This window comes from Mesorhizobium prunaredense (assembly GCF_900156895.1).
GTDB classification, from domain to species: Bacteria; Pseudomonadota; Alphaproteobacteria; order Rhizobiales; family Rhizobiaceae; genus Mesorhizobium; species Mesorhizobium prunaredense.
In genome coordinates, this window is sequence record NZ_FTPD01000056.1 from 78379 (window position 1) to 136049 (window position 57671).

At 57.1% G+C, this 57671-nt stretch carries 47 protein-coding genes, 1 tRNA gene and 7 pseudogenes (1 of these 55 running past the window's edge); 37 read left to right on the forward strand and 18 right to left on the reverse strand.

Annotated elements, in window-relative coordinates:
• The first annotated feature begins 274 nt into the window (after positions 1 to 274).
• From BQ8794_RS27935 to BQ8794_RS37110, 7 genes are all read left to right on the forward strand, one after another.
• Positions 275 to 1636 (forward strand): tyrosine-type recombinase/integrase, encoded by a 1362-nt coding sequence (locus tag BQ8794_RS27935; RefSeq protein WP_210189870.1) that lies wholly within the window; start codon positions 275 to 277, stop codon positions 1634 to 1636.
• The gene (locus BQ8794_RS27940) at positions 1633 to 2133 is read left to right on the forward strand and encodes a hypothetical protein (protein ID WP_077381835.1); all 501 of its coding nucleotides are present in this window, start codon (positions 1633 to 1635) and stop codon (positions 2131 to 2133) included. The genes BQ8794_RS27935 and BQ8794_RS27940 overlap by 4 nt, the downstream gene beginning before the upstream one ends.
• A gap of 86 nt (positions 2134 to 2219) precedes the next feature.
• Positions 2220 to 2450 carry a helix-turn-helix transcriptional regulator gene (locus BQ8794_RS27945; protein ID WP_077381837.1) on the forward strand — a complete coding sequence of 77 codons (231 nt, stop codon included), beginning with the start codon at positions 2220 to 2222 and terminating at the stop codon, positions 2448 to 2450.
• A gap of 123 nt (positions 2451 to 2573) precedes the next feature.
• Entirely contained in the window at positions 2574 to 2942 is a 369-nt protein-coding gene (locus tag BQ8794_RS27950; protein ID WP_077381839.1) for a hypothetical protein, read from the forward strand.
• A gap of 104 nt (positions 2943 to 3046) precedes the next feature.
• On the forward strand, positions 3047 to 4624 hold the full coding sequence (locus BQ8794_RS27955) for an ATP-binding protein (RefSeq protein WP_143744724.1): 1578 nt from the start codon (positions 3047 to 3049) through the stop codon (positions 4622 to 4624).
• Positions 4625 to 4731: 107 nt separating this feature from the next.
• Positions 4732 to 5226, forward strand: coding sequence for a hypothetical protein (locus BQ8794_RS27960; protein ID WP_143744725.1), 495 nt, complete (start codon positions 4732 to 4734; stop codon positions 5224 to 5226).
• 29 nt (positions 5227 to 5255) lie between these two features.
• Entirely contained in the window at positions 5256 to 5483 is a 228-nt protein-coding gene (locus BQ8794_RS37110) for an HGGxSTG domain-containing protein (protein WP_143744741.1), read from the forward strand.
• Between the two features lie 610 nt (positions 5484 to 6093).
• Here BQ8794_RS37110 and BQ8794_RS27975 read toward each other — a convergent pair.
• The 4 genes from BQ8794_RS27975 to BQ8794_RS27990 all read right to left on the reverse strand — a co-directional run bounded on the left by BQ8794_RS27975 (position 6094) and on the right by BQ8794_RS27990 (position 12094).
• Positions 6094 to 6699, reverse strand: coding sequence for a hypothetical protein (locus BQ8794_RS27975; RefSeq protein WP_077381850.1), 606 nt, complete (start codon positions 6697 to 6699; stop codon positions 6094 to 6096).
• 1056 nt (positions 6700 to 7755) lie between these two features.
• Positions 7756 to 8523, reverse strand: a complete 768-nt coding sequence (locus BQ8794_RS27980) for a hypothetical protein (RefSeq protein WP_143744726.1) — start codon at positions 8521 to 8523, stop codon at positions 7756 to 7758.
• A gap of 461 nt (positions 8524 to 8984) precedes the next feature.
• Complete coding sequence (locus BQ8794_RS36835) at positions 8985 to 9824, reverse strand: hypothetical protein (RefSeq protein ID WP_077381854.1); 840 nt, start codon at positions 9822 to 9824, stop codon at positions 8985 to 8987.
• 602 nt (positions 9825 to 10426) lie between these two features.
• Positions 10427 to 12094: a CHAT domain-containing protein gene (locus tag BQ8794_RS27990; RefSeq protein WP_077381856.1), complete on the reverse strand. Its 1668-nt coding sequence runs from the start codon at positions 12092 to 12094 to the stop codon at positions 10427 to 10429.
• Positions 12095 to 13773: 1679 nt separating this feature from the next.
• Between BQ8794_RS27990 and BQ8794_RS27995 the strand changes: the two genes are divergently transcribed.
• The 4 genes and pseudogenes from BQ8794_RS27995 to BQ8794_RS36840 form a co-directional block, all read left to right on the forward strand.
• Positions 13774 to 14460, forward strand: coding sequence for a recombinase family protein (locus BQ8794_RS27995; RefSeq protein ID WP_077381858.1), 687 nt, complete (start codon positions 13774 to 13776; stop codon positions 14458 to 14460).
• Between the two features lie 248 nt (positions 14461 to 14708).
• The gene (locus BQ8794_RS28000; protein WP_077381860.1) at positions 14709 to 15785 is read left to right on the forward strand and encodes a GH25 family lysozyme; all 1077 of its coding nucleotides are present in this window, start codon (positions 14709 to 14711) and stop codon (positions 15783 to 15785) included.
• A 143-nt stretch (positions 15786 to 15928) separates the two neighbouring features.
• Positions 15929 to 16816 carry a glycoside hydrolase family 25 domain-containing protein gene (locus BQ8794_RS28005; protein ID WP_174654545.1) on the forward strand — a complete coding sequence of 296 codons (888 nt, stop codon included), beginning with the start codon at positions 15929 to 15931 and terminating at the stop codon, positions 16814 to 16816.
• Between the two features lie 140 nt (positions 16817 to 16956).
• Positions 16957 to 17683, forward strand: a pseudogene (locus BQ8794_RS36840) (IS630 family transposase); the annotation flags it as partial.
• Positions 17684 to 17947: 264 nt separating this feature from the next.
• Here BQ8794_RS36840 and BQ8794_RS36850 read toward each other — a convergent pair.
• Positions 17948 to 18256 (reverse strand): transposase, encoded by a 309-nt coding sequence (locus tag BQ8794_RS36850; RefSeq protein ID WP_077381862.1) that lies wholly within the window; start codon positions 18254 to 18256, stop codon positions 17948 to 17950.
• Between the two features lie 11 nt (positions 18257 to 18267).
• Here BQ8794_RS36850 and BQ8794_RS28020 point away from each other — a divergent pair.
• The 7 genes and pseudogenes from BQ8794_RS28020 to istB form a co-directional block, all read left to right on the forward strand.
• Positions 18268 to 18429: pseudogene (locus BQ8794_RS28020) on the forward strand (IS481 family transposase); the annotation flags it as partial.
• 64 nt (positions 18430 to 18493) lie between these two features.
• Entirely contained in the window at positions 18494 to 19801 is a 1308-nt protein-coding gene (locus BQ8794_RS28025) for a hypothetical protein (protein WP_143744729.1), read from the forward strand.
• 46 nt (positions 19802 to 19847) lie between these two features.
• Positions 19848 to 20639, forward strand: coding sequence for a trypsin-like serine protease (locus tag BQ8794_RS28030; protein WP_077381866.1), 792 nt, complete (start codon positions 19848 to 19850; stop codon positions 20637 to 20639).
• Between the two features lie 22 nt (positions 20640 to 20661).
• Positions 20662 to 21285: pseudogene (locus BQ8794_RS37490) on the forward strand (trypsin-like serine protease); the annotation flags it as partial.
• A 186-nt stretch (positions 21286 to 21471) separates the two neighbouring features.
• A complete protein-coding gene (locus BQ8794_RS28035) occupies positions 21472 to 23421 on the forward strand; it encodes a S8 family serine peptidase (RefSeq protein ID WP_244555126.1) in 1950 nt (649 codons plus the stop codon).
• A gap of 624 nt (positions 23422 to 24045) precedes the next feature.
• Positions 24046 to 25418 (forward strand): annotated as a pseudogene (gene istA / locus BQ8794_RS28040) (IS21 family transposase).
• 16 nt (positions 25419 to 25434) lie between these two features.
• Positions 25435 to 26149: pseudogene (gene istB / locus BQ8794_RS28045) on the forward strand (IS21-like element helper ATPase IstB); the annotation flags it as partial.
• A gap of 371 nt (positions 26150 to 26520) precedes the next feature.
• Here istB and BQ8794_RS28050 read toward each other — a convergent pair.
• Positions 26521 to 26823: pseudogene (locus BQ8794_RS28050) on the reverse strand (helix-turn-helix domain-containing protein); the annotation flags it as partial.
• A gap of 437 nt (positions 26824 to 27260) precedes the next feature.
• On the opposite strand from BQ8794_RS28050, the gene BQ8794_RS28055 reads away from it, so the two are divergent.
• The gene (locus tag BQ8794_RS28055) at positions 27261 to 30515 is read left to right on the forward strand and encodes a CHAT domain-containing tetratricopeptide repeat protein (protein WP_077381870.1); all 3255 of its coding nucleotides are present in this window, start codon (positions 27261 to 27263) and stop codon (positions 30513 to 30515) included.
• Here the strand turns inward: BQ8794_RS28055 and BQ8794_RS28060 are convergent.
• From BQ8794_RS28060 to BQ8794_RS37495, 3 genes and pseudogenes are all read right to left on the reverse strand, one after another.
• Entirely contained in the window at positions 30507 to 31385 is an 879-nt protein-coding gene (locus BQ8794_RS28060) for a lysozyme family protein (RefSeq protein WP_143744730.1), read from the reverse strand. The two genes, BQ8794_RS28055 and BQ8794_RS28060, sit on opposite strands and share 9 nt — an antisense overlap.
• A gap of 1635 nt (positions 31386 to 33020) precedes the next feature.
• Complete coding sequence (locus BQ8794_RS28070) at positions 33021 to 35789, reverse strand: UvrD-helicase domain-containing protein (protein ID WP_077381876.1); 2769 nt, start codon at positions 35787 to 35789, stop codon at positions 33021 to 33023.
• A 60-nt stretch (positions 35790 to 35849) separates the two neighbouring features.
• Positions 35850 to 35954 (reverse strand): annotated as a pseudogene (locus tag BQ8794_RS37495) (low affinity iron permease family protein); the annotation flags it as partial.
• Positions 35955 to 36144: 190 nt separating this feature from the next.
• On the opposite strand from BQ8794_RS37495, the gene BQ8794_RS28080 reads away from it, so the two are divergent.
• Positions 36145 to 36627, forward strand: coding sequence for a pyridoxamine 5'-phosphate oxidase family protein (locus BQ8794_RS28080; protein WP_077381878.1), 483 nt, complete (start codon positions 36145 to 36147; stop codon positions 36625 to 36627).
• Between the two features lie 467 nt (positions 36628 to 37094).
• Here the strand turns inward: BQ8794_RS28080 and BQ8794_RS28085 are convergent, their stop codons facing one another.
• Positions 37095 to 37262, reverse strand: a complete 168-nt coding sequence (locus tag BQ8794_RS28085; protein ID WP_077381880.1) for a DUF3606 domain-containing protein — start codon at positions 37260 to 37262, stop codon at positions 37095 to 37097.
• Positions 37263 to 37951: 689 nt separating this feature from the next.
• On the opposite strand from BQ8794_RS28085, the gene BQ8794_RS28090 reads away from it, so the two are divergent.
• From BQ8794_RS28090 to BQ8794_RS28105, 3 genes are all read left to right on the forward strand, one after another.
• Positions 37952 to 38257 carry a hypothetical protein gene (locus BQ8794_RS28090; RefSeq protein WP_077381882.1) on the forward strand — a complete coding sequence of 102 codons (306 nt, stop codon included), beginning with the start codon at positions 37952 to 37954 and terminating at the stop codon, positions 38255 to 38257.
• A gap of 267 nt (positions 38258 to 38524) precedes the next feature.
• The gene (locus tag BQ8794_RS28100) at positions 38525 to 38863 is read left to right on the forward strand and encodes a hypothetical protein (RefSeq protein WP_077381885.1); all 339 of its coding nucleotides are present in this window, start codon (positions 38525 to 38527) and stop codon (positions 38861 to 38863) included.
• 13 nt (positions 38864 to 38876) lie between these two features.
• Complete coding sequence (locus tag BQ8794_RS28105; protein ID WP_244555127.1) at positions 38877 to 39482, forward strand: recombinase family protein; 606 nt, start codon at positions 38877 to 38879, stop codon at positions 39480 to 39482.
• A gap of 86 nt (positions 39483 to 39568) precedes the next feature.
• On the opposite strand, the gene BQ8794_RS28110 is transcribed toward BQ8794_RS28105, so the two are convergent.
• From BQ8794_RS28110 to BQ8794_RS28125, 4 genes are all read right to left on the reverse strand, one after another.
• Positions 39569 to 40792 (reverse strand): PAN domain-containing protein, encoded by a 1224-nt coding sequence (locus tag BQ8794_RS28110; protein WP_077381889.1) that lies wholly within the window; start codon positions 40790 to 40792, stop codon positions 39569 to 39571.
• A 71-nt stretch (positions 40793 to 40863) separates the two neighbouring features.
• On the reverse strand, positions 40864 to 42429 hold the full coding sequence (locus tag BQ8794_RS28115) for an ABC transporter permease (protein WP_143744732.1): 1566 nt from the start codon (positions 42427 to 42429) through the stop codon (positions 40864 to 40866).
• Positions 42430 to 42580: 151 nt separating this feature from the next.
• Complete coding sequence (locus BQ8794_RS28120; protein ID WP_077381893.1) at positions 42581 to 43414, reverse strand: thermonuclease family protein; 834 nt, start codon at positions 43412 to 43414, stop codon at positions 42581 to 42583.
• 227 nt (positions 43415 to 43641) lie between these two features.
• Positions 43642 to 45399 (reverse strand): adenylate/guanylate cyclase domain-containing protein, encoded by a 1758-nt coding sequence (locus BQ8794_RS28125; RefSeq protein ID WP_167378864.1) that lies wholly within the window; start codon positions 45397 to 45399, stop codon positions 43642 to 43644.
• 111 nt (positions 45400 to 45510) lie between these two features.
• On the opposite strand from BQ8794_RS28125, the gene BQ8794_RS28130 reads away from it, so the two are divergent.
• From BQ8794_RS28130 to BQ8794_RS28150, 5 genes are all read left to right on the forward strand, one after another.
• Positions 45511 to 46014, forward strand: a complete 504-nt coding sequence (locus BQ8794_RS28130) for a hypothetical protein (RefSeq protein ID WP_244555128.1) — start codon at positions 45511 to 45513, stop codon at positions 46012 to 46014.
• A 75-nt stretch (positions 46015 to 46089) separates the two neighbouring features.
• Complete coding sequence (locus tag BQ8794_RS28135) at positions 46090 to 46383, forward strand: hypothetical protein (protein WP_077381897.1); 294 nt, start codon at positions 46090 to 46092, stop codon at positions 46381 to 46383.
• A 115-nt stretch (positions 46384 to 46498) separates the two neighbouring features.
• Positions 46499 to 46903, forward strand: coding sequence for a hypothetical protein (locus BQ8794_RS35970; protein ID WP_174654547.1), 405 nt, complete (start codon positions 46499 to 46501; stop codon positions 46901 to 46903).
• Between the two features lie 69 nt (positions 46904 to 46972).
• Positions 46973 to 47269, forward strand: a complete 297-nt coding sequence (locus tag BQ8794_RS28145; protein WP_077381899.1) for a hypothetical protein — start codon at positions 46973 to 46975, stop codon at positions 47267 to 47269.
• Between the two features lie 71 nt (positions 47270 to 47340).
• The gene (locus BQ8794_RS28150; protein ID WP_077381901.1) at positions 47341 to 47526 is read left to right on the forward strand and encodes a hypothetical protein; all 186 of its coding nucleotides are present in this window, start codon (positions 47341 to 47343) and stop codon (positions 47524 to 47526) included.
• Between the two features lie 11 nt (positions 47527 to 47537).
• Here the strand turns inward: BQ8794_RS28150 and BQ8794_RS28155 are convergent, their stop codons facing one another.
• On the reverse strand, positions 47538 to 47780 hold the full coding sequence (locus tag BQ8794_RS28155) for a helix-turn-helix domain-containing protein (RefSeq protein ID WP_210189871.1): 243 nt from the start codon (positions 47778 to 47780) through the stop codon (positions 47538 to 47540).
• Between the two features lie 89 nt (positions 47781 to 47869).
• Between BQ8794_RS28155 and BQ8794_RS28160 the strand changes: the two genes are divergently transcribed.
• The gene (locus tag BQ8794_RS28160) at positions 47870 to 48136 is read left to right on the forward strand and encodes a hypothetical protein (protein WP_077381903.1); all 267 of its coding nucleotides are present in this window, start codon (positions 47870 to 47872) and stop codon (positions 48134 to 48136) included.
• Between the two features lie 74 nt (positions 48137 to 48210).
• Positions 48211 to 48435, forward strand: a complete 225-nt coding sequence (locus BQ8794_RS28165) for a hypothetical protein (RefSeq protein WP_143744733.1) — start codon at positions 48211 to 48213, stop codon at positions 48433 to 48435.
• Positions 48436 to 48769: 334 nt separating this feature from the next.
• On the opposite strand, the gene BQ8794_RS28170 is transcribed toward BQ8794_RS28165, so the two are convergent.
• Positions 48770 to 48860: transfer RNA gene (locus BQ8794_RS28170), tRNA-Ser, on the reverse strand.
• 466 nt (positions 48861 to 49326) lie between these two features.
• Here BQ8794_RS28170 and BQ8794_RS28175 point away from each other — a divergent pair.
• Entirely contained in the window at positions 49327 to 50526 is a 1200-nt protein-coding gene (locus BQ8794_RS28175) for a porin (protein WP_077381907.1), read from the forward strand.
• 371 nt (positions 50527 to 50897) lie between these two features.
• Here the strand turns inward: BQ8794_RS28175 and BQ8794_RS28185 are convergent, their stop codons facing one another.
• Positions 50898 to 52577, reverse strand: coding sequence for a tetratricopeptide repeat-containing sulfotransferase family protein (locus BQ8794_RS28185; RefSeq protein WP_077381909.1), 1680 nt, complete (start codon positions 52575 to 52577; stop codon positions 50898 to 50900).
• 141 nt (positions 52578 to 52718) lie between these two features.
• Between BQ8794_RS28185 and BQ8794_RS28190 the strand changes: the two genes are divergently transcribed.
• From BQ8794_RS28190 to BQ8794_RS28210, 5 genes are all read left to right on the forward strand, one after another.
• Complete coding sequence (locus tag BQ8794_RS28190) at positions 52719 to 53828, forward strand: pyridoxal phosphate-dependent aminotransferase (RefSeq protein WP_077381912.1); 1110 nt, start codon at positions 52719 to 52721, stop codon at positions 53826 to 53828.
• Between the two features lie 305 nt (positions 53829 to 54133).
• Positions 54134 to 54754: a TetR/AcrR family transcriptional regulator gene (locus BQ8794_RS28195; protein WP_077381914.1), complete on the forward strand. Its 621-nt coding sequence runs from the start codon at positions 54134 to 54136 to the stop codon at positions 54752 to 54754.
• Positions 54755 to 54822: 68 nt separating this feature from the next.
• Complete coding sequence (locus tag BQ8794_RS28200; RefSeq protein ID WP_077381916.1) at positions 54823 to 55986, forward strand: isovaleryl-CoA dehydrogenase; 1164 nt, start codon at positions 54823 to 54825, stop codon at positions 55984 to 55986.
• A 242-nt stretch (positions 55987 to 56228) separates the two neighbouring features.
• Positions 56229 to 56462 carry an AbrB/MazE/SpoVT family DNA-binding domain-containing protein gene (locus BQ8794_RS36855; RefSeq protein WP_244555139.1) on the forward strand — a complete coding sequence of 78 codons (234 nt, stop codon included), beginning with the start codon at positions 56229 to 56231 and terminating at the stop codon, positions 56460 to 56462.
• Complete coding sequence (locus BQ8794_RS28210; RefSeq protein ID WP_077381920.1) at positions 56459 to 56842, forward strand: type II toxin-antitoxin system VapC family toxin; 384 nt, start codon at positions 56459 to 56461, stop codon at positions 56840 to 56842. Before BQ8794_RS36855 ends, BQ8794_RS28210 begins: the two co-directional genes overlap by 4 nt.
• 47 nt (positions 56843 to 56889) lie before the next feature.
• Here the strand turns inward: BQ8794_RS28210 and BQ8794_RS28215 are convergent, their stop codons facing one another.
• Positions 56890 to 57420, reverse strand: a complete 531-nt coding sequence (locus tag BQ8794_RS28215; RefSeq protein WP_244555140.1) for a type II toxin-antitoxin system HicB family antitoxin — start codon at positions 57418 to 57420, stop codon at positions 56890 to 56892.
• 192 nt (positions 57421 to 57612) lie between these two features.
• On the opposite strand from BQ8794_RS28215, the gene BQ8794_RS28225 reads away from it, so the two are divergent.
• Positions 57613 to 57671, forward strand: the beginning of a protein-coding gene (locus tag BQ8794_RS28225; RefSeq protein ID WP_077381924.1) for a carboxyl transferase domain-containing protein. 1549 nt of this gene lie beyond the right edge of the window; the window shows 59 of its 1608 coding nt (coding positions 1-59); the start codon lies at positions 57613 to 57615; its stop codon lies off the right edge, out of view.

The window sequence follows — 57671 nt, forward strand, 5'->3', positions numbered from 1 at the left end:
CCCCCCAAGTGGGGGAGATGTCCGGCAGGACAGAGGGGGGCGCGAAGGATCGCTACAGAGCGCTTTTGAGAGCCCTCCTTCGCCAAGGCTTCGGAGGGCATCCTGCTTCGCGCAGAGAGGGATCTGCTGGACTTGTCCTGCGAAGCGCGAAGCGCGAAGCAGGATGGCGGAGAGGATGGCCGCCATTCTGGAGTTCCATGCTGTTGTATAGCGTCTCGATTTGTCTCATTGAATCAATGTGCTATTAGAATATGGGCTAGGCATCTGTCTTGACTTGTCGCAGTTAGTGGCGATAAATCGCATCTGTTTTGGCGGGTATGATGATGGGTGCGGCATGCCGAAGAGAGCGAGAGACCTGACCGCACTGGAAGTCGCCAGGCTACGGCATCCCGGCAAAGGCGGGAACGCATCGTATGCAGTCGGTAACGTTTCCGGGCTGATGTTGCAGTGTACGTCTGGCGGAGCGCGGACGTGGCTGCTGCGAACACTTGTCGGAGCAAGGCGGCGGGAGATCGGGTTAGGCGGATATCCAGATGTACCGCTTGCCGACGCCGTTCGGCGCGCGCGCGAGGCAAAGGACAAGATCAGGGTTGGCGTCGACCCGGTCGAGGAACGAAAGGCTTCCCGCGCCGCCCTTGCTGCCGCGCAGGCGCGCGGGCTGACGTTCACTAATGCAGTTGACCGCTATCTTGTCGCCAAACTGGACGCCTTCAAGAATGCCAAGCATCGCTCCCAATGGGAGATGACTCTTAAGACCTATGCCGGCCCCGAACTTGGCCCGCTGCTCGTTTCAGATATTGGTGTGCAGGACGTTCTTCGGGTCCTTCAACCGATCTGGAAGACGAAGACCGAAACGGCCAGCCGATTGCGAGGGCGAATTGAGGCCGTGCTGGCTTGGGCGACCGTTGCCGGTCATCGAACCGGCGACAATCCCGCGCGCTGGGCCGGCAATCTGAAAGAGTTGCTGCCCGCGCCTGCCAAGGTTGCCGGCAGCGACAACCAGCCCGCCGTCCAGCTTGACGATGCTGTCAGATGGTTCAAATCGTTGCGGAACCGGGATGGCATAGGAAGCCGCGCGCTGGAATTTGTTGCGCTTACGGCCTGCCGATCGCAGGAAGTGCGTGGAGCCACTTGGGATGAGATCGATCTTGATAAGGCGCTCTGGATCGTGCCGGCCGCCCGGATGAAGATGAATCGTGAGCATCGAGTGCCCCTGACAGCAGATTCTACTGCATTGCTCAGAGCCCTGCCGCGCCTTGCCGATAGCAAGCTTGTATTCCCTTCCATCAAGGGCGGGCAACTGTCCGACATGACCTTGAGCGCTACCATGCGGCGGATTCATGATGCGGACATTGGAGACGGTAACGGGGGCTTTATCGACCGTGCTTCGAAGCGGCCCGCAGTGCCGCACGGTCTTCGCTCGACGTTCAGAGATTGGGTGGCTGAACGCACTACATTCCCGGGCGACATGGCCGAAGTATCGCTGGCGCACAAAGTCTCGAATGCCGTCGAGGCGGCTTACCGCCGGGGCGACCAGGTTGAGAAGCGCCGCGCTATGATGGCGGCGTGGGCGGATTTTCTGGCCGGCCGCGCGGCGAAGGATAACGTCCTGCAGCTTCGCGAGGCCATGGCGTGACTGAAGATATTATCACCGCTTGGGATGCATTGGCGCAGTGCCTTTGCGACGAAAAAGGCGAGCTTCTCGCGGACGCTCGTGATGCCGTAATTGTCATGTGGCTGGAGAAGGGTGATACCCGGCCATTCTACGACTGGGTCTTACGTGGCCACGAGCCTTCGTCCGGCGTGGTCAGGATGATCGCGGCAATGATGGCGAAAGCCGATAGCCCAGATGTGCTGCCCGCGACTATCAGATCCGGGCTGTCTTGTGGGCTCTCCATAACCGGCAAGAAGCGTGGCGACAGGTCGAATCCAGAAAACGACGCCCGTGACTATTTTATTTACCGCGATGTGGCGCGGAAGATTGCGTCGGGTGGGGGATATGAAGCGGCAATAGCCGCAGTGCATGAGGGGTTGCCACGCATTGGCATCAATATCGGTCGTCAGAGTGTCCGCGACGCTTATGACAAACGTCACCGGCGGAAGAATTTGAAGCAGCAAAATCAGGGTAGTTAGGTATCGATCTAATTACCGTGCAATTTCAATGACATAAGCATCGATTGCGTCTACATGAATCCATCTGAAATTCATGGAGCCGCGCTATGACTTGCCGCATACCAGAAACCGAAAGCACGAAGAAGACCAAGCCCGATCCGGCTGCCCTTTTCCTCACCGATTATCAGGTGGGTGCGCGCTATGGGACCAACAGGTCAACTATCTGGCGCTGGCTCAAAAATGACCCTTCTTTCCCGCGTCCCCTCTCATTGTCCTCGGGCTGTTCGCGCTGGCGCATCGCTGAACTCGAAGCGTGGGAGCACCAGAAGGCCGCCTAAACCTCGGCCAGGCAGAAAAGAAAATCGCCCGGCCGAAGGATCAACCGGGCGGCTCCGTAGAAAGTTCATGTGACGATGAGATTTTTACAACGGGATGCCGCCGATTTCAAGTCAGAGGTATCCATGTCTATTATAGAGTATGAGCGTCAAGTTCTCCGACTCTTCCAAGAAGAGCCAAAATGGCGGATCGCCCCATTTGGTGTAACTTACCGCGTAGATACCAAAGAGCGCGTGTATTTTGACTATGACAACCGGCCAATCCTTCGCGTTGGGCCTGACGGGAAGGGAGAGATCATTTCGCCTGACGCCTTCGTTTATTTCTCGATGCTGGCGGACCTGCTTATTGACTTTGATGGTCACTATGACCCGGACGGGCTCAAAATCGTTACCGACGTCATTGATAAGCACGGCCTCGCCCCCGAACTTCGACGCCGCTGGGAGCTGTTTCAGCGCGACGAACTTCCAGATCCAGCATGGGGCGGTCGACCGTGAGGAATGGCAGGCGAACTGCAACCGTTTTGGTTGAACCCTCGGGTTCTGAGAAACGGGCGGCCGAGGGCGATAACCGGCGGCGCATAGAAATCCATAAGGGTCGAATGGCGCAAGTGGTGGACCAAGCGGAGCGGGCATTAGTTGATTCAGAAGCCAACGTCTACGTGCGCGGGGGCGAACTGGTGCGCGTCGTGGAGAGCATGGCTCTTCCAATCGGGAGGAAAAACGCCATCAAGCGGGCGCATGGTGCTCCCATGATCGCGGCGCACACCGTCGTCTCGCTTGCTGATTGCCTGAACCGCGTGGCGCTTTTTCTTCGATTTGACCAGAGGGATCATCACTGGAAATCCGCCGATTGTCCGAAGGAAGTGTCGGAGACTCTGCTCTCCCGCGTCGGGATGTGGCAGTTCCGGCCGCTCACTGCGGTTATAAGTGCCCCAACCCTGCGGCCTGATGGCACGATCCTTTCCGAGGCGGGCTACGACCAGGCGACTGGTTTCCTTCTTATCGAGGGCATGGATTTGCCCGCGATACCAGAGGAACCGACGCTGAGGGACGCCGAAGAGGCGCTGGCGACCTTGGAGGGCCTGCTCGAGGAGTTTCCGTTCGAGGGTGGCACTGACCGTTCTGCGACGTTGGCGATGCTCCTGACCGCAATTGTCCGACCTAGCCTGCCGACTGCTCCTCTCTTCGCGATTACAGCTCCCACGCCAGGAACAGGCAAGAGCTACCTTGCCGATCTCGCGGCGGTTCTCGCCACCGGCCGCCGTGCCGCTGTGGTCGGTGGCAGTTGCGATGAGGACGAACTGGACAAACGCCTTGGCGCATCTCTGATGGCGGGTGATACGATCCTGAATCTCGACAACCTTGACCGGCCGCTCAAGTCCGAACGCCTCTGCCAAGTCCTGACGCAAGAGGTGGTGAAGTTCCGCATCCTCGGACGAAGCACCAATATCGACACGCCGACAAAGGCTCTGATGATTGCGACGGGGAATGCGCTTCGTGTGCATGGCGACCTCACCAGACGTGCGCTGCTGATCCGACTCGACGCAGGCCAAGAACGTCCCGAAACACGAAAGTTCAAACGTGACCCCGTGCAGGTCGCCATCATTGATCGACCTAAATACGTTGCTGCTGCCTTGTCTATCTTGCGTGCCTTCATCGTCAGTGGGGAGTCAGTTGGCTCGCCGTCGCTTGGTTCCTTCACGGAGTGGTCGCATTGGGTACGCTCGGCGCTCGTGTGGCTTTGCCGTCCCGACCCCGTGGGCGCGATGGAGAAGGCGCGAGGCACCGACCCGGAGCGTGAGCGGACTTCGGAGATACTTGCCGCTTTGCTACCGGAGGGGATATGGACGGTGAAAGAATTGAGTCGACGCCTGACCCCCGACGCGTCGATTAACCTAAACCTCCGTGACGCTCTCGCCAGCTTCTTGAAACACAACCAGTTCGACAGGCACGGCTTCGGCAACTGGTGCGCCAAGCATCAGAACCGTCCGGTTAGTGGAATGCGATTGGTTGAAGCTGGCGTCGACGCGAAGGCTAAGGTTAGGCGCTGGCGGGTTGAGAGTGTCCATCAGGACCATGACGGACATGACGGACTTTCATCAAAGTCCGTGGCGGGGACGGCGGGGACGCGCGGGGACAGTTTTCCTCTACGCACGGTTTCGATGACAAAATCATAAGAAGGCTCCGGAAACCTCCCAGCCTGTCCCCGCCGTCCCCGCCTTGCTAGGCGATTCCCATCGTCTTGGTTGAGCGGAATTATCGAAAAGAAGTTTGGAGATCGAGAATGAGCAAGAACCCTACCGCTTCAAAAGAAATATCGGCAAACCGGCGTTCAAGAATGAGTGCTGTCGCAGCCACACCATCTGATGCCTGGACCGACATGCTCGGGGAACAGACCATACTGACGCTGTGGAACGACGCCAGCAGCAGCGAGGATCGCGCCAAACAGCTCAATGCCATCCTCGACGCTTTGGAGGGAATCGCGCCGCGCGATGAACTTGAAGGTATGATGGCATCACAGATGATCGCGGCGCACAGTGCGGCGATGGAATGTTTCCGTCGGGCCATGTTGCCGAACCAAACGATCATTGGCCGCGACGAAAACCTTGGTCATGCCAACAAGCTCTTGCGGGCGTTTTCCAGCCTAGTTGAAACATTCAATCGGCATCGCGGCAAGAACCAACAAAAAGTATTGGTCGAGCATGTGCATATTCATGCGGGCGGGCAAGCGTTGGTCGGGATGGTGACGCCGAACGGGGGTAGCCAAGACCGAACTTGAGGTACAACCCCATGCAAAGCAAACTTCCGATGCATCTGAGTGCCCGCTGCCGCGCGAAGACCAGGAAAGGGAATGAGTGCCAATCCGGAGCGATGCGAAACGGCCGTTGCCGGATGCATGGCGGTACGTCAACAGGCGCGCCGAAAGGAAATGACAATGCTCTGAAGCATGGGCGCTACACTGCGTTAGCTGCAGAATGGCGTCGCAGGCTTGCTGAACTTCGGCTCAGCATCAGCGACCTAGTGACGCGTAACTAGTATGAAGATTGCAAGCTGCCTGCTGAGCACGTGCGCTGCCATAGTGTCTAGACACTAGCCTATTCTGGTGGCCGTCACCGGCCTGCGTTTCATGCGATTCCAGATATGTACTGCACCGATGACAACAAGCCCCTGTATGGCAAGAACCGCCCCAAAGGATAGGATGTCACCGAGTAGAAATGCCAAGGTGTGGCTTCCAAGGGGCCCCCCTTCAAAGATCGTGGCGATGACCGTGGTTGCAGCCCGAACAATTGTGATGCCAGCGATCAACTTGAGAGATTCCCTTATAGACAGCATTGCAATTACCGATCTGTACTTGGGGTCGTGGCCCCCGCTTGGGACTGAGAGCGATAGCCCAGCCAGACTATCTGTCGCAGGTGCAAAGGTTTGTCGAGAATACTCCGTGGTGACTCGGTCGTTCGAGGTCTCTTGGGGTTGTCCCGTAAGCTGCCGGCAGTGATGATTGGGCCGCCGCGCACTCACTTGGCGCGCCACCTGCTCACGGGATCAGGACTGGTGCCCACGGATCACAGGTCTGACAGATCCAACTTCAATTTTCGTGGCGCTGCGATGCCCGATTCCCTCGCCATCAGCTTTGTGTCATAGGAACTCACTTCGACTGTGTCACCGTGACTTTATCAGGTACGCCCTCAGGAGCGAAACTTTTGAACTTTGGCGCCGCGAAGCTTAAGCCGAACTCATCGACCGCACCAGCAAGTAAGGCGTTGTAAGCGTCAAACGTTACCTGTAGGTCGTAGCTATCGGCAAACGCTTTTACATCGTCTTTGCGGCTTGTCGGAGATGTTCGGATCTTTGCATCTTCCCCCATGCCATTAAAGGTCTGAAACGCGGAATCCATAAAACGATTGTAGTCCTTTTGAAATTTATCTGAAAAAAAAGGCTTGTAGACGTAAAATATCTCGTCTGACGCCCGCTTGGCGTCAACTACTTGGGCCGCTGAGATTTGATTCCAGCGACCCACATAAGTGATGTAGCTGAGTATTCTATTTAACTGCGGTCCGATTCGATCCCAGAGCTCTATTTTCTTATCCTGAACCTTTTCTAATCTAGACCTATCTGCTGATAGCTGAGCAAATTGCTGGCCATAGTAAAACAATCCGGCGGTCATCAACGTAGAAATGACAAGACTCGCAACACTTAATCGAAAGCTCCAGAGCTCCGGTTTCTTCCAGCCGGTAGGTGAAGTGCCGTTCATAGCCGTGCCCTCACGATATCGCCACAAAATATCCCGACTTCTTGCTAAGAGGCAACGCGGTCTTTCGATGAGGAAGAGCCGCCTCGCGATCTCCGAGGGTCGAAAGCAAGCTGGCTTGACCGTTGACGATTCTGGGATCGCGAGCCTTGAAGCCGTCTGTCCATTTTCGGCCCAAGGCTGTCGGCGGCAATGCGCAGCAATGTCAGCCGCAGAGGCGGTAGAGAAGATCTTGGATCTGAACTCTGGGCCTCGAAGGCGCACACCTTCGAAGGCCGTCTACGAGCAGTAGCTCGACTTTCTCCCTTCCCCAATTAGATTGAGACCGACCCCTCATCGTCAAGCCGAGCCCGGCACTTTCCGCTGCGGTCGCCGCGCAGCGCGCGTCGTATTCAGAGCTTCGAAGTCCGCTGGCTTAAGGCTGTTGAACCATATCCAGCCGTGATAGGTCTTTGAGACCCCACGTCTCGCTGGGTACCCCTGAGCTGAGGCTCTGGTCAGTTCTTGCGGCAAAGGAGAAGCGCCACATAAGGAGGAACAATCGGAACTCCCGCATTCGAGCCGACCGGACTAGTGTAAGACTGGTATGCGCTGCCCATCGAGGTTCCGAAAACGCTTGGCCCCAATGACCCATCGCCCCAGTTACCCCTCCCGGCTGTCACCCCCGTCATGGTCGCGTGCTTATGTGAAGGCAAATTTGCCTCACTTAGGAGGACGGTGGAGCGCCTCCCCTGCTACCAGCGTCCTCCGCCGATACCACCTTATCCCCCCTTCCGCCGAGCCCGAGAACAAAACGTCCCCGCGCTCGGTCGTAGACTGCCCATCCCGGCGGACAAGTAGCTGCTTCGAACGCAAGGATTGAACCAGTTGGAGGCAGTTGCGCCTCCAGATCTGACACGGCCCGTGCAAGCGCTGCGTTCTCCTCATGCAAAGCCGTGACCTGTGCCAAAATCGCCTCGGTACAGTCGCGCACCGTTTGGCATTTCTCTTGCGAGGCCGCCGGACTAGCTGCCGCGATACAGGCAATCGTCACCATCGTCCACGTAATGAAAGGCCATGTCATCGTCCCATCCCCAAGTCGTCGCCGAGAAGAGTTGTCCAAGCTGAAGCCACATCCCGAAAGTCCATATGCTCGGCGATGTACCTCTGTTCCGAACCGGGAACGAAGCAGGCGGCGCGCCGAGCGAATGCACCCAAGAATTCGTAGGTCGAGACAACCGTGTTGATCGGTCCGTCGTCCGGCATCTGATCGAGCCTCTGCAGGAGATAGTCCCGTACCGCAAAATATGTTTCAGAGTATGGTTGTGAAATCCGAAATTCTGTCTGAATTCGGCAATCTCCAATGCAGAACCACCGCTTCTCGCCCTTATAAAGGACTGGCGGAGTAATCACGATCTCATTTCCCCCGAACACCCGAGCAATTCCGCCGAAGGTCTCAGGGACGGTCTCCTGGATTGTTCGCTTGATCGAGCACTCGGCCTCGAAGATGAGCGTGCTCAGGTCTTCTTTGATAGTCTTTTCGAGACTGCGGGCGTCTGCCGCGGTGCGGGCGAGGATCTGATCCGCGCGCTTCATCAGCTCATTCGCATCTTTGATTCCCTCTTGGCGGAGGACATCGATCTTCTCGAGGGCGTTAACAACGATCGCGTCGACCTGATCGAGGCGATCTCTGACATCCCTGTTAAACTCACGCCTAATCCGCTGGAGGGCGTCCTCAGCCGCTAAGATCGCGGCCTTTAGTTCGGCGCCAGCTGCGCCGATTGACTGCTCTACTCCGATCAATCTGGCAAGGGAGGGGCTGAATACGCCGGGTACGTCGTCCAGCAAACGACGCAGGCAGCTAACCATAGTGGCGGTCGGAGTGCATGCACGTTCCACTCCTACCTAAGAGTGTGTGAGATTGTGGCCTACTTGGCATTGCGAGTCCAGAGAGGTAAAGGCGGAAGACGCCGTGCGCAGCACGTTGTGGGAAGGGAAGGCGGGCTGCAATCCTGAACACTTAAAGACCTTGTGCATCGTCCCGAGGGCGGCATTTCGGCGCTCTTAAGCACGCACGGCGAAATGCCAATCCTAAATGGAGAGTCCGTTTCAACGCGGGAGGTGACAGGCGCGAACGAGGTTGCTTTCCGTCGGGTCTGCCGCAGGAGGAAGCGGTCGGGGAATCGAGCAGGGTCGCCGCCCTTGCCGTAAAGGCTCGGCGGAAGCACATCCCGGAATTATGGAGCGTCACCGTGAATGGCCATATGGCTCGCGTGAAGCTTTTGTTGCGAAAAGGAACTTTGTACGAGCTACCTGTTTAGGATAGTCTCCATCGTGGCAATCAGCTTCTTCGCCAGTTCTTTCCGGCCCTCCGAATGGTTGTCATAAACGATGTTTCGTATGTGGCGAAGATCGAAAGGGATATCGTCAAGCTTTTGCGTGATGAGGATGACCTCTTTGCCAAGCGTGTGGGCAATACCCGCCTCGTAGAAGACGTTAGGATTTCGTCCCGAAAGGTCACATACGACGAGTCTTGAGCTGTCAATCAAATTGACGATGTCCTGCATAACGGAATGATTTTCCCATATCTCATCGGCCCGCTGGCAATTCATGCGAAAGCTTTTTGCAGCTTCCCCTATGGTGTCGTAGACATCGGAAAAGTCTTTGGCGAATGGCATCATCGCCGATACCAAGCGGTCGTTGACGTTCGCGAAGTCAGCTAATTCGAAAACGTTGGGGCGCGTCCGCCGGGATGCAAACATCCGAAGGACCACGTGGTATAAATCTTCGTCTTTGACGGCCCAGTGAGTGTGATGAAATTCGAATTCATCATCAATACCCAGCGCTGACCTTAGTTCGTAGAGGGCAAAGTTTGGCAACGGGCCGATATGGCGGTCCACCGTGAAGTCAAAAATGATTCCTTTTGGAGTAATCTGGTGACGGGTTATGTGGCCGACGTACGCCAGCTCATCGTGGATGCCTTCCTGCATGAAAAGGCAAGGCAGCTTCACAAGGTCGTCGAGAGCTAGATTACCATCTGGTTGGAACTGGCTTTTGAGACGGTCGGCGGTGAAGACAAGTGCGCGGCCGTCAATCATATTGGCGCGACCAGCCTTCCAATCCACGTTCCGGACGATCAGGTTGAACATATTCCCTCCACACAGCGCTACATTCAATATTTCCGGGCAGGACTTTTGTCACGCGCCTTGGGGACGCTTACGTTTTAGCCGACACCGCGATCAATGTTCTACAGGGGTTGCGGTGGGCAGCTTTACGCTAGATCAAAATTTGGGGCGAACGGCGCGGTTGAATAACGGCTCACGACCCTTCCCTGCCCTTCGTTCAGAGAACTTCTACGACAGGCCCTGACCCGAAGGCGGCCTCTGCAAGCTAAGTGTCAAAGACAGCTTCGCGCCCGATCTTGGTCACTCGAAGCAATTTCGCTGTTACTCGAAAGCGGACATCGGCAGCGCGAAGCTATTGGTCGTGGTTGCGCCACTTCCGGACTTTTGCCAGTGATGCCGCGAAGGTCGCGTCTCGTCCCCAAAGCTGACTTACCAATAGCGGGTCCTTGGATCGCTGGGCGCACCTCATGACAGCGCAGCCCTAATGATGCCCGACGACCGGGCGACGATCTGAGACCCAATCGCGAGTGTTTGTCGTACCAGCCACCATGTCGTAGCCCTAGTCGGTATGCGTTGGTACAGCACAGCGAGGTTGTTACCCACATCCCGTGCACAATTCAAAGCTGTCACGGGGCGGGCCGGCCGATAACTACAAACGCTGACCAGATCGCAGGGTCCTTCTCCTTGCTCTTAAGCTCACGCATAGCAACTGCTAGGGCTATCTCAGCCCCGCCGGTTGAAGGAGCGCCAAGTGCAAATCGCTTGCTCAGTTCAGTTGCAAAGAGTCCCATCAGATCCCGGGTCCCTGCGTCGCTTACTGCCCACAAACTAACTACAACCTGAGAGGCGCCCGCCCCCAACCAGAAGTCCGATAGCCCAAACACTCCACCAGGAAACACTTTGCCTAACCCTGAGAAGCAAGCGCTCATAACAACTACGGGATGACGAGAGAACTTCAATTTCATCTTTCTTAAAGCTGCGCCAGTCAAATGATTCCCATCAAGCGCTAAAAAGCTCCCGTCTGCCGGATTTATTGGGTCGGTAATTCCATGCGTTGCAAAGTAAATTAAGCGGAGAGTGTTTTGCCCAGCCTTTAGACTGGATTTAACAAAATTGAAATTGGCGCTAGCTCCTACAGTTGCACCTACGCCCAGCTTGCTCGCCAAAAAACTAGCTTCCTCACGGGCATGCGGCAATTTTGGCCAGCAAAAGCGTTTCTTGTCATAAGAAAGGTCAGGATCGCCGACAACGAGGAAGCCCGGAAGAGATGCTTTGGACAGCTTTTTAGCAGCCCTCAAATTGCTAGGTTTCGCCGCAATAATATCTTCTGCCGCGGGAACGATCATCGGGGCAAACAGATCGACGAGGTTTCGATCCCCAATTGGCAATGCAGCAAACGGAATTTTCTGCGCGGCTCGTGCCGGTATGATGAGCAACCGTGCATCAGGTACATATTCCTTTTCTAAGGCGGAGGAAATGCTCTCTGGAAGCAGGTAGGACTTTGCCTTCGCTAAAGCCGAAAACTCGCCGTCTATTTGGGCTTGAGTCAGCGGTATGTCCGCGCCAGAGGTGTCACCGTCGCAGCCGTCATCACCCTCCCGCTTGCGCGGTGCTCGAGATGCCGATCGAACCTCCACGCGCAAGGCGTTCCAGATTAATTGAAGAAAATCATCGTCAGTCACGCTGTCCGAAACGGGACTCCGGGACGCCAACGGCGAATATGCGACGAGCCCATTGGAACTAGCGAGCCATACACACGTATAGGGGCCATCGTCCCAGTTTTCCGAGTAGATCAACGCCAGAGTCTTATGATGAGCGCTCAAAGCAGACAAACCAGCGTAGAAGTCAGGTAGGTATTTATTCGCAATACGAAGCCGTGCCTCCTTTTCCCTCAGAGCCGCCTGGTCGGACGGCATAAACACTAAGTCTTCCTTATGCTCCATCATCCACTTGTAAACATCTGACTGGATCAGACTACTTAGAAATAGATCAGGCGTACATTTTCCATACTGCTCAAGTTCTTGCCGAAGCGCGTCGTTCTTCGGGCGGCCTTCCTCGTCATCCGAGCTTCCCTCGTCGATGTCCCACCCAGGGTTAGGATCATAGCGATCCTTGCGCGGATCGAAATCGTCGTCCGAATTCTTGGCAAGGTATTGGACGTATCGTACAGCTGGCCTAGCACTTGCAGCACGCGTTTGAGCGGTCGGATCGCTAGCAGCAGTATAGGCTAATGACCAAGTGTAACCAAGGGATAATGAAATCACAAAGCCAATTTCAATAAGAAACCGCATCATGATTGCTTGCCTCGCTACCTCACAGGGTGACTAATCCGGCGTTTACTAGGCCTTTAAGCATCACAGCCGCTCCGCATTGTTTTGAAACGGCTTTTCTATCGTAGTGACCGTCTTTCACGAACTTTCCGGAGCTGTAATTGTTTGAGAAACTCCAAAGATAGGGGGTATGCACACCCCTCGATCGATAGCCGAACCCATTATAGCTTTCCCACCGATATAGCATCCGTTCCAAACTCCAATCTGATTTTCCTACGAACCCTTGTTCCTGTAGGGCGTCGATTGCGCTGGACCGCCAGTCAGAGGGGGGCAGCCATTTGTCGGGTTTGTTCCTGGGGATGTGTACAGTGCGCTGGGTTAACCGATCGCCATTGTGCAAATGTGCTCCAAAATTGAAGCTTGCTTCCAACCCATGCACAATGGCTATAAAGTACCAAGGTATTGATACGACAGACGCTAGCTGTTTATAACGCGAAGAAAATCGAGATATCGTCTGTACATGCCAATTGACAGTACCAACAAACTCGGGGCGGCTGTTACAACTCTTAAAAAGGGTTAGGTAGTCTTTTCTCAGGGCGTCTAAGCTGGGCCTAGGACCTCGGGTTCCTCCAGGCTGTGTGAAATGGTCGGGAGGGACGCGCTCACGGTCGTTAAGGTCGCTAAGTAGTTTCGATGCATCGTTGGCTAGATCGGACGCATTGGGAGACGAAGAGGACCGCTCTAATAAATCGACTAGTCGAGGCATGCCTTCAATATATGCGTTTTCCTCCGTTAATTTTACGGTCGTACCCGCTCGTGTCCGATCTGTTCGTGGCAGGCCTAATTTTGAGGCTTCAGCTTCATCGGCATTCAACGCTTCTGAGAAGGCGACTGCCCAGTCGGCTGACGATTGGGCATAAGCCTGGCACAATGGAGGAGCGAACCAGAGGCCGAGCGCTCCCCGAACTACTATTGTACGCCTCGATACCAGCATGCGGTCCTCCCGTTTGCAAATAACAAGCGTTGGCGTGCAGATTATGTGCGAGGCTGCTAATATAGCGCCCTTTCAAACCGATAGCCAGCGAAGCTCGTTTTTGGGACATTGAAGCAAGATGTTCGACCCGAACGGACAGGCTGTTTGCGCAGATCCATGCAGGAAATACTTTACTTTCGCCTACAACGATTGCCGTATAGGGTGGCCTCAAACGCGGAGTCATCCCCGGCAGGCGATGACTGCTTTTTTCTTGAGGTAGGGGCAAAAGCCTTGACTGACGCGTGCGGGGATGTCCGCGGCTTTCTTCGGACGCGGAATCGCGATGCGACTTTACAGAACTTGGATTCTGCAGGTCTGAAATTGACGCTACTTGCTCGTCCCCATCGACGACACGAATGACAACTATACCCTAAGCGCAAGCTCTACGAGCCGAGACTGAACGACCGCAAAGGGTCATGGGCGTGAATTCAGCCGGGGGCGAACGAGCTTCCGCTTAGGGTCAATTTACGTCGTAGAAGCTTGTGATGGCTCTCATCCCGGTCGCCTAGTCGGGAGTGCGTCTGATGGAGGAAACCGGCTGGTGCGCCATGCTACGCTCGCCGGTGACCGGAAGACTTGCATAATCAACCACTTAGAAGTTGCTTCTCATTCGCCTGTGAGCACACTGCAAACGGTGGTTTGCAGTTTGCACACCCCGGGATGACCAAAGATGACGAGAGCAGTCGCCTACTATCGTGTCTCCACACAACGTCAAGGACGCTCGGGCTTGGGCATTGAGGCCCAGCGTACCGCGGTCGCCCGCTTTGCCGAGGCCGAGGGCATGATCATCCTCCAGGAGTTCACCGAGATCGAAACCGGAAAGGGCGCGGATGCTCTTGATCGACGGCCGCAATTGAATGCCGCCCTCGCCCTTGCCCGACAGCTCAAGTGCCCGGTGGTTGTGGCGAAGCTCGACCGACTCTCGCGCGATGTTGCCTTCATTGCCGGACTGATGGTCCAGCGCGTTCCGTTCATCGTCGCCGAACTCGGCGCTGACGCCGACCCGTTTATGCTGCACCTTTACGCCGCTTTGGCCGAGAAGGAGCGTCGATTGATCTCGGAGCGCACCAAAGCCGCCCTCGCCTCACGCAGGACGAGCATAAAGCTCGGCAATCCGACCAACACCGCCGAAGCTGCGGCGAAAGGTCGGAAGATGTCGATCGAAGAAGCCGACCGGTTTGCCCAGACCGTGCTGCCAATCATCGCTTCCATTCAGCGGTCGGGCATCACCAGCCTACGTGGCCTGGCAATCGCCTTGAATAATCGCGGCGTTCGAACAGCGCGCAATGGCCGATGGCAGGTGTCGAACGTGCGCAACATTTTGGGGCGGCAAGCTTCTGCGAACTTGCTTTTATAGGCGGGAATTTGCTGACCAGCTCGAAAGGCAAAACTTAATGCGGTCGCGGTTGCTTCCGACCCATGAGCCGATCGGCTCTTCGCGGCGAGGCCATCCGGACCGCAGCGCGCCTCCAAGTCGACCGTACGGACAATCCGCGCATTCATACGCGTTTGAACCGCAACCGCTCAGTCTTCTTTTGCCATGTCGATTTCGGTTGCAAACCTCCGGAAATTTCGAGATTATCGAAACTCTTCGGGGGCTTGACGATGTTGAAAGTACTTTCAACGGGTTTCTTTTCCGCAATTCTGATCGCTTCAAACTTTTGTACAAGCGATTGCCGCGCCCAGGAAGAAAGTGCGGCTCCCCTCCCTGAACCAGGCCCTACGACCTGCGCGGAAATTGTTGCTCCTGCCAGTTTTGAGATGGCGTCCGCCGAAATTCGTGGCTTAAACCCTAATAATGATGGGATAAAACCTTCTGGGTTTGTCAAGCCATCAATCGATCGGCCGGTAATCCACGGCATTGACATCTCAAAGTATCAGGATGAAGCAGACTTCCGATCAGTGAAAGATTGCGGCGGGTCATTCGCATACGTACGCCTGTCCGGCGGAACGAATCCAGATAACGAACTACTCTACAGGACGCATTGGGCCAACACCCGTGCTTCCGACATGATCCCGGGGCCATATCACAACTTCTCAGTGATCCCCCATTTGCTGAAGAATGTTGCCACGGCCCCAAGTGGGAAGCGCTCAGAGCTAATTAAAGCGTTGACCCCCGAAGCTATGGGGTCGGCGAAAAAGCAGGCCGCGTTATTCTCTACACGGCTGGCCGAAGTGCTTTCGTTAGACCCCAGTAACAACAAGGCCTATCTTCCGATTGCAATCGATCTCTCGGTCCGTCCGCTCGCGGATGATGAAAGTTCACGTCAAGAGATCGGCACCCTATATGGAGCGATGGTCTGTGAATTTATTGGCAAAGTCTCTAAAGGGGAGTTCGGAAAATCTCCAATTGTACTTTTTAGTGATCCCGACACTTTTGAGTATTATAGGTTGATAGAAAAAGCTGATAGTTGCTCACAACAGGATGTGCTTATCTGGATTCGTCACAGAACCTTCGATGGGTCGGCGTTCTACGATCACGATGCTGATGGATTTTTCAAGGATATATGCAAGATTGGAGAGGAAGGAAAAGATAATCAGGCAGGTCGATGTCTAATTGAGCAATACACCTCTTTTGGCGGGTTCGCATTGTTTAAGAACGGCTCCCCGCTTGATCTAGATCGTATATTTGCAAGCGAGCAGGAATTCCAAGCACTCTGGCAGGGGAGCGAGAAACCATGAATTGGCGGGCGGCTGGGCTAGGAGTGTTTCTCGCAGCTATCTGTTCGGCTCCTGTATTTGCCGACTGCTTGCCTCGAAAGATCGGTCCGGGAAATTTTCCCAACACCCCCAAGGTTTGGGGAACTACGGATAGCGGGCCGATCTTGGATGGCTTCCTCGAACTACGCAATGGAAGTGGGCTTCATAAGATCGAACATGGCGTTGACCTCTCACACCACAATGACCGGATACTTTACGGCGAGCTAAAACGGTGTGGTGCGAGTTTTGCGATTCTTAAGATGGATAAGCGTTTCAAGATCCACAAAACAGAACTGGCCGGCAGGGATATTAGAGTAATTCCCTACCATTATCTGTCCGTTGTTAGCGGTGAAGGAAAAGACTATACGAGGAGACCAAAGGAGTTCTCGCTGCAAGCGACGTCTGAGGAAAATAGGGGCGCCGGACTCCTCCGCATTGCGGAGAACATGGGGAAAACCAAGGCGGCAAGATTCATATCACAATATGAATCTGCTCTATCTCCTACAGAGAGAACATCGGAACTGTCTGGGTTGAAAGGTAAGCTTATCGTTCTCGACGTAGAGGAGTATTTCAAAGTAAGATCGACGTCAAATCAAAGAATATCGTTTGGCCGATTTTACGCCGCGATGTTGGCTTCTTGGGTTAAGACTGTCAAATCGTCATATCCTGACGCCAAGATTATCTTCTACACATTTCCCGATATCTACACTAGCTATCTTCAATTTGCATTTCCAAGTGACCATGCGGTTATACACGGAATGCCGGTTTGGCTGGCACGGACCCGCGGTGACGCGAGTGATTTTGATCTGAAGTCAAGTAAGCAGTTGCAACGTATTTGTCTGTCATCATCAGGTGGAAACAAGTGCATCCTTCACCAGTATACTCACAGAGCTACATTTGGTGTACCGAATATTACTGGGCTTTACCCACCTCTGCATATTGATGTGAACCGACTTTTCTCGGCAAAGGAAGTCCAAGATGGAGAGGGCTTCCAATATGTTCGAGCGGAATAGGCTGGGCGGACTGGGATCTCCTGTCAAGTCGGCTCGAGGCGGGATACTAGAGCGGTTTTGCGAAATTCGGAGTCGCGGGTTTGCGTTGAGTGGCTTGTTCTGATTCCCTGATCGAATTGATTTGCGGGAGGAGCAACGGCATGGCGCGAGCCTACGGCGTGGATTTGCGAAAGCGTGTGGTCGAGGCGATAGAGGAAGGTCTGTCTACCGGGAGGCGGCGCGAGCGTTCATTCTTGCCCTGGTGGAGACCGACGAGCGGGACATCACGCTTGCCGAGATCGCCGAGCGCCTTGCGGCCGAGCGGGACATCACGCTTGCCGAGATCGCCGAGCGCCTTGCGGCCGAGCGCGGCATCAAAGCTGGCGTGACGACTATCCACGAGTTCTTCGCAAAGCGTGGCATCACGTATAAAAAAGACGGCGCACGCGGCGAACAGCAGCGCCCGGACGTTCTGGCGGCGCGAGATGACTGGTTCGACGACAACTCGATCTCGACCCGAGCCGCCTGATCTTCATCGACGAAAGTGGCCTCAATACTAGGATGGCGCGGCTTCGGGGTCGCGCGCCGCGCGGCGAACGTTGCCGGGCGGCCGTGCCTCACGGGCATTGGAAGTCCACGACCTTCACGGCGGGCTTGCGCCTCAACGGGATCGCCGCTCCCTGGCTTCTCGACGGTGCGATGGATGGCGAAGCGTTTCTGGTCTACCTGCGCCGCGTCCTTGCGCCGACGCTTCAGCCCGGCGACGTCATCGTGATGGACAACCTCCCGGCTCACAAGGTGGCCGGCGCCGCGCGATCCATTCCAGAACTGTGGGACGCCGTGCGCCTCGCGATCGATCGCTTCGAACCAAAGGAATGCAAGCGCCATCGCCAGCCTTCTTGCCCTTGGGGCGTGTCTGGAAGCAAGCGTGCGCAGAGCCAAGCAATATGTTTTCGATGCCATTGCTCGAGCAAAGTGATATCGGAGCGAAACGCAGTTAGCTTGTAAGTGAATGAGCGGTGACGCGTCGGCTGCCGGCGTCAGGCACCGCCTTATATCGGAAAGCCCCCGAGAACAGCGCCAGACCAGGTCGCCCGCGGGATCGTTCATACCGCGGCGACCGGCAGATCTAGACATGACCAGTTCAATTGCTCAGTTGTTCCACCTGCTGCGGACGAGGAACAGCATCGCGGATGGATCGGGCGCCTCTTGCTGCATCAGATCCTCGTAGGCGGCCATGTCAGACGCCTGGCCAGGCGTCAGGCAGAAGCCGATGGCGAGGCCCTGCGCATCCGTTCGGGTATGAAGCTTGGTCGTGAGCCCACCGCGCGAACGGCCAATAGCGTTTTCTGTGAATCCCCCTTTTCCGCCGGCTGCGTGCTGGTGCGCCCTCACGATCGTGCTGTCGATCATCCGCATGGTGGTGTCGGCTGCGTCGCTTTCGGCAAGGGCTGCCAGCATCACGTCCCAGACGCCGGCATCTCGCCGACTTCATCTTAGCTTACAATTTCGCGCGCCGGCTTAAGACCCTCAAGGGCCTCACACCCTACGAATTCATCTGCAAAATCTGGGCAAAAGAGCCCGAACGGTTCCGACTCGATCCCACCCATCAAATGCCGGGACTAAACACCTAGTCTGTGGTATACATCTACGATGCGTCAAGAATGGTCCCTCATGTGCTTGGAGTGGAGGTGGCTTATGAAAAGACAGGTCCTACTTGTGTTGGGTCTGCTTCTCTTTCCTGCCAGTTCGCGCGCTTCCGAGGAACACATCGAGTTAAACTACGGCTCCACGTATATCAATATCTTTGGACCCGGGGGATTTTCCTCCCCTCCGGTGCATGAAACGGTGTTTGGGAGGCAGGGCCTTGTGGCCCGGCTGCTTAGTAGAACTGTTGACCTCTCTCAGCGAGAGGCGGACACCCCCGAAAGCATCGATGCAACTTTGCTGGTCTCGGAAAGTGAAGATGATCTGGTTCTCATCCAAATCATCTTCGCTCCCGGCCATCCAAGACAGGACGAGTTCGTCACACTCGAAGGGAGTGGGGATTCGACGATCAATGGCGTTTGCAGAGTCTTGTTTGCTACCGAGTGCAATGACACACGTGTTCTCAACGGAATGCAGTTCGCGGTTCCAACGGAGCAGCAACTGTCGGCTGAGGCGCCGCAGGCAGTAAGCGCGCTAGGCCAGCCCAATGTTAATTTCGGATCGCCAGGGGAGATATCGGAGACGTCGTTCTACATCGTGGGGGCCCCTGAACACGTGAAGTTGCCGCCTCTGCCCGTTGCCGCAGATGAACTCCGTGCTGCTCCGTTGTCGGATATCATCGAGGGCGTGCCCGTCGGATCTGAGCCAGAGACAGATGCACAGCCGAGCCAGCCAGATGAAGAGGGCGCGGCGCCACCCACAGCGGTTGGCACGCCGTGGTTCGTAGTTCATTGCACTGCGTTCCAGGCGAGCGACGAACAAATTGCCAAGGCTGTCAGGAACCTTAGGAGCTCTGGCAAAAGAAACAAAGGCTATGTCTGGGTGAATTCGAAGGGTGAACTCTTGGAGGTGGTGGAACTTTCGGATAGGCGGGAACTTGCAACCAGAACAGAATCAACGCCGTACTGTCCACTACTTGCGACTAAGGCTCGGCCGCTATTTATTAATGTGGAGATGCATTACTTTTGCTCCGAGAGGAACTCTGTTGCGGCAACTGATGCGCAGTACAAAGGGGTTATTGAATTTTATAAGAAGGCCAAGCAGATATATGGCGCTATGAATGTTACCTCACATAGGCATGTTGATCGCGGTATCGCCGGGGCCCATACTGATCCGCCTGCACACACATTTTCGTTCGACAGGTTGCGAGAACAGTTTGAGGCCGCGGGTATAGGGACAAACGATGTATTCTTTCTCTCTAGTGCGCAGCAGCAGAAGGCTGCCAAGGCGGAGCACAAACACTTTTTTCCCCCAGACGTTGCGGTGAGTCTCCAGCGGGGAACCGACGATTGCCAATAATGATGTCGCCTTGGTTGCGTGTAAGCCTGATAGCTGGGAGGAGCCAATGTCACTTAAATATATCGCCTTTTCAGTTTTGTTTTTAGCGGGGGTGTCGGCTGGGCTGGCCCAGGAGATAGAGTTAGAGACCCTGGAAAGTCTACCGTCACCCGATGTACAGGATCAGGTGATCGGTGGTGAGAAGATGGATCCCGCCAAATGGCCCGCCACCCTTGTCTTCCGAAACAGAGGAGGAGGCGGTTGCACCGCTACCGCCATTGGCGATCGCGTCATAATCACTGCCGCTCATTGCGTCGATAACGGTGGCACCGGCGCTGCTCGTGTAAAGGGGCAGTCTATTCGCCTTGCCTGTTACCACCACCCTCACTATCGACCACCACAAAGCTATTCAGCAGACTTCGCGCTTTGCTTAACCGAGGGGCAGATGCCGGTGTTACCGTTTGAAGTCCTGAACGTTGACCCCTCGGTTCCGAAGCTCGATGCTGTGGTACAGCTGCTTGGCTATGGCTGCCTGACGATAGGCGGAGTAGATAAGACGTTTGGCCACCTTTACGGTGGAACAGCAAAGGTGGTGAAGATGCCAGGACCCGGTCTCTACACTGTAACAGAGGGAGGCGCAGCAGTGTGCTTCGGAGATAGTGGAGGCGGGAGTTACGTCGGTGATGATGTGAGTAGGCTGCTGTTTGCAGTGAATTCGCGAGGTAACATAAAAAACCGGTCCTTCCTTTCGACGATCAGTTCCCCGATATTTTTGGCTTGGGCTGAAGACTGGGCGGTGAACAATGAAGTAGAAATCTGCGGACTTACGCAAAATTCTGCTGGGTGCTCAGAGCAATGACGTTTGACTAAGGGGCGAGCCGATGCTCAACGTGCGCATCCTCTTGAGAGTGCTGGTAGCTGTCAGCTTAGTATTCGTCACACGCCCCGCTACAGCGATTATAAATGGCGGACGAGTACCCGCTGAGAAAGAGGATGCATTTGCGGCAGTTATCTTCCGCGGGGCGCAGGGGGCATGCAGTGCCACTGCCGTGGGGCCTCGCGTCCTCCTCACCGCCGCGTTTTGCATAGGCGCCACAGATCGACCCGGCTATGTAGGGATCGGCCCGCGGCAGTACGCGATAGAGAGATGCGTACTGCATCCTGATTACGGCTCAAGGCGCGAAGCCGACTTTGCCCTGTGTTTCACGAGGGCAGACCTGCCCTTGTCGGATTTCCCCCGTGTGGACACGGCGCCTGGTACATTGTCGCTGGGCCTTACAGTCCAGATAACTGGCTTCGGATGCCAGGCAGCCGGAGGGTACGATTCCAGCTATGGCATCTTCGGGGTGGGCAGGGCTACAATCAGTTCATTGCCCGACGAAGGGGGCGCTGGCCAAGCTCAGTTGACAGGTGATGCGCTGTGTTTTGGAGACGGAGGGGGCGGCGTCTTCCTCGCGGGGGACGCGGGACCTAAGCGCCTAGTTGGGGTCAATTCCCAGTCTGATTTACAAGAACGCTCCTACATTTCCCTCACTTCATCTAGGTCGTTTGTGCAATGGGCGCGTGGCCTATCTATTCGTCACGAAAGCCCAATCTGTGGTGTGTCTGAGGGCGCTGAAGGATGTAAAGCCGTTGCAGGATCCGCGATCTTAGACGTTATCACACCCGAACCAGACACCTTCTCTGATGTGATGACGCAAGTCGGGACCTACAAGATCCCTGACGATGGGATCGTCGAAGGCTCCGTTCTAAAAGTTAGCGCCAATCCTGAAGAAACTTTGCGAGAGCTAGTTGATCGTGTTTGTGGGCCAGAGCCGGAAAGATATTTTGAGGCTTTATCCGAATCTACCGGTATCCCTGATCCGTCTTTCGACGAACCAATGGTCGGCGGAGAAGAAATCGCCATTCCCCTTTGTTCCCTTGACACGGTTTGGTATGAAACGACGCTCGTTCGGAGCGGTGATACCCTTTGGAGCATATTCAAGTCGCAACCTGATGTCCTTTTGGGCGGATTACCTCGCTGGCAGTTTTTCGAAGTTCCCCCAGGGTCGGTAGAAGGGGATGCCGTCAACAGTGGAGTATTCGTTGAGGCATTCAAGGCACTTAATCCAGGAAAGAATCCCACAGCTCTTGCTATAGGGGATCGCATTTTAGTCCCACTTGCTCCTGCTAGTGGCACGGTTCATTTGGCACAGAAACTAGCCCCTCAATTCGGCATTACACCGCAATTGTCGCTCACCGATTTCGAGTTGCAGTCCGAAGACGCCGATTGTGTTAGACCCGCCTCTTACGAAAACTATCCATATTCAGTCCAAGGCTTACTGGATGCATTGCAGGTGAATCGGATAGTCATGGATGAGGGGCGTGCAAAGCGCATTCAAACTCGTGTTATCATCGCCGACAGCGGCCTCTACCAAGTTGGAAAGAGCATCTTCAGCTGGGCGGTAGTACCCTACCCCAGAGATGGCAACGAGCGGAAGTTCGCTAATCGCGTTCAACCCGTTTATTGGCCAGACGAAAAGATGAGTCATGGCACCCAAGTAGCATCTCTGGTCCTTGGAGGTCCGACATTTGGTCGCTTTCAGGCGCTCATGAAGAGTTCGCCGGTCATGGTTGTGCCAGTTCGCATTTATGATGTTAAAGAGAGTGAATTTATCAATCCTCAGACAAACGAAAGAAAGTCCGGATTGCAGCGTATTGTCCAGCAGAATGCATTTGACACGGTGCTGAAGGCTGCAAAGGATCTTGACGCTCGGATTGTGAACTTGAGTATCAAGACTGCGTCTACCATCCCGGAGATGGAACAAGATGGGTTCGGAGAGCAATCTGATATCCTGTTCGTGGTTGCCGCAGGGAATGGAGATGGAAAGATTGGGCGGGAGACCACAGTAACCTACCCGGCCGTTTATGGAGATCACTTAAACGTCCTTGCGGTGGCGGCATTAGACGGAGAGGGCGACGTCCCGGTTTTCTCGAATTGGAACAGTGAGTTCGTGCATATCGCAGCTCCCGGGTGCAGCGTTCCGGTATTGTCGTTCGAACCGGCAACAACAAGGTTTTTTGAGGGAAGATGGCATGGGACATCGCTATCAGCACCCCTAGTGTCGTTTGCCGCTGCATTGGTTGACTCAGAGGCTGGTGGAAACCTCCGGCCCTGGCAGATAAAGGAGCGTTTGGTCGTAGCTTCGGATTTGGACGAGAAGCGCGCGGATCGGGTGTTAGACGGGCGCGCTTTGGACATTCCCAAAGCTTCAGCGATTTGGGTTGATGCGGTGGAAACGACTAAGGCGCCCGGCCTGATCTTCGGGGCCGCGACAATTATCAAATCGGGAGCTCCATTGAAGATGGAAAGTGTACTTAGATTTGATTGCGGTGAAGCGGGAGATCTGGCCATTCGCGTTCATCAACTCCGCAAGCTCACTCCGAGGTTCAGAAATGTTAACGGAAAGACATTTGGCAAGATTTACTACCAGAAGGTTGCCACTGGCCGCCTCGAGGGTGCTGCGTGCATGGTGCCGGACAACCTCAGCGTCCAATTCAACGATCTTCTGGGCGGATCCAGTCTGACGCTGAGCATGACCGAAATTGCGGACATCGTTCCGCGGATGCTACCCCGTTATGAGCCTGATCAGCCAAACTAAAGCCTTGTCGGCGTTCGAGCCGTGCGGGTGCCGACGGAGAGTACCCTTTGGGGGTGTTAGCAGCCTCCGTAAGCGGGTCGCGATAGCTCGCCATTCTGTCAACTTGACCAGCACAGCAATGACCGACGCGGCTGGGTTGGGAATTGGGCGATCGCAGTATCTGGGAGGTCGTTGGTGTGCCTGTGCGGGATCGGGCCGCGCGCCGCGGCCCGAAATTGTCGGAAAGGTAGCGGTGTTAAGGTGTTTAGGCTCCGATCAGTTATACCAAGCTCGGACCGCCTCGCGAGCGGTTGAGCAGACATGGCATGCGGCAGTTCATGCTCATGATCCCAGGCCCGAAAGGGACGCCAGCCTGCATCGGCTTGATCCCCTGCCTTCCATCCCAATGCCGCGATGAGAGTGCTGGTCTTCGAAGCGCAATGTTCCTTCGTAGGTGTCCTGAGGGTATTGCGTGTTTCAGTAATTCCCGGACACCTTTTTCCCTAAATCCCGGACAGTGATTTCAGTAATTCGCGGACAGCGATTCCGCTAAATCCCGGACAGTTTTCGGGTGCGGATTTGGCGGTCGGTTCTCGGCTGCGCCGTTCTGGCAGTTTGGCCTCTCACGATGACGTTGAGAGGGCCATGCCGAGACGGAAGCAAGCGAGACGAACGAAAGTGAGGGACATCCGAGCGATCTTGCGCCTGACCCATGAGCAGGGTCTTTCGGTGCGTGAAGTGTCGGAACGGCTGAAGATCAGCAAGACGACAGTATCGACTTATTTGCTGCGGGCGCGGGAGGCCTGGCTGCCGCCGGGCCACGACGAAGCGACTGAGCGGCTGCTGTTTGGCCGTGCCGGCCGTTCGCCACGCGACCTGAGCGAACCGGACTTTGCGCTGATCGCCCGGGAGCTGAAGCGCAAGGGGTTGACGCTGACGCTGTTGTGGCAGGAGTATCGTGCCGCCCGTCCCGACGGCTACGGCTACATTTGGTTCTGCGAGCACTTCGCCGCTTTCGAGCGCCGGACGAGCGCGACATTCCGCAATCCGCATGCGGCGGGTGCGGTGATGCAGACCGATTATGCCGGGCAGACGGTGCCGGTGGGTCGACCCTGTTAGCGGCGTCATTTTCCCGGCGCAGTTTTTGTCGTGGTGCTGGGCGCTTCCAATCTGACCTTCGCCTTTGCCAGCTCCAGCCAGAAGCTGCCCGACTGGATTGACGGCCAGGTGCGGGCGCTCAGCTTCTTCGGCGGGGTCATCTGCGACAACCTGAAGGCTGGTGTGGCCAAGGCGCTGTGGTTCGAGCCGACGCTGAACGCCACCTTTGCCGCCATGGCCGAGCATTACGACACCACCATCTTGCCGACCCGCAGCCGAAAGCCGCGCGACAAGGGCAAGGTCGAGGGTGCGGTGCTGATCGTCGAGTGCTGGATTCTGGCCCGGCTACGGAACCGGACTTTCTTTTCGCTGGCTGAGCTCAATGCGGCGATCGCCGATCTGCTCGAGGAGCTGAACAACGGGCCGATGCGCCACGTCGGCAAAAGCCGCCGCGAACTGTTCGAGGAGATCGAGCGAGCGGCCTAGAGGCCGTTGCCGGCGGCCGGTGCCGCACCGGCTGATCGGGCGCAGCGTCCAGGTGCGGCTCACCCACCGGGTGGTCGAGATCTCCCACGATCACCAGCGCGTCGCCAGCCATGTCCGCCGCTCGCAGCGCTCCGGCCATGTCACCGTCAACGCCCACATGCCAAAGGCGCATCAGCGCTATGCCAACACGACGCCGGCCAGCCTGATCGGCCGGGCCGCCAAAATCGGCCCCAACGCCGCCATTCTGGTCGAGCGCATGATGCGCGACCGACCGCATCCGGAACAGGGCTACCGCGCGGCCATGGGCATCCTGTCGCTTTCGCCGCGCTATGGATGGGAGCGCACCGAGGCGGCCTGCGAGCGGACGCTCCGCAGAGCCGGCAAAGCCGACACCACCGCACGCCAAAATCCGCGGCAGCACCTATTACCATTGAAGGAAAGGAAGAAAGAATGCTGACAAATCCCACCCTTGATCAGATGCAAGCCCTCGGGCTTGCTGGGATGGCATGGCGCGAACTGGCCGAACAGAGCAGCGCCAATGAGCTCAGCCGCGACGAGTGGCTCGGCCTGATGCTCGATCGCGAGGTCGCCATGCGTGCCGACAAGCGCGTCAGGAACCGGCTCGCCTCATCCAAGCTGCGCTTTCCCGAAGCCTGCATCGAGGACATCGATTTTGCCGCGTCGCGCGGGCTCGACCGGCGCAACACCATGGCGCTCGCCCAGGGTGAATGGCTGAAGGCGCATGAGAATCTGATCGTCACCGGCCAGACCGGCACCGGCAAGTCATGGTTAGCCTGTGCCTTCGGCCGGCAAGCGGCACGGCTCGATCATTCCGTGCTCTATGTGCGCGTGCCGCGCCTGTTCGAGGATCTTGCGCTCGCTCGCCTCGATGGCCGCTTCCCGCGCCTCATCGACAAACTCACCCGCGCGCAACTGCTCATCCTTGACAACTTTGGAACTCACAGCCTCACCGACAGCAGCGCTTCCACCTGTTCGAAATCGTCGAGGAACGCTATCGGCGCAAATCCACCATCATCACCGCCCAAGCCCCGGTGGCCAGATGGCATGAGCTGATTGCCGACCCACCGTCGCCGACGCCATTCTCGACAGGATCGTTCACAACGCCCACCGCATCGTGCTCCAGGGCGACAGCATGCGAAAGCAAAAAGCCGCGCCCCTCTTTGACCGGCACTCAAAAAGGCGAAATCAATCATACATGAACGCAAACAAGGCACCCGAGGACCGACACCGCCACACTGTCCCGGCATTAGCGAAACTGCTGTCCGGGAATCAACGGAACTCTTGTCCGGCTTTTGCGAAATCCGCAGGGTATCCTAATTTAACCAAGAAAGTCCCATCTTAACGTCATCGATAGCACTCAGCCGCTAAACACGATGGAAGAGCTATAGCCCTCGGACGAAGGCGAGGAAACGATCGAAGAGCCCGAGATCTACGACGCATACGGATCTGGCAGCCCAGCAAGATTGGCAGCCGAAGTGATGCGGTTTGCGAATGAGCATACAAAGGCGGGTCCTGCAACGCCAGTGCCACCACGCGCTCGGCGACTTCAGGTCCGAGTGGGGCAATGCGCGAGGGGCGCGTCTTGTCGCGCAACAGTCTCTCGAAGCCTTCCGCGGCGAAGCGCTCCTGCCAGCGCCACACGCAGGTCTTGGACTTACCAGTTTGCCGCATGATCTCGACGGTGCCCACGCCGTCGCTGCTCAACAGAATGATCTCGGCGCGCCAAACGTGCTTCTGCGGCGCATTGCGATCTCTGATCAGCGCGCCCAGACGCTGACGATCAATCGAAGAAACGGTGAGGAATATTCCTGTACGCATGCGCCAGACTCGCATGCGCACTCACAAAAGGGAATCCCCAGCCCGACTCTTATGTCAGGTGTAAACCACTAGAGATTTCCGTAGGGCTGCAGATCGATGCTTAGTTCCAAGAGGTGTAGACTACACGGACAAAGAGAGTACAATAAAAAACGAGACTTAGGCATGGTCGCAGCGCTCACCAACCCGAGTTTCGAATTACAAAGACACATAGGCTCTCGGGGATGAGATCCCGCCCCTACTCGGCTGGCGCGCGGACTGGCGTGTGGAAAGCGGCTTACGATCGTCGATGCGCGCGCACGCCCGTCTTCGCAATCCGCTACTCTGGGTTGAGCAACACTCTTGCACGTGGAAAACACCGCCCTCCGAGGAATTGTCCTTCTGCCGCGACTTCTGATATGACTTAGTAACGGATCGCCGCAACGCGAACGGAGACAACAATGAGAGCCCTCGTTTTTAGTGCCACTTTAGTATTCGTTGCCACCTTGGAATTCCTGTCTTCGAGCGCTGGCGCTGACCACCAAGTGAAGCAGCAAGAGATCGACAGTCGGCCGTCGTGGGTGGAGGCGGCGGTGGCAGGCTCATATGTTCCGGATGAAAGATACGACGGGACTGCAGGAAAAGCGGCTTCTTCAACAGCAGTCACGATTGCTCCAAGTTTTGGCACCGCCCCCCCCATGTTGCTTTCGCTGGTGGACAAGTTAGACGGCGGGCAGGGTCTTGAATTGCTTAACAAGGGAATAGCAGAGGAAGAACACAACCTGCATAGGAAAGCAGAACAAACATTCGCCGCTGCTATTGAGCAGGTTAGAAATGCACCCAATTTGGATGTCAATCTGTTGGCAGAGTTATTGACCAGGAGAGCTGTTGCACTGGTAAATCTAGATGAGGACGCCAAGTCTTCGAAACTAATTAGGGAGGCGCTTCAGATAAGTGAAAAGCAAAAATTAAGGGATAAGGCAGCACGGTATACGATATTAGGCCTAATTGCCAAAGTGTCGGCTCGGTCTGGACAGCTCTCCTCTGCGGAACAATACTACAGAGATGCGCTAATTGAGATAGAGCTAGCAGATGGCAAAGCAAGCATCTCCTATGGGATAGGTCTCTCAAATATCGCTTTTGTTGTGAAGGAGCTCGGGCGTTACCCAGACGCGGAAAATCTCTTTATTGAGTCGATGGATATATTGCGACCAATAGGTGACGAGGCGAAGTCACATTACGCGAATTCTCTCGGTGGTCTCGGTGAAGTTTACTTGTCCCAACATCGGCAAGTCAATGCGGAGCAGGCTATCCTCGGTTCAAGTAAGTTAGTCTCTGCAATTTTCGGCGAAACTAGCAAAGAGGCGGCCAATGCAAAACATGTTGTAGGAGAGATGTACCTAACATTTGGAGAGTCGAAGAAGGCTATTCCTTACATGGAGGAAGCTCTCAAGATCAAGGAGAAGCTCTATGACCCGGATGGCACGGCTGTCGCTCTAGCCCTTCATCAACTTGCGTCGGCTTACCAACAAGCAAAGCGTTATCAAGATGCTGAAAGACTCTATCTAGCGGCCCTGGATATACGGGAACGAAAGTTGGGCCCTGAGCACCTTTATACAGCTTCGACAGTCGAGAATCTCGGGGGCCTGTACGATGACCTGGACCAGCCTGGCAAGGCTATTCAGTCCCTCAATCGTGCATTGAGTATAAAAAGGCATTTGCTAGGAGAAGATCATCCTAACGTCGCGCTCACATTTCGACACATTGGCGACTTTCATTTTGTTCGAGGCCAATACAAGGAAGCACATCAGGCGTTCGCAAGTGCAAACAAAATTACCATCGACCAGATCACCGGTTCCTGGCTGTCTCCGGATTCGGTGTCGTCGTCATCTGAAGCTGCTCAGCAATGGAGCCAAGGGGCCGGGTTCGTGCATGAAATTCAAGCCGCTTACGAGATCGGACGTGCTGATCCAAGCAAACTCTCGCAAATGTTCGCCGAATCGTTCGTAAATTCGCAGTGGGCTGAGATTTCGCAGGCTTCCGCCACCCTCAGTCTCATGGCTGGAAGAGATGCAGTGGTAGAAGAGGGTGCGAAACGCGAAGTCCGCCGTCTTCAGGACTTGGAAGTGCAACTGAGAAGGCTGCGACTGGAAGCTATTGAAAGCCACGTATCTCTCGACGTAGCGGTTGATCAGGAGCAGCAAAGGGGTCGACTCATGGCCGAAGAGGCTTTGGTTGACCAAATTCGCGTAGCGAGGACGCGTGTTCGAGATGCAATGCCGAAGTATTTCGAGTACATTAGCCCGTCGCCGCTGACAGTCGAACGCGTTCAGAAGCAGCTGTTAGCCGAAGATGAAGCTCTGATAGCTTTCGTGGTAACTCCGCTCTATCGCGAAGGATTAAACGATCAAGTGTTTATGTTGGCATTGACTAAAGACAACTTTGCTTTTGTGAAGTCTAATATGCGAGGAATGACGGTACGCGCCATTGTGGAGTCGCTGAGATGTGGGCTCGACGACACATACTGGGATCAACCTCGTATTCTCGGCTCCAGTTGCGCGGAACTGGTAAATCGCGCTCGTCCGGAAGGTGATCAACCTCTTCCCTTCAGATTCGACTACAGTCACTTACTATATGCCAATCTAATCGCCCCCCTTGGTGATATAATAACAGGTAAGCGGCTTCTCATTGTGCCATCTGGTCCGCTTCAAAAGCTTCCGTTTCATGTACTCGTGACACAGGATGCGGGAGGTGAAACTGCAGATAAATACGAAGGATACAAAGGAATACATTGGCTTGGCCTCGACTACACAATCAGCATTCTTCCTTCCATAAATAGCTTAGGGCGGCTCCGAGTACGGCAATCACCCGCTCGAGGAATGCGCCCCTTCATAGGGTTTGGTGATCCGGCCCTGGCCAACTGCGATGACAACGAGCAACAGATTGAATGCCCGGCGCCCGCGCCAAAGACTATGGGGAGGCAGTCATTGACAGAGCCGAAGGCGCCCCATCGAACCAAGCGCAATCTACCATACAAATTGGAAGCGGCGGGCCAAACTTCATGGGATCGGGACGCGATTCGAACGACTGTACGATCTATGTGCCGATTGCCCGAGACGGCCACCGAGCTGCGCTGTATCGCAAAAAGCTTAAATGTAACCGAAGACACCTTGTTTCTGGCCGACCGAATGAGTAAAGCAGCTCTGCTACGGCTCGACAGCGATGGTGAACTGGATAACTATCGGATAGTGCATTTTGCGACACACGGTTTAATTGCCAGTGATTTGCCTATGGGAGACCGCGTCGCTGAGCCTTCGTTGATCTTCACCCCCCCAGTTGATGGAGACCTTTCCTCCGATGACGGACTACTTCGAGCTTCGGAGGTAGCCAAGCTTCATCTTAGCGCTGATGCTGTTGTGTTGTCCGCGTGCAATACCGCGTCTACATCTGAACAAGGGAAGGAGGCCTTGTCGGGTTTATCTCAGGCCTTCTTCTATGCTGGCGCCAGGTCGATAATAGTGTCCCATTGGGCCGTAGACACAGAGGCAGCGGTCACATTAGCAACTAGCGCACTGACGAATGGAGATTTAGCCGAAGGACTCCGTGAAGGCATGAAAGCGCTAATGGAGGATACGTCCCGCCCCGACTACGCTCACCCGTCTGTGTGGGCACCCTTTATTTTCGTAGGTGCGACTGAGGCACTTCGCTCAAGATAGGCCTTTTTCGAAGATTGCCGCCTCCAACTCTCTGCGCGTGAGTAGCCCTTTTGCGTCGGGATCATCTTTCCATATCCGTTTCATCTCACGTATCTTTTCCGGAACGGATGCGAAGTCCGATTTCAACATCAACTCCTTGATTTCGCGGATCTCCCGGCGTCTATCAATTGGATCCCCTTTTGCTGACTTTGACGAACTGCCACGGTTGTACACCAAGGATACGAGCGCTCCAAAGCAGTCAGGTGAGAGTTGGTCCGCGTTAGGAAAATACGCAATCACTTCGCCGGCATAGAATCGAAGTCCATAAACAAACTGATCATATGCCGGGTCCCATGGCACGTCGATATTCAAATACTGTTTTAGGATTGCGGCGGCAGCACTCCCCCGCTTCCCACAAGCGGTCCTAAGCTGATCAATTGAAGCCCGATCGATGAAAGGACTCCAATCAGCCTCGAAGTCTTTTTCACTTGAATAGCCAATATCGTAACCGATTCCAAATGTTATGCCGGACTTGCCCTTCGGCCATATCGGATTCCTATACTTCTTTTCGTAACGAGTCTTGCCAGTTACCTCGAACAGAACAATAAGGTCTTGCGACCTCTTTGACATTTGCTTATCGGATTGCCACCGCCTCGGCAGGGAGGGCTTGCGCTTACGCTGTTTTGATGATGGACCGATTTGCCTGTATTCCGTTTCGGTGAAGGCTCTGGCACCTTCGAGCTCCCCTTCGTTGTTAGCGAGCCGGGCAAACGTATCATCAATTGAACTGTCAGGCACAGTTGCTACAGCTCTCTTGGTCAGGGCCGCAAGCGAAACAAAAGAAAAGAGAATGCCCCGCGTCATCAACAAACACGTACTACGGCGATTCATTTTACCACCTCCCTGAGCTCAGTCGCTTTAGGCTAAAGACGATCGAATTTAAAAAACCCCACTTCCTAGTTAAGGTCGAGTCGAGTGTCGTTATATTAAGCCGAGGCGGATGTACGGTTTCTCGGATGCTTACGAGTCAAGGTTCAAGCCTGGCCCGATAGCCGATGATTGTTCATTAGTTGGCCGCTTCTGGCAAGCACTTATCGCACGCTTTGCAATGCTTGCGAAACCGGCCGACTTTTTCGGCTCCGGTTTGTTTCAATGTTCCGTTCTATAGATGATCCATCTGTGGTTTTCGCCAAAACTGCTTCAGACCCATGACGCGACGAGATCAGCCCCATTGGACATGATGCCGCCTCATATAACCTTTTCCCATGTGTTCTCAACGAGACTTACGGACCAAAGTCTCATTCTCGTCCTCTTCGAAAATGGCACTTAGGAAATCTGGCGATATGCCCACTTCGACGACGTAGAGAGCGATCTTCGCGGAAAGAATTTGGGAGCGGCCGATATTGTCGGGAGACGGGTCTCGGAAGGAGAATTGATGCACGCCGAACTTCGCGCCACTCTCAAAGTACCTGAGCCTGCCTCCAAGAAATACCAGGGTCGCCGCACTCATAATTGCCCAGGCAACAGTTCGCGCTCAACGATGAAGTGGGAAGAACTTTTGTGCTTAAGAAGGTATCTGCCAATTGCAGTGTGGAACCAGCTGTCTCGTATAGCTCTACTAATCCCAATTGCCGCCTCAACGTCACCACCAACAGAAGTCTATGTAGACGGTCGTTCTCGGAGGGGGCGCTGAGCGAGCTAAGAACTCTTGAAACTTGCCATCATCGCCTGGTTCGATTCTGCCAAAGGCGTTGCTGCAAAAGCGGCGGCTTCTTCGCTTCTAGCAAGATCGCAAGAAGCGCCCACATCTCGCCATTTCTGAGTTAATGCTGTGGCGCTCGCGCTTAGTCGTGAAGCAGGACTCCCCGCGTCGTTAATGTCCGCGTCCCTTCGGGGCGACAATCGCATGGGCGACAGCTTACTGGGCGCTGGCGGGCGTCGCCATGTCGCCTCCTTGCCGCCGGCAGAGTTGCCGTTGCTAAATTGGCACAAAGTACCAGCGACGGCCAAGCGCGCTGGCGAGGGCCGCCCCGGCGGTTTGTCGGCGGCGGGGCGGGGGGTGGCTTGTGGGACCCACATCTACCCCCCGCCAGCGAACGCAGCGGCGAGTCGAGATGAATGTCGGCCGTATGTACGAATCGAAATACCATTGGGTCTCCGGCGACGAACATAAGCGGTGTTGGCCACGACTCGATAGGCGAATTTTATCGCAGACTTGGTTGACTATCGGGACATCAAAGTGGCTGGCGACAGCGGCTCCGGTGCGCCGCGGCTGGGCAACGCCGACGACGTCGATGAGGCCAGTGGGGAACGGCCGCTTCCTAAGCCACATCATTCCGCAAGTTGACGGGGCGCTTTCGGCCCCAATGGCCGCCGGGCGGCAAACGCCGCGAATCGGCGGTAGGAAGTGACTTTGACGTTGCCTGAAAACGGACGTTGGCCGCTCCCTGCTTGGAGATGCACTGACCTGAGATTAAGACGCGGTGGGCGCTGTGTCTGCTGCGACCAGCACTACTGAACTGTAGGTCACCGCGCCGCTCGCGATCTGTTTTGCTTTTGCTTGCCGGAGAACACTACGTGCCTGCAGTTTGGATACTGGCTGCAGCCGACGAACGAGCGCCCGGTCTTCGTTTTCCTTTGGACCAACTGACCAACTCGGCAGGCCGGGCATTGCTGTAGCGCTTGGCCGTCGATGGTCTCGAAGCGAATCTCCTCACCCGCGACCTCGCAGAGCTCTTGGATGTAGCGCGAGGGTCGGGCACTGTCGGCCAGCATGAAGACGCCGCGGCTGGCCCGGGTCAAGGCGACGTAGAACAGGCGTCGTTCCTCTGCGTACGCGAAGGTCTCGGGATTCGGAATCACTAGGTTCAGCAGCTCGTCGTCTTCGACACGGCTCGGAACACCATAGTCGCCCTCGCTGATGTCGAGCAGGATAGTGTAGTCCGCTTCGAGGCCCTTCGAGCGGTGGAAGGAAAGCGCCGAAACCTCGATATGCGCGAATGCCGGTATACGGCCGGCGAACGGATCGAGATGGTTGTAGCGCCAGAGAACGAGTACTCTAAGCTTCTGCCTTGCCGTGCCGCGCCACTGCTCCGCGATGCTTCCCAGGAACACATCCAGCCGGGATAACAGCCGCAGGCAGGCTGCGCCAAAGTCCGGCCTCCCCTTTGCGCCCTCGATCGGGATGACGCGGATCGATTTGGGTATAGCGGGCCGTATAGACCGCACCGACTTCCTGAGCTGGTCTGGGTTCCGTTGAACGAAACCCGCCGCCGTCTCCGCGATCAGCTGGTTGCAGCGGTAGGTTTGCTCGAGCCGGCCTTGCCAACTTGTCCCGAAGTTCGCGTCGAACCTTGTGAAGAGGGTCACATCCGAGCCGGCAAAACGGTAGATAGACTGCCAGTCGTCGCCCACGGCGAAGAGTTTGGAGAACGGCTTCTGGTCTCGCAGCGACTTAATGAGTTTAGCCCTGGGTCCAGATATGTCCTGGAATTCGTCCACGAGGATCAGCGAGTACGGACTGGTGTATCGTTTCGTCTCAACCAGCTGCGTCGCGTCGGCGATCATGGAATCGAAATCGATCCGTCCGGCATCCACGAGCTTTTCGGAATAGGCCTGGGCGATCCTGTAAACGACGCGCGAAAATATCCGCGCGCGTTCCTTATCGTGGAGCGACTGCGCACGCTGTAGCAGCATATCGAGGGTTAGATGACTCGCCCGGATGTGCTTGATGCAGGTGCCTATGAGCTGGTGGTAGTGCTTGACCACCACTGGCTCCAGCGCCTTCGCAATATCGCTATACTGCTTCGCCACGAGCTGTATCCCGCGCCGCTCTAGTTCTTCGCGCATGACCTCGGAAATCGTGCCGTCCGTGGCCTGGGCCGATCGCGTCTCGAAGAAATCGATCTGCCCGACCTGATAGTCCCGCCGCTTTGCTTCGGCGTGGTCGACATAGTCCTTGAATGGTGAGACGCCGTTTGCGTCGAGCGCGAAATGCTCGTGCACGGTACCGGTCGCCGAATAGTAAAAGTCGGGATGAATATGGCGGACGGCGCCTTCCGCATCCTGCACCTCAACCTGTCGTTCGTATTCGAACGCGACCGAGTTCAACCAGAGCCAGTTCGCGATCGACTGTTCTTGCAACGATTTGACGTAAATCCCGGCCAGCGAGCCGATCGTCGCCTTACCCCTGGTCCGCCGCTCCGTAATGTATCGTTGGTAGTCAACCTCACTGTCGAACGTTTCCCGGGGGATATCGGCCTTGGGATGCACGACCAGGAGATCAACCCAAAGTCGCGTAAACTCCCTGTCGGAACTGGCTAGTTCAACGATGATCTCCTCAATCGCCTTGGCTTCCCCCGCGGGATGTTCGACCCAGTTGGCAAGCTGGGGCGGCCGCCCGTCGACCTCCTGGATGATGCCGCGGCCTAACGCGTGGAAGGTTGTCACGCGACATTCAAGTTTGTCGGGTTCGACCTTCAACTGCCTGGCGATGCGCTCCCTGAGCTCGTCCGCCGCGCTCTTGTTGAAGGCCAAGACCAGCATTTCGTCAGGGCGTGCCAACTTCTTTTCGAGCACATATGCGACTTTGCCCACCATGGTGGCGGACTTGCCCGATCCCGCCGATGCGATGAGCAAGTTATTGTCCTCGAGACGAATACAAGCCTCGCGCTGCTGCCCTGACAGCGACCGACCGTCCAGGTTGTCGAAGAACGCCGCAAAAGCGGCCAGTTCGGAGGCGATGAACCGCTCGTTGTAGCGATGGCGCACGTTCGGATCGGTGAGGAAGGCGTAGGAGGCCGGCAAAACGGCCTCGAGCGTCTGTGCCATCTGCCCTGGATCGAACATGGGGTGCGAGAGGGCCGTTGCCACCTTTCCCGGCACGCCGGCTATTGCGTTGCGGAGGTCCGAGTACGCCAAGTATCGGCGGTTGTCCGTCACGACCGCGGCGAGTCTCGCGTCGATCTCGCGCAGTTGGTCAGTTTCGGAACGGATCACTTCGCTCAGATATTCGTTGACGAACGCCGCGATGTCGGCCGCGAGTTCGTCTGCGGCGCTGCCGCTGAGGCCCGATAACCGATCAAGCCTGGTCCTCGAGCAGATTTCAACGGCGTGCCACAGGAGGCCTTTGGCGGTTTGGACAGATACGACGTCCAAGCATTCCAGCTCGGTCTCGCTGCCAGATACCAGGGTGATACCGGCTGCCGAATTCCGACCGGGTGTCAGTTTCCAGTTCTCGCCGGAGAACAGTCGGGCGAACAGTCCGGGACGGTATGTGCGGGCGCGCTTTAGCATTGAAAAGTTATATCGCGGCTAGGCCTTAGGCTTCCCTAACAGCGGTGGCGATTGCCGTCCCCCAAACGGAACCATCGCAGTGCAGGCTATCATCGCGACGATCAGCACATAGAAACCTGGCGATCGGGATAGAAAGTCGGCGATCACAAAGAGAAATCGGTTCATGCGAATCCCCGTACGAACGATGTGATCCGATTGGGGCTGCATTTCGGGTGCTCGTCAAGGCAGCCTGCTGATGGCCATGTTCGTCGTCACGCCATCCTGATCTGCGGCGGGCCAGATTCTGCCTGTTGCCTGCAGACGCTTGGAACCACGGCAGACGCGCGGCGTTTGGCGTTCTCACAGGAGAGAAGCCATGCCCGACAACGATGAGGAATTCAAAAGCAAGTTTTGGGACTCGATCCGTTCCGACATGACGGCAATGATCGGCGTCCCGGGCGTCCACCCTCGACCGATGACAGCGCAGTTCGATGGTGACCGCAACGTCATATACTTCTTCACAGCGAAGGACACCGACTTGGCCGAGGCCGTTGCATCTGCAAAGGAAGCGATACTGGTCTACTCCGCCAAGGGACACGACCTGTTCGCCACCGTCGAAGGCACACTGAGGATCGACGATGATCGGGCAGTCATCGACCGATTGTGGAATCGCTTCGTCGCCGCATGGTTCGAAGGAGGCAAGGAAGATCGTAAGCTGTGCTTACTCAGGTTCGATCCTGCGGACGCCGAAATCTGGAAAGATGCATCCAGCATCGTTGCCGGGGTGAAACTTTTCCTCGGGATGGGCGACCCGAAAGAGGACTACAGAGACAGCGTGGCACAGGTTCGAATGAAGTAACCGGACCTGTTTAGAACGCAGAGCGGCATCTGTCGGGTGCCGGAAAGCCTTACACGCCCACTGCCGTCTCGCGGATGCTGGTATCAAGGAGAAGTGAGCGCACCACGCCACGAAAGGTCGACGCCAAATCATCATCGTCGACGTTCGAACCAATCGCCGCAGAACTGCAACAAGAGGCCGCTGAGCCCGCAACGCGGACACCGCTCGGGTCGCGCTGGTAGCCCCCGGCACCCGCCCCGCCGGGGTTCGTCGGTGGCGGGGGTGGGGGTGGCTTGTGGGGCCCCCTATCAGGCGCGCGCTACCGACACCCTCGTTCACATTTCGGGAAGTTCTCATGGCCGGCCGCTCTCATCCCCAAAACCCAAATCACTCTGAACGACCGAGTTCGACCCTTTTGCGGTCATTCAGTTGCGAGCGTTGCATGACGCGATCTGCGCCGATGTCTGTGGGGCGGGCGGTCCGATATCTCACTTACCCTCCCGCAGAGCCCTCGCGGCTTTTGTCAGGGCTGACCGATCATTGCCGTTCTTTTTGATCAGCTTGCTGACCTGGCTCGGCGAGATTCCATTCTCTCGCGCGAAATGTTCTATCTCGTAGTACTCGTCGACCGACAAACGATTCTGATTGTCTTCCATTTCCGTATTCCTACCAGCGTTCAAGCGAACGGCACGTTGAAAGGACCATAGCAACGACTGCGCGCAGCCGCGGTTCCGAGTGGCGATACGTCTTTGCCTGTTTTGCGAACAGATAAGACTTAGGTCCGGTGGAGGATCGGACCGAATCCCCTCATGGGGCTGGCTTCGCCGTGCACGGGAACCGAAACGTTCAAATTTTATTGAGTGGGGTCTGTTGCGTTGGAGTTTGTATGGGAGGGTTGCGCCATTCCAAAACGATAGCGAGCCCTAATCCCTTCCTGGAACTTCAGCGATTTCCAATGATGTATGTGACCAGCGGGCACGCACCTCCGTTGCCCGCTGCAGATCGGGCCGCAACAACCCGATCGGGCCCGCGCTCTCCGCCAGAGGCGCGGGCTTTATTACTCGCACGGAACACCAGGGCGCGGGTGCGCGTTTCGCCAGCATGAAGCAACTTCTCAGCGAAATGGCCGCTTTGGCAGATCCAGGCTTTTGGATCGCGTTGGCTGTTGTTCTGGTTCCCTACGTCATCGGCGTCGCACTGCTTGTCTGGGTGGCTGGTTGAGGGTTGGTTGTGTTGTTCCCCGACAGCCGCGCTTTCCCTTCCCGGCGCCGTTGGATCGGGTCTTGGTCAAAATTTTACATTAGAAACTTGGAACATAAGTGAGGCAGAGAACATTGTTGGCGCCATGGACAAGAACGATGGCGACAATCTTCCTGAGGGGTTTCCGGGCAACCTGCCCGAGGATCCAGTGATCCTAGCCGATATCAAGAAAAGAATTTCGAGAGAGATCGACGGTAAAATTGGGCCGGACGGTTTGGCGGTCACGGAGGCCAGGCGGGATCGCAATCTGGTTGGGGAATGGGAAGAAGCTGACGCCGCCCTCGACAGCCAACCGTCCGTGGTTCCGTTTTTCCTGGTTCTGTATGTGCTCTCAATGTTGGGCTTGGTAGGGTACGCCATCGCTCGTTGGTACTTTCTATGGCGTGCTTGAGTTTCCTTCTCTCGTTTAACTAACAGGCTCAAGCTGCTGATGCTCCGCATTCGCATGATGAAGCACCTGTCCAAGATCGCCCATGTCGAAGTCCTGCCCGCATACGGGACAATGCTCGAAATGCTCCGCCTCAGGCTTGATCGGCCGGTCGTGGTCTTTGCCTTGATATCCCGTGTTTTCGCGATCGCGAAAGTCTCGCTTGCTCTTGTCGTCGGTAAGGTGGCAAAGTCTCCTCCACCAAAGGCGACAAGCTGAAGAAGAGCGACCATGGCGGCTGACCCCTATCCGCAGTTTACTGGTGCGATGTTCGACATCTATCGGCGGGCGAAGGCCGAAGCAAATTACAACGCGACAGTCTTTCTAGGCATGATAACCCGGAACCACGGGCTTGCGACGGCCAAGACTCTAATCAACGCGACTCAACCATCAGATGGATACACTGCTCTCCACCAGCGAGAGCGGCTTGACTTGACTGTAGAGGCCGTCGTTGTCGAAAATCCAAAATGGCGCGCATTGTTTACCCCCGAAGAACTGAGCCGCGCCGAAAAGCGCCTTAGAGCCTACGGATACTTGCCTAAACTGCCGCCGGGTCTGTCAGAGACATAGTCGCCGAATTAAAGTGGAATACGGGCGGTTTACAACCTGCGATTGGCATGAAGCCGAAGACTTAGAGCTGATCGCCGAATTTCAGGAAGTCGAGACAGGCAAAGGCGCGGATGCTTTGAACAAGCGCCCCCAACTCGCAGCTGCCTTGTCTGATGCCGAGCGCAACGATTGCGCTGTTGTCGTCGCCAAGCTCGATCGGCTATCCCGTGATGTGGCCTTTATCTCGGCTCTTATGGCGAAGCGGACGCCGTTCATTGTCGCAGAGCTGGGCGCGGACGTATCGCCTTTCATGCTGCACATCTATGCAGCCGTTGCGGAACAGGAACGCGCAATGATTTCACAGCGCACGAAAGACTCGCTCGCAGCTGTCAAAGCCCGTGGCGTAAAGCTCGGCAATCCACAGATCCGCAAGGCTCAGGAAGCCGCTGCAGAGCGCCGTACGGCCATTGCCGACGGCTTCGCATCCAACGTCCTGCCCATTATCAGAGAAATTCAGGCAACGGGCACATCAATGCGGAAAACGGCCGCCGCTCTCAATGCGCGTGGAATCCCTACGGCTCGCGGTGGCACATGGGCGGCAACGCAGATCAGTGATATTTTAAAGCGCGACGGCGTCTAACGACGCAAGCCAGATTGGTGCGTAGGGCATGTGATGTCTATCATCACGGCGTCGCCGATCCACTGCGAAACGCCCCGGTGCCATATTCAACTGCGGGTGGCTTTAACGCTCGACATCACCCCTTTGAAAGGAGACGATGATGTCACGCTGTCGAGCATGGCGCACATCTTGTTCGGACCGTCAAAATTGAAGCCTAGACATCTCTGGTCAGCGGCGCAGGCCACTACGCAGTCGGCATAGCTGCTCCGCACATTCGCGTAAGCGGCCCCAATGACTACTGTGTCCTTGGCGAAGACGAGGCTAGAGTACTGGAGATTCGCCTTGATGGCTCCCTTCGCCGCCATCACTGCGTCAGGATTCCTAACCAGAATCGACGCATTATCTTTCATGAAACAAGCGGCGTGCTTCTTGTCGTAGGTGAGTGCTAAGCAGCTGCGATCTGCCTCGCATTGGGCCTGGCACTGTTCAAGCGAGACATTCCAAGCGGGCATACCCGGCAGATCGTTTCCCATGGCGTCCCATCCGTCCTGCACAAAAAGTTGTTCGGCCGCGGTTGCTGCGTCCTTCCGCTCCTGGTCCATGTTGAAATCGCTTGGCGCGAAACTGGCCTCGTCGAGCCAAAGGCAACGGCTGGCGAGTTCTCGCGCCGAATTGTCGTCAAGGCCCACCGATGCGAGTGTCTCGATCGATGACACTGGCGCCTGCGGCATTGATGTAGGCGAGGGTCTGTTGACAAGCCGTACCTGAACCTCGACTCCGGTGTTGGCCAGCCCCCGCGTATAGCACCAAGCCGTATCCCAAGTTGGGTCTTTCTCACTGTCAAAATGATGACCGGACTCGAGTTGCCAAGTGCTGCCAGCGTAAGTCACTTGGCGATTGGCGAACTTTACGAAATCGAACGTATCTGGATTGGCTGGGTCTGCGGGCGGCAGTGGCGGTTGCTCGTTTGGCGGCGACTTCGGCCTGTCTGTTTTTCCCTCCTCGGCGATTGCCCCGTCACGCGGAATTCTGTCTTCTGGTTTCTTCGTCTCTTTTGGCTGGTTCTCGTTCGGGTTTGACGGTTCTTTTTGGGCGATCGGCGGCTCCGGTTGGTTCACCGAACGGTCGCGATCAAAGACCAGCCATACACCTACACCGATCCCAACAGCGGCCACGGCGATGGCAGCGCCGGTAGCCATTCGCCGAAATGCATTGGCGCGGGCGATCATATCGTGCGCAGCTGCTTCTGCCTGCAGAGTTGGAATGGCCGACCGTTTGACCTGCAGATCGATCGCTTGTTCGAGAAGCTTGGTGTTATGTCGTACGAGCACGTCTAATACCCCGTTTCGCCCCTTTGTCGGCTCGTCAAAGTCTGATTGCAGTTCGCCTTCTAGAACCCTCTCTATGCTGTCGTTTTGCCTCTTGCAGAAACCTTTACCAGATCGACTACTTCCGGGGGGAGTTCCCGATCCAACGCCCGACGTAGCGCTTCCGGGTCGTCAGTAAGGACGGGAACATAGAGAATCTCTTTGACGACCTTCTCGACTTCGACAGGAACCTCGATGCGCCTTTCGACCTCTCTGTCGACCGGCACCTGCACGGTTACTTTCCGGACACGGCGCCACCGCCACCGTAGCAGCATTCGGCGTAGCAAACGCGAGAGTTTGCTTTCGCGCTGAACGTCGGCCTGTGCACCGATGCGTTGTAAGGCCAGCGCGACCATCGCTGTGATCGGCCCCGCTATTGCAGCGATGAATGCAAGCGAGGCGAACCAGATCGTCGACACCGTCCCGGCCTGAGCGTCTGTAACGTCCTCTGGCTTCACCCCATACCAGCGAGCTGCCAGCCTACGGATCTGATCGTTGCGAGCGAGCGGGAGGCGCTCTGTTTCCAGACGGCTCAGTTCCGCCGCGATGGCGTCTTGCCGCTGCTGGTTGTTCGCGAGCGTCTCTGACTTGCGAGTTGCGGCTTCCTGAGCGGCCGCTAGTGCAGTACGTGCTTCGTCAAGCTTACGGTCCCAATCGGCAGCGGTGCCGTCGTAGAGTTTCTCCAGATCATTGCGCCTAGCCTCAAGGCGCTGTTTGTCTTGGGGGGTCATCGCAGGACTATCTTTTCGCAGCCTCTCATATTCAGCGCGGGCCGCAGCGACTGCCGGCTCCACTTCGGCCAATTTCGGCGCGAATTCGGCCTCTTTTTTGAGCCGCGGGTTAGTCAGCTTGTTCAGCCCGTCTTCGTTGCGCTGCACCGATGCAAGGTCGTCTGTTTCGCGTGCGCTCTTTATGCGATCAACGTAGCTATCCCGCTGTCGCTCGAATTGCTCCACCGCGTCCTTGATCTCTCGATCGCGCCGTTCCACGAGCGCACTCAGCACTGCTTGTTTCTCCTCGAGATCCTCCTTGGCTCGCGCCGCCGCTGGTGAAAGGGTGGTTGCGGCCTGCAGCTCCTGGTCAACGTCTGTTATCCGTGCACGCAATTTGTCGCGCTCGGTGTCAGCCAATCCACTGAGCTGCTCCAGATCGCTTCGGGCATTTGCCTCGTCGTCAGTGTTTCGCAAGCTTTCGGCTGCCGCCTTGAGATTTTCGCTCTCTTGCTGGAGTGCTTTAGTTTGGTTGGCGAAGTTGGCATACTGCATCTCGCGCATAGTGCTGGCACGCTCCAACCCGAGAAGCACTGTCTCAAAAGTGATGCCGGCCAATACGAGCAGAAACGCCAGGATAACAGGTTTCCAAAACCACGAGGCGCCGAACAGAAGCGTTGCGATCGGGATTTTCGTCAGCTCAGCAATCGCGATCATAAAGAACGGGGCACTTGCAAGGACAAGGTCCATTGAGTCCGCCGCCTCATTGGCAACAAAGCCGCGGTAACTCAGAGCCACGCCGGTTGCTAGACCGATGATCGCCGCGACGATTTCAAGTGCCCACGCACCGCGATACGTCCACTGGCCATAGCTCGCCAGTTTCTGGCTCATTGCCGTGTTCATATGCAAGTCCCCACCCTCAACAACCCATCTTGACATGCGACGCTGGCGTTTGCAGCAAAATTTACCGCTAGATACGGGGCAACTTGGAACAGGGTGAATAACCGGGCGAGCGGCGCGTACACGTTAGGTGCCGCGCATTTCAGCAAAGGGTTTCACAGGCTATGCCGTCTTTGTCGCGGTCTAGCTTCCCACCCCACGAGCAGTTGCCCAAATACCAGTTCGCTTCATCACATGAGCTGATTTGGGAGCAAGTTCGCCGGGGTTGGCATGCAAAACCCTGCGCGAGCTGCCGGTCGCTGATGATGCCGAGTGGCTGGCTGATAGCCGGTCGCGGATTTTCCGAATGCTCTGCGCGCCACTCCCATGGCGCCTGAAACGACCCAGCCCAAATGCCGCGCTTGCTCGCCTTTGCCGCTGCCTGCAGGCTCGCATAGATGCCGCTGCTGTATTTCGGCCAGTCGAGTGCCAGACCTTGCTCTACAAGCCACTGCTGGACGCCGCGACCGTCAGCACGCTCACAATCACCGACGAGCCGACCGTAACGATCCCGGTCGACAAAGGTACAGTGCAGGGGTCGTGATGCGGCAAGGAAGGTGTCCAACGCGTCGGCAGCGCGGCGCCCACAGGGATATTCGAATCCCTTGGCGTCATCGCAATACTGCCGGCTCTCAGGTGCGTCGATGCCGTTGAATCGAATCCTTTGGCCTGAAATCTCTACGGTGTCGCCATCGATCACGGAGGCGCGGCCTTCCATCGAACCGGGCAGCGGCTCGGTCCAGTTTGTTATCCTGCTCTGAAGGCTTGCGGTGCTCTGTATTACGAATTGGGTGATTGTGGCGGCAAGCGTACCAACGCTGAGGAAGATCAGCCCCAAGAGCGGTCGCGGCAGCCGCCGTAACGGCCTTCTTCTGCCGGCGTGCCTTCGCCAGCGGCCAACCTGATTGGCGCCTTGATAACGGTGGTCTTTGCCCACGCCCGCTCCCCCCCTGAAGAGAGAATGCCGCCATTCCGGGCCAGAGTCCAGAAGCTGCCCTAGTGTGAAAGTCTGACACTTGGTACCGGTGGACGGCAAGAATCGACCCACTGCAGACGCTCGGCTAGACCGACACGAACGACGGCTTCGAGCTAAAGGTCGACAGTCAATAGCCAGCGTTTCAGCAGATCGGAGATCAGCGGGGCCTTTGCCATTTTTGCAGCCGCTCAAATGGCAACTCCAGCGTTACGCAACCCCTCGGTCCAAAGGTCGGCATCCTCTTTCAAGCTGCAGATCTCGGCGGTTATCCGTGCGTACAATGCTGCATCGAAGTCGGCGGGTAACTCGCTCGCAGCCTGCTTGGCCTCTTCGATCCTCCCTAGCTGTGCGAGGCACGCCGCCTCGTTCAGCCGGAAGAAGGGCGGAGGATCGATGAGCGATCGGTAAGCTTCCAGCGCCAATTCGAATTCGCGGGACAGATAACAGCAGTCCCCCAAGCTGGAGATGAACGTCGGCGGCAACAATGGCTCAAAGCTGCATGCACGTCGAACGAGGGAGAGCCCTTCGTCGTAGCGGCCAGCATATGAGAGAACCATTCCTCTCGCGACTTGCACATTGATATCGCGTGGGCTCATAGCAAGAGCAATTTCCGAGTAGCGCAATGCGTCCTTCATCGCTCCCGCCAACAAAAAGCATGCAGCCACGCTCGTCAGGACGAACGGATCGAACTTGCCGCTCCTCAGCGCCCGACGGGCGTAATCAATGGAGAGCCGCTTGCGCTCCTGGTCCGTCTCTCGTGCCGGCTCACTGAACCGCCAATAGGCGTACATCAGCGATAGCGATGCAAGGGCTGGCGCGTAAGTCGGATCGATGGCAGCGGCGTCATGCATGTGTTGGCGGGCGGCCGCCTCATCGCCGTTTCGCCAAGCATCTCCTGCGCGCAGCCAACTCGTATATGCAGAGACGCTTGTCGTCGGATTTCTGGATCGCGCGGTGCTCGCGACTGTCTGCAAATTGAAAAACAACCTTCCGATGATCGCTTCGACGATCTCGTCCTGGACTGCGAAGATGTCCTCGACCGGGCGATCGAAACGCTCTGCGAAGACTTGGTTTCCCGTATAGGTGTCGACGAGCTGCACCGTCGCGCGAACATGTTGACCCGCAAGTCGGATGCCTCCCGTCACGACAACATCGGCACCGAACTTCCGTCCCAGCTCGGCAGCGTTCACCGGCTGGTCCTTATAGGCGAATGCGGTGCTGCGGGCGACGACCGACAGGTCTCTGTGCTTGCTGAGCTCTGTTACGACGTCTTCTGTGATTCCGTCTGCGAAATAGCTCTGATCGTCACGACCAGACAGATTGGCGAACGGCATAACGACGATGGTCGTAAATTCACGAGAAGTGTTCGGCGGCGAGGCTAGAGAATTGTGGCGCGCCGCCGGACCTGCTACGTCGATGGCGTATGCCCTGACGGGATTTTGGATATTCTTGAGCTTGATCGCACCCAAGTCTCTCGTCGACGCGGTGATCTTGCCCTGGATCTCGTCGAACACCTTACCGGATAGGCAAATGCCGCCGGGCTCTGCTAACTGTTCCAGACGAGCCGCGATGTTGACGCCATCACCAAAGATGTCCTCGCCCTGACCGACAATATCGCCCAGATTTATTCCTATTCGGAAGACTGTCCTTCGCTCGTCTGGAAGAGAGGAATTGGCCTCCTTCATCTGCCGCTGAATGCGGATCGAGCAGTCGACCGCTCGCACGACGCTTGCAAATTCAATGAGCAGGCCATCGCCAAGGAGCTTGACGATCCTGCCGCTGCACTCCCGAACAAGCGGTTCGACAACGGTCTCACGGGCTTCAGCGAGAGCACGTAGCGTTCCCGACTCGTCTGCCTCCATCATACGGGAGTAACCGACCACGTCCGCGACGACGATGGCAGCCAAACGACGGTCGATTGGGCTGATCGAAGACGCCTCGCCCATTTGCCCCCCTATGCCTTCAGTAGAGGCCGTACCGCAGGAGATAGCACGATTTCTAGCAGTTTCTCCATACTGGTCAGTTGTGGTGATCAAGGAGTTGGCCATTCAGACGAAATGCCGTGCGACGATCGGCGGGAAATCCTGGCCGGCCTTATAGGGCCTGACAGCCGCATCCAGTTCAGTGAGACAATGCCAGGCGAAGCCTACGCGATCTATCATCTGATCGACGCGGCCGGCCTAGAAGGGATGGTATCGAAGCGTCGAGACAGCAAATATCGCAGCGGCCCGACCACCAATTGGCTGAAAATCAAATCCTTCACCGAAAGCGAATTCGAGCTGCTCGGCGTCGAGCGCGAGCGGGGCAAGCCGGTGTTTGCTCTGATGGCTGACCCAGGCACCCGGAAATATGTCGGCAGTGCTTTCGTCAGCGTCAATCGCGAGATGCGCGAACGGCTTTGGCAGCGGGTCCAGGAACATGCCGGGCCACCGCCCAAGGACATGCCAAAGCGGCCGGCAACGCAGTGGGTCAAGCCAGGCATCAAGGCCCGCGTGAAGCACCTCAGGGGCGAGGAAGATCTAAGGCACGCCTCGCTGCAGGATTTTTGGGATGAGAGTTAGCGACCAGTGGCAAAGGGATCAGCATTCAGGAATATAATCCTCCCGTTGCGGCGAGCCCTTCAACGGAGAATCGCCATGCCCCAAAAGACCCTCGCCGACACTCTGGCCGCCCGCGAAACCATCTATGTCAATTGTGCGCACCCGATGTGCTGCAAATCGACGAAGCTCGACATCCAGGCGCTGATTGACAGGCTCGGGCGCGACCACGGCTCGATGCATGACGACCTGGTCGGGCTCTTTGTCTGCTCAAATTGCAAGGCTGCCGGTCGTGACCGCCGGCAGGTGTTCTTCACATGCATTCCTGACTACGAAGGCCAGCAGCGGGCGCGCAATCGCGATTGGAAGCCAACTTTCGAACGAAGGGGCTGAAAGTGGCCGGCGCCGCTTGGGGGGCGTTGGGTCGATTTTGCCTGTAGGGCACCGGCCGGGCGGATTGGGGTCCGCCGTTGGAAAGTGCCGACCTTGGCGCCTCATGTAACTTCCGTTGGCGTTGGAAGTTGAGGCCCTGTTTGATGGGCACGGCAAGGATCGCAAACAGATCGGCTCCGTGAAGAAGGTCAAGCTCTCCGACCGCGTGCGCCGGCTCGAAGCGATTGGGCGGCACGTATCGGTCGCCGCTTTCCGCGATACGCTGGAGATCAAGGGTCTGGACGGCCTTGCCGACCGGCTTGCGCGCCTGTCGCGCGCTCAAGCCGCCGATGAAGCGGCTACGGTTGCGCCTCCCGCCAAGCCGGTTCCAGCGCCAGAATCTACCCCAATGCCAAAGCCGAAGTTCGCGCCGAAAGCGCTCGCGCCTTCGCCGGCTGTCTCCGCCGATTGGGAGGGGCCGAAGCCGCCCGGCTCCTTACGTGTCACCGATCGCGTGGCCCGAGCAGCCCGCACAGGCTGATTGCGACTACGAAAACCACGGGGACGGCTTTTGAGCGCCCGCCGAAACACCTGAAAGAAAGGGAAACCGATGGCAGAAATAGCCAACAATATTGCGACCATTCAGACAAAGGCGGCTGAGCTTGACACGCTGATTGGTCAGGTCCGTGCCGCTAAGACGGTCATCGACGCCGCTGAGGCCGAAATCAGGAAGCAGCGGCCGGTATCCGAACCAAGCCGCACCTACCAAGAGCGCCTTGCGTTGCTGGCCTTGGACGCGATGGCAAAGCCTTCAATCACTGGCGACAAGACCATGGCCGAACTCGCTGCATCGGCTTGGGCGGGAGTGGCTGTTCATTGCAAGACGACTGAGGCGAGATCGATTTGATCTTCGCAGCAACGGTCCCCAAATACTCACTAATCTAGGCATTCCGACTGATCAATTTTTCGAGGGCGAAAATGGCGACTTACACAACGGGCTTCGACGGGCCGGATTTGACCTCTTCAATATCAGAGATTTCGACAGCGCTGCACGACCTGGAGGGCTTGCCGGAAGCGGAGAGAAATCAACCGCTGGCCCAGGCGATGATAGCTTACTATCGGGAAACGCTGAGGGCGCGCGAGGAGGACGAAAGGGCAGCCTGATCGCAAGATGTTCAGGCTTCCTTGTCCGACCGTCTTTCGCGGAACCGTACGCCGGCGCCGCCGCCGTTTTCCGCGATGAACTCGATGCCGGCCTGCTCTAGCGCGAGGCGGATATCGTCTATCGTGCGATCGCGGAGCGCTTCGCCTCGCTCTAGCCGCGCGACGGTATCGGGTGACACCTTTGCCAAATTGGCAAGCTCGCGCACTCCAAGACCAAGCGCTGCTCTGGCCATCTTGCATTGAACGGAAATCATTTCGGTACCCTGTTACGAAATCGGTTGACTTACCGACTAATGAGAATATCGTATCAGTGTTATGATATCGGTACAAGGAGCGCAGGCACATGACGCAGGAACACGACAGACAGCTTATCGCCCTCGGCGCCCATTTCGATTTGGCGTTGGCGGCTTCCCGTCAGCAGATCGATGCGATGCCCGAGATCATGGGTTTTGAGGACGAGCTTGCCGGCATCGAGGCGGCAAGCGCGCCAGTCGAGGCCATAGCGGCGATCATCCAGGCAATCTACGCGCACACGCCTGCCGGGATCGCGGTGAAGACCAAGGCATTCGATTGGTTGTATGGGAGGCCGGGTTACGCTCTCGCCGCTTGAGCGCTTCTAGATGCTGCCGTTAGTGGGCGTATGGTGTGGGGCTGGCGAAAGAGATGATGGAAAGGGAAATCGAAATGAAACTGTCGAAAACGTCAGAAGACGCGCTGGCAAAGCTGGCGGCGACCGAAGGCTCACCATATCAACTGGAATTGAGTATGAAGACGCTCAACTCTCTGGTGCGGCGCGGTCTTGCTACGCGGAATGGTGAAACTACAGCCATGACGGCGCGGTACACGACAACCTACAAGATTTCCGAATCTGGCGACGCCGCACTTGCACTTGTGCGCGGAGGGAATTGATGATGGCGAATATCAAGGGATGGCTGGAAGAGGCTGAGGCGACATACGGGGAGCAGATAGAAGCCGTGGTCGTCGGAAAGCACGACAACGCCCTCGCGGTCCCGCCGTCGAGGGCTTTTTCTTTTTGGTGGCGGACGCGGGGCCAGCGCTGGACGTCACGGCGATGAATGTCCTGCTGCCGGCCTGGATTGAACTTCGCATCCGCAGCCTCGGCGCTGTCCGACAATCGGCAACCTGTCGCATTTCGACGTGTTCAATCGCAATTCGTTTTGGCGGGAAGGATGGCTGGTAAGCTCACGAAAACAGGAATTTAGTCAATGTTTTCAAAGGCTAATGGCGGAGAGGATGGGATTCGAACCCACGAGAAGCTTTTGACCTCTACTCCCTTAGCAGGGGAGCGCCTTCGACCACTCGGCCACCTCTCCGTTGCGCCGGTGGATAAAGAAAAGCGCCGGCACAATCAACAAGCCTGGACCCATTATCGTTGAAAAAACCGGCTCCCGCCGAAACGGCGCTTTCGCCATGCGGCGATTCTGCGGCAATGCCTTGGCTGACGACTCACAAACATCGCCGCAATCTGCGGCAGGCAATTGCCGGATTCGGCTGGATTGCAAGGGCTCGCCCAAGGGTCTCCGACAGCTCAATGGTTAACGGGAGCTTTCCGAGTGAGGCCAAATCGTGTCATTTGTGCAACAAGGTAGGGTGATAGCGCCTGCACAAACCTTTCGCCGGTGCGATGGTTGTTGAACGCCGCCGCCTCATGGGTAATGTCGAGTTCGAAGGAGCGGCGCGGTGCGCATCTTTTTCGGTAGTGGGGATGGGGCAGGGAACGCTGTCCTTCAGCAAAGAATACCCAGACCCGTTTTTTAACTTTTGACTGGAGGTCAGAAAATGAACATCAAGAGCCTTCTTCTCGGCTCCGCTGCGGCTCTGGTCGCAGTATCCGGTGCGCGCGCCGCCGACGCCGTCGTCGTCGCCGAGCCGGAGCCCGCTGAATACGTCCGCATCTGCGACGTCTATGGCGCTGGCTACTTCTACATCCCCGGCACCGAGACCTGCCTGCGCATCGGCGGCTACGTCCGCTACGACATGGGCATCGGCGACGTCGGCTCGTTCGACGGTGCAGAGAATCTCGACGTCGAGGACGGTGACTCGCAGGACACATACTACAAGCAGGCCCGCTTCACGCTGAAGACCTGGACCGGCCAGGAAACCGAACTCGGCACCTTGAAGACCTACACCGAGACCCGCTTCAACTTCGGCAACCGGAACAAATACGCCAGCAGAACAGTCATCCCCGATCCGGACGGCGATGGTCCGCTGGAAGAAGAGATTCTCATTGACGCTAACCCTGCCGAAAACAAAGGCGTTTCGCTGAACTTCGCCTGGATCCAGCTCGGTGGTCTGCGCGTCGGTAAAGACGAATCGGCCTTCGATACGTTCATCGGTTATGCCGGCAACGTCATCCAGGATACGCTGGTTCCCTACGGCGGTTTCGACACCAACGTCGTTCAGTACTATTTCGACGCCGGCAACGGCTTCTCGGCCGTGGTCTCGCTCGAACAAGGTTATGGCGAGTTCACGATCGACAGCTATGTTCCGCATGTCGTCGGCGGCGTGAAGTGGACGCAGGGCTGGGGCGCCATCACCGGCGTCCTTGCTTACGACGCCAACTACGAAGAAGTGGCCGGCAAGGTTCGCCTTGACGTCACCCCGATGGAGAACCTGTCGCTGTTCATCATGGCCGGCTACGGCACCGACGACAACTACACGGACGACGGCTTTGTAATCACCGCCGCCGGCGGCCGCGGCTTCTACAAGCTGTGGAGCGGCAATTGGGCGGTCTGGGGCGGTGGCACTTACACCTTCAACGAGAAGACCTCGTTCAACACCCAGATCTCGTATGACGAAGGCGAAAACCTCGGCATCGCCGCCAACATTGCCTATGACATCGTTCCCGGCCTGACGATCACGGCCGAAGTCGACTACCTGCACGCCGGCGAGTTCGACCAGGACGACTTCTCCAACTGGACCAATGCGGACGACGAAGACAGCCTCGGCGGCATGCTCCGCTTCCAGCGCTCGTTCTAATCAGCAGCGTCTGACTGAAATCGAACCCGGCGGGCAACCGCCGGGTTTTTTCGTGCCGGCGTGGGTGTCGGGGGCGTAAAATTAGGGCGGCAGCGATCCTTCGCGCCCCCCTCTGTCCTGCCGGACATCTCCCCCACAAGGGGGGAGATCGGCAGCTTCGCTGACAGCGCCTGTTCAAAAAACGTTGGAGATTGGCGAAAGCCGCAATGACAGCCAATCTCCCCCCTCGTGGGGGAGATGTCCGGCAGGACAGAGGGGGGCGCTGTCCCTCCAGCGTCTCAAAATATTCTGCACCGCAGGAACGGTTGGAAGGAACAGGACAGGTAGGTTGGCAGTTCGCGATCCACACAATGCGGACCGCCATCCCCAAGTCAAATCTCAGCAAGATCGCCAAGCGACTGTATCAGCGGCTGAATTTCGTTTTCATAATTCTTCCAGCGCTTGACCGACGATTTATAGATCGGTTGGCGAACCTGCCAGCGGCTGGGCGTGTTGACCGAACCATCCCTGTCGAAAAAGCGCAGGCAGGCGTCATCCCAGGGCAGCCCGAGATAATCAATCAGGCGGCGTGACTGGGCTTCCTGGTCGTCGACCAGCGTTTCGTAGCGATTTTCGAAGATAAGGCCTGGAAAGACCTCGTTCCAGTGCCGCATCAGGCGGTCATATTCGCGATAATACAGGCCGAGTGTTTTCAGGTCGGTGTTGTAGCTGTGTGCCTCGCTGAAGTTGAGGACGAAGCAGGAGACGCAATTGTCGATGGCGTCACGGCGGCAATGAATGATGCGCGCGTTGGGGAAGAGAAGCCCGATAAGGCCGATCAGTTCAAAATTGTGCGGGGTCTTGTCCACGACGCGAAGTGCGGCAGGCGCCCGCTCCCGCAAATAGGCCAGATGCTCTTCGGCCAGCGTTCTGGACAGGACTTCTGTGATCGAGGTCATTGGCTGGCTCAAATCACCAGCCGATGATGTCCTGAGACCGATCGCATTCGCAACCCGCCTCAGTTTGCTAAGCTCCCCTGCGCCATGAACGTCGGGATGGCTGGCGCAGATCTGCTCCGTGAGCGTCGTCCCCGAGCGTGGCATGCCAAGCACGAACACAGGCGCTTCGGAAGGATTTCCATAGCCGGCGCGGGCAGCCAGAAAGTCCGGCGTGAAGGTTTCAATCATCGAATCGATCCACCGACGATACAGATCGATATCGAACCTTTGGCCGGAGGCCTGTTTCGCCTTGTTGAACTGGTCGAATGCCTCATCATAACGCTTGAGGTCGTTCAGCACCTTGCCGGCGGCGTGATGGAGTTGCTGCGCGCCTTCCGCACCAAGTTTCGGATTACCGAGCTCACGAAGGATGGATTGGAGCTCCTCTGGCTCCTCGGTGAAGTTTCGCGTCTGTACAAGGTCGTTGTAGGCAGCCGGCACGCCAATTCGACGTTCGATTGCTTGCTTCAGATAGACGGCGGCTTCATCCATACGCCCCAGGCCGCTGAGCGCGCTGGCCAGCCCGGCTCGCACCTTGGGATGATCGCGGTTGATTTTCAGCGCCTTCTCGAAAAGCGGTAGAGCCATGTCGGGCTTGTCAAACGCCGTGTAAGTGCGCCCCAATGCACAAAGTGCTTCGATAAGGCCGGGCTGCAGTTCCAGGGCATACTGCATATGCCTGATTGCTGGCGCATACTCGCTGACCTTCACATAGGCCTCGCCAAGGCTGAGGTGGTAGTAGGGGTTTTTAGGTTCCTCGCCGACCGCCCGTGCGAAATATCGCAAGGCCCTCTCATCGTCGTAGCCCAGATATATGGTCCCCAGGATGTACAAGGCGAGCGGATGGTTTGGCGTGCGCTCCAGAACCCGAAGGCATAGGTCCTGAGCCTCGTCGAGCCGCTTGGCCTGCTGAAAGGCATATGCCTGCTTCAGCAATGCGTCGTCGGCCTGCGCACGCGATTGGGCGCTACCTTTCTGCGGGCTCACCAAAGGCTTCACTACCGGCGCCTTCGCTTTCGGCGCGGGTCCGGGCTTGATGTGCTTTGACCAGGCAGGCGGGAGTCGATTGTTCATGATATCTCGCTAGCAAAAAGAAATATCTCGCTAGCAAAAAGTGAGGGGGGAATCCAGCACGCTGGTTGCAGCCGAAGCGGGAGCTTGCGCGGCCACCTGTGCCGCGCTAGCAAGAAGGCCCTTTTCGAGCGAGCCTTTGCCATGCGCCAGCACCCTCCCCTCACGCCGATCATCAGCGCGCTTCCCTCGACGGTGCCGTTTGTCGGCCCGGAGGCGCAGGAGCGGGATCGGGGTCGCGCGTTTCGCGCCCGCATCGGCGCCAATGAGAGCAGTTTCGGGCCCTCGCCGCGCGTCATAGCCCGCATGGCCGGCATCGCCCGCGACATGTGGATGTATTGCGATCCCGACAATCACGATTTGAAGGTGACTGTTGCCGCGCATCTTGGCGTTGGCGTCGAAAACGTGGTGGTCGGCGAAGGCATAGACGGGTTGCTCAGCCTGGTGGCGCGCATGTATGTGGCACCGGGCGACGCGGTGGTCACCTCGCTCGGCGCCTATCCGACCTTCAATTTCCATATTGCCGGCGTCGGCGGCCGGCTGGTCGCGGTCCCCTACGAGAACGACCGGGAAAGCCTGGGCGGCCTGTTGGCTGCGGTCGCCACGGACAAAGCGCCGCTGGTCTACCTGTCCAACCCGGACAATCCGATGGGAAGCTGGTGGGAGGCGGCGGAGCTCATCCGCTTCATCGAAGCCCTGCCGGAGACCACCATGCTGGTGCTCGACGAGGCCTATAGCGAATTGGGGCCGACCTCGGCGCTGCCGCCGATCGATATCTCCAGGCCGAACGTCATCCGCATGCGCACCTTCTCGAAGGCCTACGGGCTGGCCGGCATACGCTGCGGCTATGCGGTGGCCGACGCCCAGGTGATCCGTGATTTCGAGAAGATCCGCAACCACTACGGCGTCAGCCGCATGGCGCAGATCGCTGGCGTCGAGGCGCTGGCCGATCAGGACTATCTCAAAAGCGTGGTGGCGCGGGTCGCTTCGGGCCGCCGGCGCATCGCCGGGATCGCCGAGGCCAATGGGCTGAAGCCGCTGCCCTCGGCTACCAATTTCGTCACCCTGGACTGCGGCGACGGCGCCTTCGCGCTGAAGGTGCTGCAGGCGCTGCTGTCACGCGATGTTTTCATCCGCAAGCCGATGGTGCCGGGGCTTGACCGCTGCATCAGGGTCAGCGTCGGCCTCGACCACGAGCTCGACATTTTTGCCGAGGAATTGCCCGGCGCGCTGGCGGCGGCACGGGGGAGCTAACGCCTTCGTCAAGACCCTGCAGGACTTTTTGATGCCTGCGGGACAGCGCCCCCCTATGTCCTGCCCTCTTTGCCACCACTTGGCATCTCCCCCACTTGGGGGGAGATTGGCTGTCACTTCAGCTTTCGCCAATCTCTTACGTTGAAGAAAAGCGCGGCCATTGGAACTGCCGATCTCCCCCCTCGTGGGGGAGATGTCCGGCAGGACAGAGGGGGCGCGAAGGAACGCCATCGTTTCGGAAATACGACTACTTCTTGAATTAATTGAACGTTCGTTTTATTCTTACACCTCTCAACGAGGCTTCCATGGCGCGCACGACCGGTTCCGACGGCGAAAAGACCGAAGCAGCGGTCCGCGAGGCGGCGGTCAGCCTGATCGCGCGTCTCGGCTATGAGGCGATGTCGATGCGCCAGCTGGCCGCCGAGGTCGGCGTCCAGGCGGCGGCGCTCTACCGCTATTTTCCGACCAAGCAAGACCTTTTGTTCACGCTGATGCGCGAGCACATGGAAGGACTGATCGAGGCGTGGGACGCGGCGCGCCCGGCCGCGGCCGATCCGGCGACCCGGCTCGCCGCCTATGTCGAAAACCACATCGCCTTCCACATCGAACGCCGCCATTCCACCCATGTCTCGAACATGGAATTGCGCAGCCTGTCGCATGACCGCCTGACGCAGATCCTGCGTATGCGCACCGCCTATGAAAAGGAGCTGCGCGTCATCTTGCGCGACGGCGCAGAGGCCGGCGTCTTCGACGTCGAAGACACCGGGCTGACGGCCATGGCGCTGATCCAGATGATGACCGGCGTCATCGTCTGGTTCCGGCCGGGCGAGCGGCTATCGATCTCTGAAGTAACCGCCACATATCTTTCAATGACAATGCGCCTGGTTGGAGCAGCGGCCAGCACCGGCGAGCAAAGGACACTGTAGCACTTTTATTTGCGCATGATTCACCGCGAAAATCGATTCGATTTCGGGCATGCGCCGGGAGGAACGGCATGTACACGCACACACTCAACTTCGGGCTTGACGAAGACATCGAGGCGCTGCGCGACCTGGTGCGGCGCTTCGCCCAGGACAAGATCGCCCCGATCGCCGCCGAGATCGACCGCTCGAATGAATTTCCGGCGCATCTGTGGGCCGAGCTCGGTGGGCTCGGCCTGCTCGGCATCACCGCCGATCCGGATTTCGGCGGCACCGGCATGGGCTATCTCGCCCATGTCGTCGCGATGGAGGAGATTTCGCGCGCCTCGGCATCGGTCGGCCTCTCCTACGGCGCCCATTCCAATCTCTGCGTCAACCAGATCAATCGCTGGGCAACGCCGGCGCAGAAGGAGAAATATCTGCCTGCGCTGTGCACCGGCGAAAAGGTCGGCGCGCTGGCAATGTCGGAATCCGGCGCCGGCTCCGATGTCGTATCGCTCAAACTGCGCGCGGAAAAACGCAACGACCTCTATGTGCTCAACGGCACCAAGATGTGGATCACCAACGGCCCGGACGCCGAGACGCTGGTGGTCTATGCCAAGACCGATCCGGAGCTCCAGTCGCGCGGCATCACCGCCTTCATCGTCGAAAAATCGATGGCCGGCTTCTCCGTCGCGCAAAAGCTCGACAAGCTCGGCATGCGCGGCTCCAACACCGGAGAACTGGTTTTTTCCGATGTCGAAGTGCCGTTCGACAATGTGCTGCACGAGGAAGGGCGCGGCGTCGAGGTGCTGATGTCGGGTCTCGACTACGAGCGTACGGTGCTCGCCGGCGGCCCGCTCGGGCTGATGGCGGCGTGCCTCGATGTGGCGGTCCCCTATGTGCACGAACGCAAGCAGTTCGGTCAGCCGATCGGCGAGTTCCAGCTGGTGCAGGGCAAGCTCGCCGACATGTATACGACGATGAACGCCGCGCGCGCCTATGTCTATGCCGTCGCCGCTGCCTGCGACCGCGGCCAGACGAGCCGCAAGGACGCCGCAGCTTGCGTGTTGTTCGCTGCCGAGAAGGCGACGCAGATGGCGCTCGACGCCATCCAGCTGCTGGGCGGCAATGGCTACATCAACGACTATCCGACCGGCCGGCTTTTGCGCGACGCCAAGCTCTACGAGATCGGCGCCGGCACCAGCGAGATCCGCCGCTGGCTGATCGGGCGGGAAATCATGGCGGAAGGAGTCTAGTCAAGTATTCTGAAATATTTGCCAGAAATGGCACACTATGCCATGATTTAGGAATATGTCACATTTCTGGAACGAGGCAGAATATGACGAACGGGACGGGGAAGGCTGGGTTTGACGAAAATCCGCCAACACAATTCGAGGCCGGCGCTCAAAAAACTCCGCTCCGGGTGCCAGCGAAACGCGAGCGCGTCAGGCTTGGCGAGGGCGGACGTTTCGTTATCCCGGCTGCGATGCGCGAGGAAATGGGCGTGAAGCCTGGTGAGGACTTGATCCTTCATGTCGAGAACGGCGAGTTGCGGGTAAGGTCGTGGCTTCAGAACCTGCGGCGCGTCCAGGCCGAATTGTCGGCTTTGAAAAAGCCCGGCGAAAGTGTCGTCGACGAATTTCTGAAGGAGCGGCGGGAAGAACAGCGTCGAAGCGATAGACGTTTGGACCGGCTTCATGCCGAAGGAACGGCGAGGAAGGGAGCGAAGTGAAAGCTTACGTCATGGACAGTTCGGCGGCGCTTGCGATTCTGCTCAACGAGAAAGGCACCGATATCGCCTTGGGCTTCGCGCCGGATGCGCAATGCAGCTCCGTCAATGCGGCCGAAATTATCGCCAAGCTGATCGACAAGGGACGCAGCATGGAAGAGGCCGCGGACGACCTCGCCAGCCTCGGCATGCCGGTCGCTGTTTTCGACGAGATGATGGGCATCGCCGCCGGTCAGCTTCGCGAGCTGACGCGGCATCGCGGCTTGTCGCTGGGCGATCGGGCCTGCCTGGCGCTGGCAATTCGCGAGAACGCCATAGCCGTCACCGCCGACCGTGACTGGGGCGACCTGGATATCGGCTGCAAGATCGAACTGATCCGGTAACGCCAATGGCCTGGTGGATCGTGCACGAAAATCATGTCAGAGGAGAGCTAATGCGCGCGGGTTCGGACCTTTGTCGAACCCTCGGCGACACGTTTGCGAGCGACTTCGGCCAGCGTGTCCGACACCCATTGATTGATCGATTTGCCGTCGCTGGCTGCCGCCCGGCTGACAAGATGGTGGACTTCCGGCGTGGTGCGCAGAGCAAGTTTGCCCGAAAATGGCTTTTCCGGCTCCTTGTTCTGCTCGGCACAAAATTCAAGATAGTCGTCGACACATTCGTGGAAGGCTTTCAGCAATTCTTCTGCCGAAGCGGTTTCATATGTGAAGATGTCGCGAATGCCCATGATACGACCGTGAAACACCAGGTCGGTCTCATCGAACTCGATCGTCCCCAGATATCCCTTGTAAGGCTTCATAACTCGACACCTGAATCGATGAGAAACGTCCTGATCTCTCGGATCACGTATGACTTTGTATCTGGCGACGGATGCGGCCGATGCAGGCGAAGAGTTACCCCATTCAGCGTGGAAACGCACCCGCGAGCCTCGCCCTTCCGAAACTTGCGCACCGATTGCCACCAGCAATGCCTCGACATCCCGCCTTTGATCGACGTGCTGACCGGATTCGCAAATATTCTGTCCAGCGTCTGCCGATGTGCGGCCTTCATGACCTTCGCCCCTCCCAAATCGAATACCTTAACGGCCGACTCCACTTGGGTCAGGGCGAGAGCGCAATTGATACTAAAATATGATATCATCTGAGGTCCGTCAATGCCCGCTCTTACTTCCCAGATCTCGCCAGCCTCCGACACCTTCCGCGCCAATGCCGA

What these genes read in the sequence shown, in the direction of transcription:
- BQ8794_RS28085 (WP_077381880.1), bottom strand. Translation starts at nt 37,262, where the DNA reads ATGGAAGACAATCAGAATCGTTTGTCGGTCGACGAGTACTACGAGATA.
- BQ8794_RS28060 (WP_143744730.1), bottom strand. Translation starts at nt 31,385, where the DNA reads ATGAATCGCCGTAGTACGTGTTTGTTGATGACGCGGGGCATTCTCTTT.
- BQ8794_RS28130 (WP_244555128.1), top strand. Translation starts at nt 45,511, where the DNA reads ATGCCGTGCGACGATCGGCGGGAAATCCTGGCCGGCCTTATAGGGCCT.
- BQ8794_RS28200 (WP_077381916.1), top strand. Translation starts at nt 54,823, where the DNA reads ATGTACACGCACACACTCAACTTCGGGCTTGACGAAGACATCGAGGCG.
- BQ8794_RS28135 (WP_077381897.1), top strand. Translation starts at nt 46,090, where the DNA reads ATGCCCCAAAAGACCCTCGCCGACACTCTGGCCGCCCGCGAAACCATC.
- BQ8794_RS28195 (WP_077381914.1), top strand. Translation starts at nt 54,134, where the DNA reads ATGGCGCGCACGACCGGTTCCGACGGCGAAAAGACCGAAGCAGCGGTC.
- BQ8794_RS27990 (WP_077381856.1), bottom strand. Translation starts at nt 12,094, where the DNA reads ATGATGCGGTTTCTTATTGAAATTGGCTTTGTGATTTCATTATCCCTT.
- BQ8794_RS28185 (WP_077381909.1), bottom strand. Translation starts at nt 52,577, where the DNA reads ATGAACAATCGACTCCCGCCTGCCTGGTCAAAGCACATCAAGCCCGGA.
- BQ8794_RS37110 (WP_143744741.1), top strand. Translation starts at nt 5,256, where the DNA reads ATGCATCTGAGTGCCCGCTGCCGCGCGAAGACCAGGAAAGGGAATGAG.
- BQ8794_RS28150 (WP_077381901.1), top strand. Translation starts at nt 47,341, where the DNA reads ATGGCGACTTACACAACGGGCTTCGACGGGCCGGATTTGACCTCTTCA.
- BQ8794_RS27975 (WP_077381850.1), bottom strand. Translation starts at nt 6,699, where the DNA reads ATGAACGGCACTTCACCTACCGGCTGGAAGAAACCGGAGCTCTGGAGC.
- BQ8794_RS27950 (WP_077381839.1), top strand. Translation starts at nt 2,574, where the DNA reads ATGTCTATTATAGAGTATGAGCGTCAAGTTCTCCGACTCTTCCAAGAA.
- BQ8794_RS28000 (WP_077381860.1), top strand. Translation starts at nt 14,709, where the DNA reads ATGTTGAAAGTACTTTCAACGGGTTTCTTTTCCGCAATTCTGATCGCT.
- BQ8794_RS36855 (WP_244555139.1), top strand. Translation starts at nt 56,229, where the DNA reads ATGGGCGTGAAGCCTGGTGAGGACTTGATCCTTCATGTCGAGAACGGC.
- BQ8794_RS27960 (WP_143744725.1), top strand. Translation starts at nt 4,732, where the DNA reads ATGAGCAAGAACCCTACCGCTTCAAAAGAAATATCGGCAAACCGGCGT.
- BQ8794_RS28125 (WP_167378864.1), bottom strand. Translation starts at nt 45,399, where the DNA reads ATGGGCGAGGCGTCTTCGATCAGCCCAATCGACCGTCGTTTGGCTGCC.
- BQ8794_RS28175 (WP_077381907.1), top strand. Translation starts at nt 49,327, where the DNA reads ATGAACATCAAGAGCCTTCTTCTCGGCTCCGCTGCGGCTCTGGTCGCA.
- BQ8794_RS28025 (WP_143744729.1), top strand. Translation starts at nt 18,494, where the DNA reads ATGAAAAGACAGGTCCTACTTGTGTTGGGTCTGCTTCTCTTTCCTGCC.
- BQ8794_RS28190 (WP_077381912.1), top strand. Translation starts at nt 52,719, where the DNA reads ATGCGCCAGCACCCTCCCCTCACGCCGATCATCAGCGCGCTTCCCTCG.
- BQ8794_RS28115 (WP_143744732.1), bottom strand. Translation starts at nt 42,429, where the DNA reads ATGAGCCAGAAACTGGCGAGCTATGGCCAGTGGACGTATCGCGGTGCG.
- BQ8794_RS28155 (WP_210189871.1), bottom strand. Translation starts at nt 47,780, where the DNA reads ATGATTTCCGTTCAATGCAAGATGGCCAGAGCAGCGCTTGGTCTTGGA.
- BQ8794_RS28160 (WP_077381903.1), top strand. Translation starts at nt 47,870, where the DNA reads ATGACGCAGGAACACGACAGACAGCTTATCGCCCTCGGCGCCCATTTC.
- BQ8794_RS27945 (WP_077381837.1), top strand. Translation starts at nt 2,220, where the DNA reads ATGACTTGCCGCATACCAGAAACCGAAAGCACGAAGAAGACCAAGCCC.
- BQ8794_RS28030 (WP_077381866.1), top strand. Translation starts at nt 19,848, where the DNA reads ATGTCACTTAAATATATCGCCTTTTCAGTTTTGTTTTTAGCGGGGGTG.
- BQ8794_RS28165 (WP_143744733.1), top strand. Translation starts at nt 48,211, where the DNA reads ATGAAACTGTCGAAAACGTCAGAAGACGCGCTGGCAAAGCTGGCGGCG.
- BQ8794_RS28100 (WP_077381885.1), top strand. Translation starts at nt 38,525, where the DNA reads ATGGCGGCTGACCCCTATCCGCAGTTTACTGGTGCGATGTTCGACATC.
- BQ8794_RS36835 (WP_077381854.1), bottom strand. Translation starts at nt 9,824, where the DNA reads ATGTTCAACCTGATCGTCCGGAACGTGGATTGGAAGGCTGGTCGCGCC.
- BQ8794_RS27955 (WP_143744724.1), top strand. Translation starts at nt 3,047, where the DNA reads ATGGCGCAAGTGGTGGACCAAGCGGAGCGGGCATTAGTTGATTCAGAA.
- BQ8794_RS27995 (WP_077381858.1), top strand. Translation starts at nt 13,774, where the DNA reads ATGACGAGAGCAGTCGCCTACTATCGTGTCTCCACACAACGTCAAGGA.
- BQ8794_RS28145 (WP_077381899.1), top strand. Translation starts at nt 46,973, where the DNA reads ATGGCAGAAATAGCCAACAATATTGCGACCATTCAGACAAAGGCGGCT.
- BQ8794_RS28090 (WP_077381882.1), top strand. Translation starts at nt 37,952, where the DNA reads ATGGACAAGAACGATGGCGACAATCTTCCTGAGGGGTTTCCGGGCAAC.
- BQ8794_RS28055 (WP_077381870.1), top strand. Translation starts at nt 27,261, where the DNA reads ATGAGAGCCCTCGTTTTTAGTGCCACTTTAGTATTCGTTGCCACCTTG.
- BQ8794_RS28035 (WP_244555126.1), top strand. Translation starts at nt 21,472, where the DNA reads ATGACGCAAGTCGGGACCTACAAGATCCCTGACGATGGGATCGTCGAA.
- BQ8794_RS28080 (WP_077381878.1), top strand. Translation starts at nt 36,145, where the DNA reads ATGCCCGACAACGATGAGGAATTCAAAAGCAAGTTTTGGGACTCGATC.
- BQ8794_RS28070 (WP_077381876.1), bottom strand. Translation starts at nt 35,789, where the DNA reads ATGCTAAAGCGCGCCCGCACATACCGTCCCGGACTGTTCGCCCGACTG.
- BQ8794_RS36850 (WP_077381862.1), bottom strand. Translation starts at nt 18,256, where the DNA reads ATGCTGGCAGCCCTTGCCGAAAGCGACGCAGCCGACACCACCATGCGG.